This is a genomic window from Rhodococcus sp. 24CO (assembly GCF_050586165.1).
Taxonomy (GTDB): Bacteria; Actinomycetota; Actinomycetes; order Mycobacteriales; family Mycobacteriaceae; genus Rhodococcus_F.
Genome location: NZ_JAZFNF010000002.1, coordinates 170302 through 226549 on the forward strand (window position 1 = coordinate 170302; position 56248 = coordinate 226549).

Annotated in this window: 54 protein-coding genes and 1 pseudogene (1 of these 55 cut by a window edge); 25 read left to right on the top strand and 30 right to left on the bottom strand. The window is 61.3% G+C overall.

The features are described 5' to 3' along the window. Positions 1 to 144: 144 nt before the first annotated feature. Both V2B23_RS04970 and V2B23_RS04975 read right to left on the bottom strand, forming a co-directional pair. Complete coding sequence (locus V2B23_RS04970; protein ID WP_430949331.1) at positions 145 to 654, bottom strand: O-acetyl-ADP-ribose deacetylase; 510 nt, start codon at positions 652 to 654, stop codon at positions 145 to 147. An 8-nt stretch (positions 655 to 662) separates the two neighbouring features. Beyond that, positions 663 to 1589, bottom strand: coding sequence for an ADP-ribosylglycohydrolase family protein (locus V2B23_RS04975; RefSeq protein ID WP_430949332.1), 927 nt, complete (start codon positions 1587 to 1589; stop codon positions 663 to 665). 60 nt (positions 1590 to 1649) lie between these two features. Here V2B23_RS04975 and V2B23_RS04980 point away from each other — a divergent pair, with 60 nt between their 5' ends. From V2B23_RS04980 to V2B23_RS04990, 3 genes are read left to right on the top strand one after another with little or no spacing between them, the layout of a single operon-like run. Continuing rightward, positions 1650 to 2321, top strand: a complete 672-nt coding sequence (locus tag V2B23_RS04980) for an NUDIX hydrolase (protein WP_430949333.1) — start codon at positions 1650 to 1652, stop codon at positions 2319 to 2321. A gap of 51 nt (positions 2322 to 2372) precedes the next feature. Then, complete coding sequence (locus tag V2B23_RS04985; RefSeq protein ID WP_430949334.1) at positions 2373 to 3506, top strand: NAD(P)H-dependent amine dehydrogenase family protein; 1134 nt, start codon at positions 2373 to 2375, stop codon at positions 3504 to 3506. Next, positions 3487 to 3966 (top strand): carboxymuconolactone decarboxylase family protein, encoded by a 480-nt coding sequence (locus V2B23_RS04990; protein WP_430949335.1) that lies wholly within the window; start codon positions 3487 to 3489, stop codon positions 3964 to 3966. The genes V2B23_RS04985 and V2B23_RS04990 overlap by 20 nt, the downstream gene beginning before the upstream one ends. A 1-nt stretch (position 3967) precedes the next feature. On the opposite strand, the gene V2B23_RS04995 is transcribed toward V2B23_RS04990, so the two are convergent. The 6 genes from V2B23_RS04995 to V2B23_RS05020 form a co-directional block, all read right to left on the bottom strand. Continuing rightward, the gene (locus V2B23_RS04995; RefSeq protein ID WP_430949336.1) at positions 3968 to 4756 is read right to left on the bottom strand and encodes an SDR family NAD(P)-dependent oxidoreductase; all 789 of its coding nucleotides are present in this window, start codon (positions 4754 to 4756) and stop codon (positions 3968 to 3970) included. Further along, positions 4746 to 6491: an N-acyl-D-amino-acid deacylase family protein gene (locus V2B23_RS05000; protein ID WP_430949337.1), complete on the bottom strand. Its 1746-nt coding sequence runs from the start codon at positions 6489 to 6491 to the stop codon at positions 4746 to 4748. Before V2B23_RS05000 ends, V2B23_RS04995 begins: the two co-directional genes overlap by 11 nt. After that, positions 6488 to 8107 carry a class I adenylate-forming enzyme family protein gene (locus V2B23_RS05005; RefSeq protein ID WP_430949731.1) on the bottom strand — a complete coding sequence of 540 codons (1620 nt, stop codon included), beginning with the start codon at positions 8105 to 8107 and terminating at the stop codon, positions 6488 to 6490. Before V2B23_RS05005 ends, V2B23_RS05000 begins: the two co-directional genes overlap by 4 nt. Before the next feature lie 61 nt (positions 8108 to 8168). Then, complete coding sequence (locus V2B23_RS05010) at positions 8169 to 9209, bottom strand: NAD(P)-dependent alcohol dehydrogenase (RefSeq protein ID WP_430949338.1); 1041 nt, start codon at positions 9207 to 9209, stop codon at positions 8169 to 8171. Next, a complete protein-coding gene (locus V2B23_RS05015) occupies positions 9206 to 10360 on the bottom strand; it encodes a serine hydrolase domain-containing protein (RefSeq protein WP_430949339.1) in 1155 nt (384 codons plus the stop codon). The genes V2B23_RS05010 and V2B23_RS05015 overlap by 4 nt, the downstream gene beginning before the upstream one ends. Beyond that, positions 10357 to 11745: a flavin-containing monooxygenase gene (locus V2B23_RS05020; RefSeq protein ID WP_430949340.1), complete on the bottom strand. Its 1389-nt coding sequence runs from the start codon at positions 11743 to 11745 to the stop codon at positions 10357 to 10359. The genes V2B23_RS05015 and V2B23_RS05020 overlap by 4 nt, the downstream gene beginning before the upstream one ends. A gap of 176 nt (positions 11746 to 11921) precedes the next feature. On the opposite strand from V2B23_RS05020, the gene V2B23_RS05025 reads away from it, so the two are divergent. Further along, on the top strand, positions 11922 to 12551 hold the full coding sequence (locus V2B23_RS05025) for a TetR/AcrR family transcriptional regulator (protein WP_430949341.1): 630 nt from the start codon (positions 11922 to 11924) through the stop codon (positions 12549 to 12551). 37 nt (positions 12552 to 12588) lie between these two features. Here the strand turns inward: V2B23_RS05025 and V2B23_RS05030 are convergent, their stop codons facing one another. The 6 genes from V2B23_RS05030 to V2B23_RS05055 form a co-directional block, all read right to left on the bottom strand. Next, entirely contained in the window at positions 12589 to 13632 is a 1044-nt protein-coding gene (locus V2B23_RS05030; RefSeq protein ID WP_430949342.1) for a ParB/Srx family N-terminal domain-containing protein, read from the bottom strand. A 154-nt stretch (positions 13633 to 13786) separates the two neighbouring features. After that, positions 13787 to 14647: a 3-hydroxyacyl-CoA dehydrogenase gene (locus V2B23_RS05035; RefSeq protein WP_430949343.1), complete on the bottom strand. Its 861-nt coding sequence runs from the start codon at positions 14645 to 14647 to the stop codon at positions 13787 to 13789. Positions 14648 to 14662: 15 nt separating this feature from the next. Further along, complete coding sequence (locus V2B23_RS05040) at positions 14663 to 15277, bottom strand: TetR/AcrR family transcriptional regulator (RefSeq protein ID WP_430949344.1); 615 nt, start codon at positions 15275 to 15277, stop codon at positions 14663 to 14665. Positions 15278 to 15360: 83 nt separating this feature from the next. After that, a complete protein-coding gene (locus V2B23_RS05045) occupies positions 15361 to 15957 on the bottom strand; it encodes a hypothetical protein (RefSeq protein ID WP_430949345.1) in 597 nt (198 codons plus the stop codon). A 2-nt stretch (positions 15958 to 15959) separates the two neighbouring features. Then, positions 15960 to 16418, bottom strand: coding sequence for a hypothetical protein (locus tag V2B23_RS05050; RefSeq protein WP_430949346.1), 459 nt, complete (start codon positions 16416 to 16418; stop codon positions 15960 to 15962). Between the two features lie 74 nt (positions 16419 to 16492). After that, complete coding sequence (locus tag V2B23_RS05055) at positions 16493 to 16903, bottom strand: hypothetical protein (protein ID WP_430949347.1); 411 nt, start codon at positions 16901 to 16903, stop codon at positions 16493 to 16495. A 150-nt stretch (positions 16904 to 17053) separates the two neighbouring features. Between V2B23_RS05055 and pip the strand changes: the two genes are divergently transcribed. Together pip and V2B23_RS05065 are read left to right on the top strand one after the other, a co-directional pair. Continuing rightward, positions 17054 to 18022 (top strand): prolyl aminopeptidase, encoded by a 969-nt coding sequence (pip, locus tag V2B23_RS05060; protein ID WP_430949348.1) that lies wholly within the window; start codon positions 17054 to 17056, stop codon positions 18020 to 18022. A 54-nt stretch (positions 18023 to 18076) separates the two neighbouring features. Beyond that, positions 18077 to 19369, top strand: a complete 1293-nt coding sequence (locus tag V2B23_RS05065; protein ID WP_430949349.1) for an MFS transporter — start codon at positions 18077 to 18079, stop codon at positions 19367 to 19369. Here V2B23_RS05065 and V2B23_RS05070 read toward each other — a convergent pair. Further along, the gene (locus V2B23_RS05070) at positions 19344 to 20357 is read right to left on the bottom strand and encodes an ABC transporter substrate-binding protein (protein WP_430949732.1); all 1014 of its coding nucleotides are present in this window, start codon (positions 20355 to 20357) and stop codon (positions 19344 to 19346) included. The genes V2B23_RS05065 and V2B23_RS05070 overlap by 26 nt on opposite strands. Positions 20358 to 20459: 102 nt before the next feature. Between V2B23_RS05070 and V2B23_RS05075 the strand changes: the two genes are divergently transcribed. Next, positions 20460 to 21254 carry a 2-phosphosulfolactate phosphatase gene (locus tag V2B23_RS05075; protein WP_430949350.1) on the top strand — a complete coding sequence of 265 codons (795 nt, stop codon included), beginning with the start codon at positions 20460 to 20462 and terminating at the stop codon, positions 21252 to 21254. On the opposite strand, the gene V2B23_RS05080 is transcribed toward V2B23_RS05075, so the two are convergent. The 4 genes from V2B23_RS05080 to V2B23_RS05095 form a co-directional block, all read right to left on the bottom strand. Beyond that, positions 21209 to 22006 (bottom strand): ABC transporter permease, encoded by a 798-nt coding sequence (locus tag V2B23_RS05080; protein WP_045065608.1) that lies wholly within the window; start codon positions 22004 to 22006, stop codon positions 21209 to 21211. The two genes, V2B23_RS05075 and V2B23_RS05080, sit on opposite strands and share 46 nt — an antisense overlap. Further along, positions 22003 to 22944, bottom strand: a complete 942-nt coding sequence (locus V2B23_RS05085; RefSeq protein ID WP_430949351.1) for an ATP-binding cassette domain-containing protein — start codon at positions 22942 to 22944, stop codon at positions 22003 to 22005. The genes V2B23_RS05080 and V2B23_RS05085 overlap by 4 nt, the downstream gene beginning before the upstream one ends. 15 nt (positions 22945 to 22959) lie before the next feature. Beyond that, a complete protein-coding gene (locus tag V2B23_RS05090) occupies positions 22960 to 23820 on the bottom strand; it encodes a DUF4097 family beta strand repeat-containing protein (protein WP_430949352.1) in 861 nt (286 codons plus the stop codon). A gap of 65 nt (positions 23821 to 23885) precedes the next feature. Next, positions 23886 to 24401, bottom strand: coding sequence for a toxin-antitoxin system HicB family antitoxin (locus tag V2B23_RS05095; RefSeq protein ID WP_430949353.1), 516 nt, complete (start codon positions 24399 to 24401; stop codon positions 23886 to 23888). 150 nt (positions 24402 to 24551) lie between these two features. Between V2B23_RS05095 and V2B23_RS05100 the strand changes: the two genes are divergently transcribed. From V2B23_RS05100 to V2B23_RS05115, 4 genes are all read left to right on the top strand, one after another. Then, complete coding sequence (locus tag V2B23_RS05100; RefSeq protein ID WP_430949354.1) at positions 24552 to 26255, top strand: DUF222 domain-containing protein; 1704 nt, start codon at positions 24552 to 24554, stop codon at positions 26253 to 26255. Further along, positions 26162 to 26602: a VOC family protein gene (locus V2B23_RS05105; protein ID WP_430949355.1), complete on the top strand. Its 441-nt coding sequence runs from the start codon at positions 26162 to 26164 to the stop codon at positions 26600 to 26602. Before V2B23_RS05100 ends, V2B23_RS05105 begins: the two co-directional genes overlap by 94 nt. A 120-nt stretch (positions 26603 to 26722) precedes the next feature. Further along, positions 26723 to 27298 carry a CHAP domain-containing protein gene (locus tag V2B23_RS05110; RefSeq protein WP_430949733.1) on the top strand — a complete coding sequence of 192 codons (576 nt, stop codon included), beginning with the start codon at positions 26723 to 26725 and terminating at the stop codon, positions 27296 to 27298. Positions 27299 to 27428: 130 nt separating this feature from the next. After that, a complete protein-coding gene (locus V2B23_RS05115) occupies positions 27429 to 28406 on the top strand; it encodes an ABC transporter substrate-binding protein (protein WP_430949356.1) in 978 nt (325 codons plus the stop codon). A 3-nt stretch (positions 28407 to 28409) separates the two neighbouring features. Here V2B23_RS05115 and V2B23_RS05120 read toward each other — a convergent pair whose 3' ends face one another. Further along, positions 28410 to 29288 carry an alpha/beta fold hydrolase gene (locus tag V2B23_RS05120; RefSeq protein ID WP_430949357.1) on the bottom strand — a complete coding sequence of 293 codons (879 nt, stop codon included), beginning with the start codon at positions 29286 to 29288 and terminating at the stop codon, positions 28410 to 28412. An 82-nt stretch (positions 29289 to 29370) separates the two neighbouring features. Here V2B23_RS05120 and V2B23_RS05125 point away from each other — a divergent pair, with 82 nt between their 5' ends. Then, on the top strand, positions 29371 to 31332 hold the full coding sequence (locus V2B23_RS05125) for an AfsR/SARP family transcriptional regulator (RefSeq protein WP_430949358.1): 1962 nt from the start codon (positions 29371 to 29373) through the stop codon (positions 31330 to 31332). A gap of 113 nt (positions 31333 to 31445) precedes the next feature. Beyond that, positions 31446 to 31856, top strand: coding sequence for a DUF7144 family membrane protein (locus tag V2B23_RS05130; protein WP_033233710.1), 411 nt, complete (start codon positions 31446 to 31448; stop codon positions 31854 to 31856). Positions 31857 to 31924: 68 nt separating this feature from the next. Here V2B23_RS05130 and V2B23_RS05135 read toward each other — a convergent pair whose 3' ends face one another. Next, positions 31925 to 32137: a hypothetical protein gene (locus V2B23_RS05135; RefSeq protein WP_045065598.1), complete on the bottom strand. Its 213-nt coding sequence runs from the start codon at positions 32135 to 32137 to the stop codon at positions 31925 to 31927. Positions 32138 to 32367: 230 nt separating this feature from the next. Here V2B23_RS05135 and V2B23_RS05140 point away from each other — a divergent pair, with 230 nt between their 5' ends. Genes V2B23_RS05140 through V2B23_RS05150 form a run of 3 tightly spaced genes read left to right on the top strand, consistent with a single transcriptional unit; the run spans position 32368 to position 35454 of the window. After that, positions 32368 to 33024, top strand: coding sequence for a GAP family protein (locus tag V2B23_RS05140; protein WP_430949359.1), 657 nt, complete (start codon positions 32368 to 32370; stop codon positions 33022 to 33024). Between the two features lie 16 nt (positions 33025 to 33040). Then, the gene (locus tag V2B23_RS05145; protein ID WP_430949360.1) at positions 33041 to 33754 is read left to right on the top strand and encodes a GAP family protein; all 714 of its coding nucleotides are present in this window, start codon (positions 33041 to 33043) and stop codon (positions 33752 to 33754) included. Beyond that, entirely contained in the window at positions 33751 to 35454 is a 1704-nt protein-coding gene (locus V2B23_RS05150) for a SulP family inorganic anion transporter (protein WP_430949361.1), read from the top strand. The genes V2B23_RS05145 and V2B23_RS05150 overlap by 4 nt, the downstream gene beginning before the upstream one ends. Here the strand turns inward: V2B23_RS05150 and V2B23_RS05155 are convergent. Together V2B23_RS05155 and V2B23_RS05160 are read right to left on the bottom strand one after the other, a co-directional pair. Beyond that, positions 35449 to 36276 (bottom strand): hypothetical protein, encoded by an 828-nt coding sequence (locus V2B23_RS05155; RefSeq protein ID WP_430949362.1) that lies wholly within the window; start codon positions 36274 to 36276, stop codon positions 35449 to 35451. The genes V2B23_RS05150 and V2B23_RS05155 overlap by 6 nt on opposite strands. Positions 36277 to 36292: 16 nt before the next feature. Continuing rightward, the gene (locus V2B23_RS05160) at positions 36293 to 38920 is read right to left on the bottom strand and encodes a LuxR C-terminal-related transcriptional regulator (RefSeq protein ID WP_430949363.1); all 2628 of its coding nucleotides are present in this window, start codon (positions 38918 to 38920) and stop codon (positions 36293 to 36295) included. A 177-nt stretch (positions 38921 to 39097) separates the two neighbouring features. Here V2B23_RS05160 and V2B23_RS05165 point away from each other — a divergent pair, with 177 nt between their 5' ends. Both V2B23_RS05165 and V2B23_RS05170 read left to right on the top strand, forming a co-directional pair. After that, a complete protein-coding gene (locus V2B23_RS05165) occupies positions 39098 to 39748 on the top strand; it encodes an ankyrin repeat domain-containing protein (RefSeq protein WP_430949364.1) in 651 nt (216 codons plus the stop codon). 112 nt (positions 39749 to 39860) lie between these two features. Then, positions 39861 to 40667, top strand: a complete 807-nt coding sequence (locus V2B23_RS05170; RefSeq protein ID WP_430949365.1) for an alpha/beta fold hydrolase — start codon at positions 39861 to 39863, stop codon at positions 40665 to 40667. A gap of 28 nt (positions 40668 to 40695) precedes the next feature. On the opposite strand, the gene V2B23_RS05175 is transcribed toward V2B23_RS05170, so the two are convergent. From V2B23_RS05175 to V2B23_RS05190, 4 genes are all read right to left on the bottom strand, one after another. After that, positions 40696 to 41886, bottom strand: coding sequence for a lipid-transfer protein (locus V2B23_RS05175; protein ID WP_033233703.1), 1191 nt, complete (start codon positions 41884 to 41886; stop codon positions 40696 to 40698). After that, positions 41883 to 42359: a Zn-ribbon domain-containing OB-fold protein gene (locus tag V2B23_RS05180; protein ID WP_430949366.1), complete on the bottom strand. Its 477-nt coding sequence runs from the start codon at positions 42357 to 42359 to the stop codon at positions 41883 to 41885. The genes V2B23_RS05175 and V2B23_RS05180 overlap by 4 nt, the downstream gene beginning before the upstream one ends. A gap of 114 nt (positions 42360 to 42473) precedes the next feature. Then, positions 42474 to 44171: an FAD-dependent oxidoreductase gene (locus tag V2B23_RS05185; RefSeq protein WP_430949367.1), complete on the bottom strand. Its 1698-nt coding sequence runs from the start codon at positions 44169 to 44171 to the stop codon at positions 42474 to 42476. 22 nt (positions 44172 to 44193) lie between these two features. Further along, positions 44194 to 45201 (bottom strand): AurF N-oxygenase family protein, encoded by a 1008-nt coding sequence (locus V2B23_RS05190; RefSeq protein ID WP_430949368.1) that lies wholly within the window; start codon positions 45199 to 45201, stop codon positions 44194 to 44196. A gap of 294 nt (positions 45202 to 45495) precedes the next feature. Here V2B23_RS05190 and V2B23_RS05195 point away from each other — a divergent pair, with 294 nt between their 5' ends. From V2B23_RS05195 to V2B23_RS05215, 5 genes are all read left to right on the top strand, one after another. Next, the gene (locus V2B23_RS05195; RefSeq protein WP_430949369.1) at positions 45496 to 46344 is read left to right on the top strand and encodes an SDR family oxidoreductase; all 849 of its coding nucleotides are present in this window, start codon (positions 45496 to 45498) and stop codon (positions 46342 to 46344) included. Between the two features lie 227 nt (positions 46345 to 46571). Next, a complete protein-coding gene (locus V2B23_RS05200) occupies positions 46572 to 47738 on the top strand; it encodes a sensor histidine kinase (protein ID WP_430949370.1) in 1167 nt (388 codons plus the stop codon). Positions 47739 to 48184: 446 nt separating this feature from the next. Then, entirely contained in the window at positions 48185 to 49378 is a 1194-nt protein-coding gene (locus tag V2B23_RS05205; protein WP_430949371.1) for a thiolase family protein, read from the top strand. A gap of 29 nt (positions 49379 to 49407) precedes the next feature. Next, complete coding sequence (locus V2B23_RS05210; protein WP_045065589.1) at positions 49408 to 50169, top strand: 3-hydroxyacyl-CoA dehydrogenase; 762 nt, start codon at positions 49408 to 49410, stop codon at positions 50167 to 50169. A gap of 13 nt (positions 50170 to 50182) precedes the next feature. After that, entirely contained in the window at positions 50183 to 50809 is a 627-nt protein-coding gene (locus V2B23_RS05215; protein WP_430949372.1) for a TetR/AcrR family transcriptional regulator, read from the top strand. Between the two features lie 57 nt (positions 50810 to 50866). Here V2B23_RS05215 and V2B23_RS05220 read toward each other — a convergent pair whose 3' ends face one another. Continuing rightward, complete coding sequence (locus V2B23_RS05220) at positions 50867 to 52489, bottom strand: long-chain fatty acid--CoA ligase (RefSeq protein WP_430949373.1); 1623 nt, start codon at positions 52487 to 52489, stop codon at positions 50867 to 50869. A 96-nt stretch (positions 52490 to 52585) separates the two neighbouring features. Further along, positions 52586 to 54259 carry a dihydroxyacetone kinase family protein gene (locus V2B23_RS05225; RefSeq protein ID WP_430949374.1) on the bottom strand — a complete coding sequence of 558 codons (1674 nt, stop codon included), beginning with the start codon at positions 54257 to 54259 and terminating at the stop codon, positions 52586 to 52588. A 63-nt stretch (positions 54260 to 54322) separates the two neighbouring features. Here V2B23_RS05225 and V2B23_RS05230 point away from each other — a divergent pair. Both V2B23_RS05230 and V2B23_RS05235 read left to right on the top strand, forming a co-directional pair. Beyond that, positions 54323 to 55176: pseudogene (locus tag V2B23_RS05230) on the top strand (patatin-like phospholipase family protein). Further along, positions 55173 to 56027 (top strand): LLM class flavin-dependent oxidoreductase, encoded by an 855-nt coding sequence (locus V2B23_RS05235; protein ID WP_430949375.1) that lies wholly within the window; start codon positions 55173 to 55175, stop codon positions 56025 to 56027. The pseudogene V2B23_RS05230 and the gene V2B23_RS05235 overlap by 4 nt, the downstream one beginning before the upstream one ends. A gap of 1 nt (position 56028) precedes the next feature. Here the strand turns inward: V2B23_RS05235 and V2B23_RS05240 are convergent, their stop codons facing one another. Continuing rightward, positions 56029 to 56248 carry the final stretch of a threonine aldolase family protein gene (locus V2B23_RS05240; protein ID WP_430949376.1) on the bottom strand. It continues 791 nt past the right edge of the window, so 220 of the gene's 1011 nt are visible here — the last part of the coding sequence; its start codon lies off the right edge, out of view; it ends in the stop codon at positions 56029 to 56031.

Below are 56248 nucleotides of genomic sequence, written 5' to 3' on the forward strand. Positions count from 1 at the left end.
AGTCCGAACGAGGTGCGCATCATGGGTGTAGTAGTCATATCGCTGCTCGTCGCCGCCGTGCTGACGGCACTGGCCACCAGTGACGGTGCGGGTCTGGACTTCGAAAGTCGGCAGTTGAGCCGCCGGATGAGGGTCCGCTAGGCACTACTCGAGTGCTCGCCGCAGCACGTCCGCCGACGCCTTGTCGTAGGCAACCAGAATGACGTTGTCCACCGCGGTGTCTGCTGAGCGAATCGCCGTAACAGCTTGCCTCGCAGCGTCTTCCTTGGGCCAGCCGTAGACGCCCGACGAGATGAGTGGGAAGGCGACGGTGCGGGCACCCAGAGAGTCGGCCTCGGCCAGGCTTTGTGTGTACGCGGACCGAAGCTGCGCCGAGCGGTCCTGTGAACGCGAGTATCGCGGGCCGACTGTGTGGATCACGTTGCGCGCTTTCATCTTTCCTGCCGTGGTGGCTACGGCTGCGCCCACCGGCAAGCCGTCGGGCAGGCTGGAGGCGCGCAGAGCCTTGCATTCTTCGAGGATTTTCGGGCCACCGGCGCGGTGAATGGCGCCGTCGACGCCCCCGCCTCCGAGAAGGCCGGTGTTGGCGGCGTTGACAATTGCGTCGACGTCCAGCGTGGTGATGTCACCTTCGACGACGGAGATGGTGGGCATTGCCGCTCCTAGGGGTTGGTCGCGAGACGAATCAAGTCGGTGGAGGTGTACCCCGGCCACCCGTGCATGATGCGGCGCCACCGTTCCGGTACCGCCGACGCTCCCCAGCGGGCTCCGAGTAGGCCGCCGGCGATAGCTGCGGTCGTGTCGGTATCGCCGCCGGCCCGTACGGCGGCTTCGAGCGCACGCTGCAGATGTTCGGTGTTGCTGCTGTCGGTGGAAGTGATGGCCCACCATGCCGTCTGGAGCGCGTGAACGACCCAGCCGTTCTTGGAGAAGTCTTGCGGGCTGCCTCTTTCGGCCTGGTCGAGCAGCGGTCGCCAATAATCGACCACCTCCTGATCGGCGACGGTCAGGTAGTCGCGGACGCCGTCGAAGTCTCCGTGGATCACCGCGTGGCGGATGGCATAGGTCCACATCTGACAAGCCTGACCGGCCTGTGGATCGTCATGCGTGAGTGCGCCGATCTTCGCTGCGGCATCGACAGCACCTTTAGGGTCGTCAAGATAAGCGAGCGCAACGGGTGCAGTGCGCATGAGTGAACCGTTGCCGCCCTTGAGTCCACTGATTGCCCTCGCACGAGCCGTCATGGCCGCTGCGTCGGGAGAGCGGGCGGACAGCACGGCTCGGGTCTGATTGCCGATATCTTCGGGTTTGGAGTCGTACCACCGAATGAACTGCGCTGCAATGGCGTCCAGGCCCTCGGTGCTGGCAAGATCGATTCCGGTGGCGGCGACTTCGGCGATAGCCACGGCCATCGAGGTGTCGTCCGTCCACTCTCCCGGCGCCCACTTGAACGGACCGCCGCCGATCATGTCGATGACAACCTCGGCCTTCGGATAGGTGAATTCGTATCCGGCGCCCAGTGCGTCGCCGGCCGCCGTGCCGAGCAGTACCCCTGCCGCGCGATCGGACTGTAGTGCGTTCAGCTTCACGTCAACCCCTTTGCTCAACTCTGCGCTAAACATAGATCATGGCTGAGCTAATATGCAAGAGTGAATGAATGGACAGACTCGAGTGGCAAAGCGTTAACCGACTATCCGCGGCCGTCGGTCGCCGTCGACGTCGCCGTCCTGACCTATTCGGATGCTGCCCTCAAAATGCTTGTGGTCAAGCATCAGCTGGGCAAGTTCGCCCTGCCTGGAACCTTTCTCCATGAACGCGAATTGCTCACTGCCGCAGCAGATCGGGCCTTGCGGTCCAAAGCGGGCATGGTAAACGCGGAGTTCCATCAACTGGCAATTCTCGATAACCCGAATCGTGACGACAGGGGATGGGTCTTGTCGGTTGCGCACGCTGCCGCGCTGCCGGAAAGTGACGTGCCGGTTGACGCGACCCTCCTCGATGCCTACGGAGCCCTCGACCTGGCTTTCGACCACGCCGAGATAGTCGGATTGGCAGTTGCAGACCTCCGGAGCCGGTATGCCGAAGCCGTCGACCCGGCCGGTCTCCTCGGCGACACTTTCACCGTCCCCCAACTGCGGCAACTCTACGAGGTGGTGTTCGATCGTGAATTGCAGAAGGACAGCTTCCGGCGTCATGTTGTCGACGCGCTGATCAGTACCGGGGAATACGTGAGGGCTGCTACGGGCCGACCGGCCGAGATGTATCGGCGCAGCCCCGGTGCGACTCTTCCGCCGCAAGCCTTGGTTTTCCTCACCGGGTAGATTCGCGCATTCGACCGTGACAACCACCCCGGAATGGGTACTGTCCGAATTATGGATGACCGCAACATCGAGGCGAAGATCCGGACGGTTGTGTGGGGGACGGGAAACGTCGGCCGCGCCTCGATTCGGGCCGTCGCCGCCAATCCGGCGCTCGAACTCTGCGCAGTCGTAGTCGCAAATCCCGACAAGGTCGGCCGAGATGCGGGAGACCTAGCTCAACTCGGTTACCGGTTGGGTGTAGTTGCCACCGATGATGCCGACGCCGTTCTGGCCACTGTTCCCGATGCCGTTGTCTACGCAGCTTCGGGTGAGATCCGACCGGACGACGCAATTGCGGACATCAAGCGAGCCCTACAAGGTGGCGCTGTAGTGGTGACGCCCTCGGTCTACGCCCTGTACGACCAGCGTTCGGCCCCGCCAGAAGTGCGGGACCCTGTCCTGGCGGCAGCCAAAGCCGGTGGCGGCGCGCTGTTCGTCTCCGGCGTCGATCCTGGGTGGGGCAACGACATTCTGCCGGTGATGATCACAGGGCTGGCCGGAACCATCGACCAGATTCGGTGTCAGGAGATTTTCGACTACACGACGTACGACCAACCGGATTCGGTGCGCTACTTCGTCGGTATGGGTCAGCCGATGGAGTACGAACCGCCCATGGTCGCGCCGGGCGTCCCAACGATGGTGTGGGGAGGACAGATTCGGCTCATCGCGCGCGCGTTGGGGGTCGAACTCGACGGCATCAGCGAGACCTTGCTGCGCCGAGCTCTCGACGAGACGGTGACCACCGAGCACATGGGTGAATTTGCCGCAGGAACCCAGGGCGGTTTGCGATTCGAAGTTCAGGGGATCGTCGACGGCAAACCGTTGATCGTCATCGAACACGTCACCCGGATTCACCCGTCGTGCGCACCTGACTGGCCGTCTCCGCCCGGCGGTGGGGACGGGGTGCACAAGGTCGTCATCGAAGGCCGCCCGCGAATTGAGATCAACGTCGAGGCCACCGACGAGGGTGGAAACCGTGCAGCCGGTGGAAATGCCACTGCTGTAGGGCGTCTCGTCAATGCGATTCCGTGGTTGCGGGCCGCCGAACCTGGCTTGTACGACGCGCTCGACGTCCCACTCACCCCCGGCGTCGGCAAACTCGGCGCCGATACCTGGAGGACCGAATATGAACATCGACATCCCTGAGGGCAAGAATCCGATCGGCTACGTGTGGGGGGAGATGGTTCCGGGCATCGGCCCGGCCGCAGCCGCATTCTCCCAAAAGGTGTATTCCGACACCACTCTCGGCCTCCGAGAGTTCGAGGCCGCTCGGCTGCGTATCGCTCAGATCAACGGTTGCATCTTCTGCCAGGACTGGCGAACCGAACGTGACGGTGCAACTGTCGAATCCGATTTTGCGCAGGCCGTCACCGACTGGCGAACCACCGATGCTTTCGACGACAGGACACGGTTGGCCGCCGAGTACGCCGAGCGGTACGCACTCGATCATCACGGACTGGACGACGAGTTCTGGGAACGCATGACTGCCCACTACTCTCAGGCCGAAATCGTGGAATTGAGCATGTGCCTCGGATCGTGGTTGGCCTTCGGCCGACTCAACCACGTCCTCGGCCTCGACACGCAGTGCGTGCTGCCCGGCAACTGATTCAGCTACCGAGTTTTGTCAGATCCGGGTAGTTCGACACTTCCCAACCGCCGTCGACCACCAGTGATGTTCCGGTGATGTAGGTGGCGTCGTCGCTGGCGAGATACAGGCAGGGAGCGGCAATTTCTTCGGGAGTTGCCGCTCGGGCCATGGGGATTCGATCGAGGAACATGTCGCGGGCGGGTTCGTAACCCATCACCGGCGCGACCAGCGGGGTGTCGACCAGACCGGGGAGAACCGCGTTGACACGGATTCCCGACGCCGCGAGTTCGATCGCGGCATTCTTGCTGAACATCTCGACACCGGCTTTGCCGGTGGCGTATGCACTTCCGTACGGGCTCGGAATATGGGCGTTGAGCGAGGAGACATTGACGATCGCTCCACCCCTTCCATGCTCACGGATATGGCGCGCTTCATGTTTGGTGCAGAGGAACACACCCTTCTGCACCAAATCGATGGTGAAGTCCCAATCCGCCTCGTCGAGGTCGACGATCTGCCCCACCCTCGACGCCCCGGCAACGTTGAACGCGATGTCGATCCCACCGAATTCCGCTGCCGCAGCGGCAATGGCCTCGGCGACGTCGGACTCCTTGGTCACATCGGCGGGTGCGGCGAGGAAGGAACCGTCGTGTTGTGCTGCGATCTCCTTCAGCGCACTCTCGGAGATATCGAGTCCCGCGACTCGCGCGCCTTCGCTGATGAGCCTTAGTGCGATGGCCGCGCCGATACCCGAGGCTGCGCCGGTGACTACCGCGGCTTTACCGGCAAATCTGGACGTGTTAATGGGCACCTGCTTTCAAGAATTTTCCGGTCCGGCGGTTGCCGAGAACCGGTGCTGCTTCGCCGTCGCCGAACACGTACTCGCCGCCGACAAATACGGCGGTCACGGTCTCGTCGTTGCGATTGACCATGCGAGAGAGGTTGTCGTACTCCACAACCGGGCTCTCGGCGTAAGCTTCGAGTGAATCGTCGAGGTGGGCGGGATCGATCACGACAAGGTCGGCGCGGTCACCCAATCGAAGGTGGCCCGCATCGACGTCGTACCACTCGGCAAGTTCGCCGGTGAGACGATGCACCGCTGCCTCGACCGTCATGAAGGGCCGGCCGATCTTCTGGGCGTCGTACACTCGGCGCAGGAGTCGTAAGCCGAAGTTGTAGAACGCCATGTTGCGTAAATGCGCACCGGCGTCCGAGAATCCGAGTTGCACGCCGTTGTCCTGAGCGAACTTGTCCAGGATCTTGGGACGGTGGTTGGAAATGGTTGTGCGCCAACGGACCTTGGTTCCGTGCTCGAGCACCAGATCCAGGAACGCGTCGACCGGGTGGATGCTGCCACGCTCGACACCGACCTGACCGAAGGTCTTACCCACCAGAGAATCATCCGGGCAAGAGACGATTTCGGCATCGAAGAAGTCGCGGTGCCACACCTTGACGCCGAACTTCTGGTCGTAGTCCTTGCGGAATTGTCGACGGTACTCCTCGCTTTGCATGAGAACGTTGCGTTCCATCTCGTCGGTCAGATGTAGTGCCGCAGCGCCGGATCCGAACTCCTCGAAGACAACCAGATCGATTCCGTCGGCGTATACCTCGAAGGGAACTGGCAGGTGCTGCCAGCGCAGGTCGCCGCCGAGTCGATTGACCAGATGCGCCAGTGGGCCGAGGATCACCACGGCCAACTTGTTGGACTTGATGTCGGCCGCCGAAAGCATGCTCGTCTTGAGTCGCTTCCGCCAGAGACCCGCACTGGAGAACGCCATCGCTCCGGTGCTCACCGGATTGGAGAGGTCAGGGCCGGCCTGAAATACTCGTCCTCGGCGGCGCAGGATCGCATTGAGTCGGCGTCGTTCCTTCGCGGTTGCATACGTCGACGGCAGCGTGCGTGAGCGGCAGGTCTCGCCGTCGAGTTTGTCGAACAGCAGTTGCTGACTGGACATCCCGACGAAACCAGCGTCGAGTGCCTCGGTCAAATGTGCTTCCATCGACGCGAGTTCGGCATCACTGGGATGCACGTCTTTCCGCGTTGCACGGTCCAACCCCATTTCGGCGGCTCGCATGTCGGAGTGCCCGATGAAGGCTGCCACATTGGGACCCAACGGAAGTGACTCGAGCGCTGCGATGTACTCGCGCGCGGAGTTCCAGGTCTTGGTCCGCGTGAGTGATTCGACGACGTGCTTGCGTGGGATTGCTTCGACGCGGCCGAAGAGATCGCCTGCTTCGGACGGGCTGGCGTGAATGGTGGACAGGGAACACGATCCGACAAAGATCGACGTGACCCCGTGCCGCAGGGATTCGCTCAGCGCCGGCCCTTCGAGGATCTCGACGTCGTAGTGCGTGTGAATGTCCACGATTCCCGGAATCACCCACTTTCGCCGGGCGTCGATGACTCGGGGGCAATCGGTTTCGTCGAGGGGGTCGAGCGAGATTGCGGTGACTCGCCCGTCCCGGATCCCCAGGTTACGTACTGCCGGTTTGGCTCCGGTGCCGTCGAACCACAGTCCGTTGTTGATCACGGCGTCGTAGGTCATGCGATAACCACCTTTGTGCGTATGGTTTTTCCGGTTGCGTTGCGGGGCAGAGGAGTTGTACCGAGTTGCCACTTCACCGGCACCTTGAAGTAGGCGAGTCGTTCAGAGACATAGCTGCGCAGTTCCTCTTCCGTCGCGGCGCCCTCGCTGCGCAGAACGACGACGGCAGCAACTTCTTGGCCGAGGTCTGCCGAATCAAAGCCGATCACAGCGCATTCGAGCACAGCGGGATGCTCGTCGAGGAGTTGTTCGATCTCGAGGGGATAGATATTTTCGCCGCCGCGCAGGATCAGGTCGGATCTGCGCCCGGTGAGTCGAAGTCGACCGTCTTCCAGGATTCCGTAGTCGCCTGTCCGGAGCCATCGGTCGGGGCCGATTGCGGCTGCGGTGGCTGCTTCGTCGTTCCAATATCCCAACATCACATAGGGACTGCGCGCACAGATCTCGCCTTCCTCGCCGTCCGGAACCGCAACACCGAAGGGGTCGCGGACCTCCACGCTCACACCGATGATCGGCCGGCCGAGAGTTCCGGGAAATGCTGCAAGTTCCGGAGGCGTCGCAACCGAAATTCCGGTGGAGGATTCGGTGAGTCCGTAGCTGTCCACCAGAGCGTGCTGTGCAAAAGGTAGCTGCGCGCGTAGGCGTTCCTGCAAAGCCGGAGACGACGGCGCTGAAGCCAACGCAAACGCGCTCAGTGACGTCAGGTCGTACTTCTCGAGATTGCCGTGCTCGAGCAGACGGCTTGCCATGGTGGGGACGACAGCCCAGTTGGTGACCTTCTCGCGCTCGACGAGGGAGAGGACCTCGTCGACATCGAAGGCGCCCTGATGAATGACCACGGCGCCGCCCGTGGCCAGTCGGGGGACCGCCAGGTTGTGCAGGCTTGCGATGTGGAAGAGCGGCGCGGTCAGCAGATAACGCAAGTCGCTCGGTCGTCCATCGGTGGGTTGCCCGGTGAAGGCCGCAGCGAGGCGATCGCTGTAACGGTGGTAGTCGATGACTGCCAACACATTTCGGTGGGTGTGTACGGCTCCCTTGGGTCGTCCGCTGGTTCCGCTCGTGTACAGGATGACGGCCGGATCGTCCTCGTCGACCGTGGTACGGGGAAGCGGTGATCCGGAGAACTTCTCGATGAGGGCCGGCAGATCCTCTTCCATGGTGAGCACCGGAATGTCGGTGTCCAACCCGGAAAGAATGTGTGCGCGCTTGGCATCGGCGATCACCACGGTAGGTGTGGTGTGTGTGATGCCGTACTCCACCTCACGTGCCACCCACCAGGAGTTGAAACCGACGGCGATGGCTCCGAGCGCCTGGGCTGCCCAGAATGTGATCACCCATTCCGGTGTGTTGGCGGCAAGAATGCCCACACGATCGCCCTTGCCGACGCCGTACTGTTCGCGCAGCGCAGTGGCGAGCGCGGCAACGGCCGCACCATGTTCGAGGTAGCTGAAGCGTCGATCCTTGGTCACCAGGTAGTCCCGGGAACCGTAGTCGACAGACGCTGCGAGTACGTCTCCCAGCGACTTGTCGCGGTTCTTCATGACGGGCATCGAACTACCGAGAACGTCTTCGACACCCATTTCGAACGGCCCACCGGGGCCGGTCAGGCCGGCCATGACGGACGCGATGTATGCCTGTGTATCAGCGGGAGTGGTCACGTGAAGCACCTTTCGAGAATTAGGGTACGAGCACTGCGCGTCCGGTGACCTTGCCGTGCTCGAGACGGTCGAGTGCGTCGCGGGCATCAGCGAGGTCGAAGCGGGCCACTTCTACCGTTACCAGACCGGCCTGCGCCAGGGCGATGGAATCGACGAGGTCGTTTCTGGTGCCGCCATACGATTTCCGGACCGATGCACCCCAGGGCCAGCCAGGTCCGCCGGCAGCTTCGGCGGTGATGCCGGGCGTTCCACCACCGAGACCGACCATGCGATAGGCGCCGTTGGGGGCAACGGATTCGACAGACATCTGTGCCGTGGCATCAACACCGACGAAGTCGAAGACAACTTCTGCTCCGCGGGCCGACGTGAGGTCCAGGATCTGGCGTGCGGTGTCCGGCCCTGATTCGAGAGTGATGTCGGCGCCGCACCGTTTGGCGAGATCAAGTTGATCCTGGCCGACATCGACGGCGATGACGCGCACGGCACTGATTGCCCGAAGTATCTGTACTGCAACGTGTCCGAGTCCACCAACTCCGATCACCACGGCGGTGGCGCCGGGCTGAAGATGCTCGCGTGCACCGCGAATGGCGTGGTAGCTCGTCAGTGCCGCATCGGCGAGTGGTGCGGCCTGCAGGAAGTCGAGATCTCCGATGGGGACAAAGGAGCGAGCCGGGATCTTGACGTACTCGGCCATGCCGCCTTCGGGGCCGAGCCCGGGACAGGGAGGCATTGCGGTTCGTCCGGCGGCGAGGCACATGTTTTCGTTGCCGCTCATACATTCTCGACACTGTCCGCACGACCAGCAGAGATAGACGACACCGCGTTCCCCGACGGAGCGACCGTCTACGGCAGCCCCGACGGCTTCGATGGTGCCGGCAATTTCGTGGCCGATGGTCAGTGGTTCTTCGCGCATCTTGTACGGAAAGTGCAGGAGGTGCAGGTCGGAGTGGCAGATTCCCGCTGCGCCAACGCGGATGAGCAGTTCCGACGGACCGATCTCGGGGATCGGTACGTCGTTGATCTCGAGGAGACCAGGCCCCATGAGCTGAGCTGCCTTCATGAGCTGACCTCGCTGGTTTCGGAGTTGTATGCGGCGCTCAGGTAGGCGTTGCTGCGGTCGGACCCGATCAGGCCCGGCGCCATCTTGTTCATGACGTAGGCGAACGTCATCCGCCGGTCCAGATCGTTGACCAGCATCGACCCGCCGATGCCCGCCCACCAGCACGCGCGTCCACCTGGAACGAGTGGCACGGTATCCGGGTGTGGCAGTCCGTAGCCGATACCGAACTTGAGGGGAGTCATGATCCCGAGGTCGATACCGTCGGCTTGGACTTCGAAAATCAGGTCGATAGTGCTCTGCGAGAGCAACTTCTGGCCGTCGAGCTCGCCGCCACACGAGATCAATGATTGGATCCGGGCGACCGAACGAGCGTTTCCGTGGCCGTTCGCTGCGCCGATCTCAGCTTCCCGCCAGAGCGCGGTGTTGACCTCGGGGTAGTCGAGCAGAGGGCAGGTCAGGGTCTTGATGAAAATGCTGTCCTGGTCGAGCGTGGACAGGTCGAATTCCAGCGCGGGCGGCGGAACAAGTGTGGCGATTCGGCCGAAATGCTCTGCGGACGTGCCGATGTGGAAGTCGGCGCCCAGCGGGCCGGCTAGCTCCTCGGCAAAGAACCTGCCGAGGGTCCGCCCGTCGATGCGTCGGATCACCTCGCTGATCAGGTGACCGTAGTTGATCGCGTGATAGCCCGACGCCGTACCCGGCGTCCACCACGGCGACTGGGTGGCGAGGCGGGCGGTGGACGTCTCGAGGTCGTAGATGTCCTTCAGGTCGATCGGACGCTCCCAACCCGAGACCCCCGACGTGTGTGACAGCAGGTGACGAACTTCGATGTCTTCCTTGCCGTTTGCCGCAAACTCGGGCCAGTAGTGGGCGACCTTCTGGTAGACGTCGAGCTGTCCACGTTCGACGAGAAGCAAAGCGGACAGTGCTGCCATGGTCTTGGTGATGGAGAAGGTGTTCACGATGGTGTCGGAACCCCAAGGAGTGGTGCGGGATTCGTCGGCGTATCCGCCCCAGATGTCTACTACGGATTCCCCGTCGACGGTGATGGCGATGGCGCCGCCCAGTTCCTCGCCGGATGCCAGTTGCGCGTCGAAGGCGTTGTAGACGGCCTCGAACTCGCTGTTGCAGTGACCTTTTACGAGGCTCATGCGCGGTCCGCCTTCTCGGGTTCGTGTGCTGCGGCACGCGGAGCGACGGGTAACTTGTTCCCTGAAGCCTCGGCGCGCTTGGTGCCCTTGGCGATTTCCTTGTTCATGTTGCGGACGTAGGGATCGAACTCGAGTTGAATGGTATGGCGCGGAGACTTGTAATAGGGGGCGAGGAAGTACGCCTCGTCGGCCTTGGTGATCTCCTGCATTTCGCTGGCGGACGGCAGTTGGTATCGACCGGTCAGGTAGGCCGCGACGAGTTTGCTCTGCTGCTCGGCGAAGTTGACGAGCGTCGGCATGGGCTGAGCCAGCCCCATGAAGAAGAGGTTGTCGATTCCGGGCTTCATCATTCGCTTGAAGAGCGGGAATCGGTTGTCTTTGTCCGGCAGTAGATTCGGATCGCTGAAGAAGGGGAAGCTGATGTTGTAGCCGGTTGCGCAGATGACTACGTCGATGTCTTCGGCAGTGCCGTCCGCGAAATGAACCTGCTTTCCGTCGAGTTTGGTGATCGCCGGCTTGAAGGTAATGTCGCCGGACCCGGCGCGTCCCAGGAACTCGCCACTGGCCGACGGATGAGCCTCGAAGGGGCGGTGGTCTGGCTTGGGTAGTCCGTAGCCCTCCATGGTTCCCAGGTTCTTACCGAGGAATCGACGACTCAGGAACAGACGCAGACCTCGAGGCATCCAGGGCGGGGTGATCAGTTTGTCGCCGGGCACTCCACCCAGGTATTTCGGCAACACCCACACGCCGCGGCGTGCCGAGACGATGAGCTTGTCGGCGAGGTACCGCTGCCCCAGTTCGGACGCAATGTCCAAGCCGGAGTTGCCCATTCCGACCACGACAACCTTCTTGCCGCGCATGTCGACGGGATCGAACGGGTCGTTGTAGCTGTGGCTGTGCATCAGCACGCCGTCGAACTCACCCGGGTAGTCCGGAATGTTGGGGTCCCAGTGGTGGCCGTTGCAGACCATCAGTACGTCATAGGTGCGAACTTCACCGTCTGAGCGCGTTATGGTCCAGAGTCCATCTGCATCACGTTCTGCTGCAACAACACTGGTATTGAAGATGATGGACTCGCGCAAGCCGAAATGCTCGACGTAATCCTTGAAGTACTGGAAAAGTTCGGAGTGGTGCGGGAAATCGGGTAGATCTGCGGAGACGGGAAAGTCCTCGAAGGCCAATCGCCACTTGGACGTGTCGATGTGCAGGCTCTGGTAGCAGGCCGACATCCCGTTGGGGTTCTTGTAGTACCAGTTTCCGCCGACCTCATCGGATGCTTCGTAGCAGTCGAAGGGTATTCCGAATTCCTTCATTCGCTTGGCCGTCGTGATTCCGGTCGGCCCGGCGCCGATGATGCAGACGCTCGGCAAGGGGGAGGGGCTCATTCGCCATCGCTTTCTGTTCTGTCTCGGGCGTACGAGAAGAAGAATCGAAGCCCGAAAAGTGACTTGAGTCATAGTGCATCATTGACTGACGTAGTGTCAATGAATGACGCCATGTTGCTCGATGACAGTTAGTCGGCGATTTGCCAGGGCGAGCAAAGTGAACGAAAGTAGTCGATGTGAGCACGGCAACGGATGGTCGGAAAGGCAAGCGGGGCACCCTGCGGGACGAGCAGAAGCGCGCAACGCGGGCCAAACTCGTGGACGCGGCACGCACCTTGTTCGAGGAACGCGGGTACGCGGCAGTCACGGTTGACGACATAGCTTCTGCCGTCGGATGCAGCAGAGCCACGTTTTACGTGCATTTCCCCAGCAAAGTGGCGATGCTGAAAACCATTGGCGAAGCCGGTATGGCCGCCAGTGCGTTCACTTTCTACATCGATCTCGACCGTGTGCTCGACACACACTCACGAGCGGAATTCACTGCGTGGCTCGAGCGTGCGTTCGACTGGTTCGACGAGAACAAGCGGCTGCTGCCGGCGTGGGACGAGGCCGTAGCACTGGAGCCGGAATTCCGGATCACTGCGCGTGACGGGATGACACAGCTGCCGAATGCGATGCCGAAGTATCTCGAGAGGTGGCCGATCGATCAGCGCGACGAGGCTCGGCTGCGCGTCGAACTGCTGGTCAGCCAACTCGAGCGTTTCTTCACCCGCTGGGCAGTGCAGGGAACCATCGACGTGACCAGGGTTCAGGCGGCGGAGGTCCTGACCGACATCTGGTTCCCGGCGATGTCACCTGTTTTGTAATACACCCAAGGGCACGTGCCGCCGGCTTGTTTGCAGATCAGAGAGTTGCTTTGTAAGCCAGTGAGTAGGCGATCTTGCCCGGCTTGTCATCTGTGTACGGCTTCGACAGCTTCGCAAACTCGCCCTTCGACTCCGCCTTACCGTCGTTCCAGGCGGTCAGTACGCCAAGATCGGTGGCAGTGAAACCGCTGTCGACGACGGCATTACCGGGCAATGCGGTCTGAGCCTGTGACACGGACTTGACGGTGCTGAGGTAGCTGGTGAGATCGTTGTTGTTCCAGCCGCTCAGATCGACGGGCGAGGCGTCGCGGACCCAGGCACCCCAGTAGAACTCCTGGAACGGGATCGAGCCGGGTGTGAAGCCGATATCGCGGGCGAAGTACAGGAGGCTGCGGTACTTGTCATCGGCGAAGTTGGCAAGGCCGACGCCCTTGGGTAAGGACTGGACCGAAACGTGGTTGCCGTCGACGTCGCGCGTCCACACCCACTTGTTCTTCTCCATTTCGGCCCAGAATGCGGACTCGCTCAGATTGCTGAGGTTGCCGAGCACCCGCAGCCGAACGTGCATGTCAGCGCCGCCGTCGGGCGTCTCGTAGAACGACGTGAGGGTGTGGTGTCCGTCGGTGAGGTAGAGCTCGCCGCGTGGCCCGACTACAACTGTCTTCATCGGCGCGATACTTTCGGCGGTTTCCGAGCCGACCGGAAGAGCGCAAGTGAAGGATGCCGGATCTTTCAGTGACGATGTCTCCGAGGCTGTTTCGGCCTCGACCTGACCGTTGGCTTCGCACCAGTCGTCGAACTTCTTGTTGATCTCGTCTTTTCCGAGTGTGTATCGACCGAGCTTGTAGTACACCTCGTCGTAGCCGAGGGAAGGCTGCGTCGCATGAACGTCGCCGATACGCACGTCCAGGAGGTCACCTTCTTTGGCGCACAGGTACTCCGAACCGCCGGCGGAGCCGGAGAACGAACCGGTCGAGATGCCGCCACACGCGAGTGGAGCGGCGACAGCGGGTGTGCTGACCAGTGTTCCGGCGCCGAGAAGCGCCAGCGTAGTGAGAGCCGAGATAGCGGAACGACGCATGTGGGGAGGTCTCCTGGGAATGTGGGCGCGCGTGAAGAAGCTTGCGTCACAATCGCTCAGGGGTGTTTCAGGCATACTGCCAACAGACGACCGTGCGGTGGCTACCACGTGAATATTCACATCGCAGCCACCGCGCGGTGAGCCGGTAAGTTGATCAGCCCTTGTAGTTGTAGAAGCCTTCGCCGACAGCGACGCCGAGCTTGCCTTCGTCGATGTAGTTCTTCTTGATGTAGTCGGCGAATTCGCGCTGCTTCTCGCCGCCCTGGGAGGAGATGTTGTAGACGGTGGTCAACCCGACGACGTCCATGATCTGGAAAGGACCGAACGGTGCTCCGGTGCCGATACGCCACGTCTTGTCGACCATGTCGGGATCGGCGATGCCGTCGATCAGCAGGTCGGAGGCCGCGTTGAGGAGCGGGACCAGGAGCGAGTTGAGTACGTAGCCCGCCTTTTCCTTCTTGAGTTCGATCGGCACCATGCCGATGTTCTTCGCGAACTCGACAACCTCGCGGTACACGGCGGGATCGGTGGACTCGGTACCCATGACCTCGGCAGTGTTGTTGACCCACACGTGATTTGCGAAGTGCAGTGCCAGGAACTTCTCGGGGCGACCGGTGAACTCCTTCAGATCGCTCGGCAGGAGCGTCGAGGAGTTGGTTGCAAACACGGTGTGCTCAGGAGCTACTGCGGCAAGCTTCTCGTAGGTGTCGCGCTTGATGGCGATGTCCTCGGGGATTGCCTCGATGACAAGATCGGCCTTGGCGACGGCTTCGGCGAGATCGTGCGAGTACGTAATACGTTGCAGCGCTTCGTCGGCCTTGCCTTCCTTGGCGCCCGCGACGTTCTCGGCCTTGTAGGCTGCTACCAACGAGTCGAACCGGGTCTTGGCCTTCTCGATGACCTCCGCGTTGATGTCGTACGCGACGACGTCGAATCCGTGATAGGCGGTCTGATAGGCGATCTGCGAGCCGAGAACTCCGGTACCCAGAACGGTGATCTGCTTCAGTTCAGTCATTTTCGATCCTCAATCCTATTCGGTGGGTAGTCCGGCAAGCGTCAATCGAACCTGTGCGGCAACGATGTTCGTGAGTTCGTCAGCCGTGATCCGGTCCAATGCCGCGCGGGCTATTTCAAAGTGCAGCACGTTCGAAATCGTTCGGGCTGCGGTGGTGGTTTGGGTGGTGTGACGGGGATGGGCCTCGGCCAAGATCTCTGCAATTCGCGCTTGTAGGCGCTGCGACAGTTCCAGGCCCTCAGCCCGGAAACATTCGGTGGGCTCGCCGAACAACACTTCTCGTTGGTAGACGCCGGTGTTCTCGTCGTTTTGGCGGCTTGCGATCAACAGCGGTGAAACCAGCTCGAGTACACGGGTTTCCGTGTCTGTCGACGTGGCCTCACGTTCTTCTCCCAATTCGATCTGCTTGCGGTACTCCGCGTTGTACACCATGAGCAGTAGCTCGGCTTTGCTTGCGGCGTAACGAAAGAGAGTGCCACCGGCTACATCAGCGCGGTCGGCAATTTCTTGAGTTGTGACTGCGCTGTAGCCCTTTTCCGCGAACAGTTCGGCCGCGGCGTCGAAGATGCGTGTCTGCTTCTCGAGTTTGTTGCGTTCACGACGACCCAGCTCTTGGTCCGACTTCGTCATCCCGCTCACCTCGTCTCATTTCGGATCACGCTCATAAATGAGTGTACTCCGAAATATTGCGAGTGGCTGTCTTGCTCGTCACATCACTGCAGGCCGGCTACCCAGCGGGCAAATATGTCGCTGAAAACATCGTCCTCACACGCGTGCGCCGTGTCCGGGAAGGCGCAGTCCGGGAATCCCGAGACAATGTCGGTCAAGTCCACCCGGCAACATTGCGCCAGGAGTCCACGCAGAAGATCGGCCACCGACCAGTTCTCGACCGAGGAGGCAGCGACACCTTCGTCTTCGTAGATGTTCACGAGATCTCCGTGATGCCAGGACATCTCCTCTGCGACTAGAGCATCGGGGTTGAATTCCATCGCGCGATCGATTGCTTCGCGAAGCATCCAATGCGGATCTTCCTGTCCACGAAGGAGAATCGCAATGTCGGCCGGTGCTTTTTGCATGATGAACATCCAGGGTTTGCCGTCGGGAAAGACTCCGCCGAATCCGGCGACGTGAAACGGCAGATGGCTACTCAGGAAGTCGGTTTCGACGTTGACGTGTTGATCGTCGCCCAGGTGGATGAAGTGGCCAGATGCGATCTCTTCACCTTTGGCTTCGTCGGCCCACGTGTTGTTCCACAGATCCGTCATGCGGCTGCCGTCGGGGAAATCGAGAACCTCGAACAGGAATCCCATGGCTACGCCTGCCCGTCGAAATGCGAGCTTGTCAGACCGCTGAGTCGGCCCACCGATTGAGCTGAGGTCGCGAGGACGACTCTGCTTGTCTCGAAGCCCATTTCATCGCGTTCGGAGTCCGATCCGGTCGCGTCTCCGGCAAGCGAGAGTTCGAGTTCGACGCACTGATCGGTGCTGGAGCGGACGGAGATCGTCAATCCGAGGGTCTCGTCACTGAACGTGGGCAGCGATAGTTCCGGGTGGAAGTCGGCCGCGGCGTGGAAGAAGAATGTCGACAGTCGTTCCACGAATCCGTCGTCGGCGTGCCGGCTGAGGTACTGGTTGTATTCGTCGGGGCTCAGTAATCCCACGTCGAACACGAGGGTCGGGGCCTTGGTGTCGAACACCCGCGTCGGAACAGCGTGGCTGCGTAGGAAAACAGCGGCACCGCCGTAGCCGGGTAAGCGAAAACCTTCACGCATGTGGTGTGCTCCCGTCGCCGCGATGTCCTACACACGGTAGGCCACCGGGCCGACAAGCGCCTGGGCCTGGCGCGTCATGGGCAGGTTGGTACCACCAATTTATAGATCTGCTCGGCTTGAGTCTGCGTCGCTTCCGTGCCGTTGTTCGCGGCGAGATCCCGGATCTCTTTGGTGACCTCTTGCTCGGTGGCACCGTCTGCGATGGCGTTGCACGAGCTGAACACAATTTCCTGGATGCTTTCGTCGTCGCGATCTTGCGAGAGATCCCCGTAGGCGGTGCGGAAAGCCGCAACAAATGCAGCCAGTTTTGCCTGGTCGACCATTCCCAGATCGGCGGTGGAGGTGACGGAGCTGATTTGAACGGTCGTAGATTCGGCAATACTGCTGGTCCTGGTTTCCGTATCTGTATTCGTGTCGTCATTGCCACAGGCAGGCAGGGACACAAGGGCGCCTGCGACGATGAGTGTTGCGATCATTCGTTTCATGAGTTCTCCACCTGTCGGCCTTTCTCGCTGCATATCCCGCACATTGGAGGGCGAAACATTTTACCTGGACGGTCGTCGAATTATTCTGGTGGACAGTCTTTTTGGAAAGTCGATGTTCGTCGACGGGTTTTGGGATGGCAGAATCGGTCCATGAGTGCTCGCTTGTACCCTCCGGTGGATCCGTACGAATCGGGGATGCTCGACACCTCGGACGGGCAAACCTTGTACTGGGAGAGCGTCGGCGTACCCGCGGGTGTTCCGGTTCTGTATCTCCACGGTGGGCCGGGTTCGGGGTGCACGCTCGGCGCCAGGCGATTCTTCGATCCCGATGCTTTCCGCGCAGTCCTGTTCGATCAACGTGGTTGTGGGCGTAGCCGCCCGCTCGCGGACGGGCCCGACGTCGATCTCACGGTGAACACCACGGCCCGCATCGTCGACGATATCGAGCGCGTTCGCGAGCATCTTGGTATCGAACGATGGATCGTCACCGGTGTTTCCTGGGGCGTCAGCTTGGGACTGGTGTACGCGCAGGCGTTTCCCAACCGTGTGATCGCGATGGTATTGGGTGCGATCACCGGTGGCACCAAGACCGAAATCGAGTGGATCACCCGCGCCATGGGTAGAGTCTTCCCTCGCGAGTGGGAAGAGTTCATCGAGCCGGTACCGATGGATGAACGAGACGGAAACATCCCGGCGGCGTACGCGCGTTTGCTTGCGGATCCGAATCCTGTTGTGCGGGAGAATGCTGCGCTGCAATGGTGTCGGTGGGAAGACGTACATGTATCGCTGATGCCGGGGTGGACTCCGAGTAAACGATACGAAGATCCGGCCTTTCGCCGGGTGTTCACCCGATTGGTGACGCACTTCTGGAGCCACGACTGCTTCCTGGTGCCCAATCAGATCATGGACGGAATGCATCGTCTTTCAGAGATACCGGCGATTCTCGTACACGGGCGCTACGACGTCTCCGGTCCGCTCGATACTGCCTGGGCGATTCACCAAAGTTGGCCGGGTAGTGAATTGGTAGTCCAGGGCGACGCGGGTCACGGTGGCGGTGGATTCAACGAGGCAATGGTGGAGGCGCTGAATAAACTTGGCAGCTCCGCGAATGGTGCGTAATTTCCGTACACGTGATTTCCACTGAAGCCCGCTCGGGCAATAGTGTTCTCGGTTGTGGTGCTCAGTACGCGTTTCCCCGGTAGTAAGACCTTCGCGAAGGTTCGCGTTCTACCACCCGTTGTGAAGTTGCTACTTCTGTCGATGGTGTTGTTCAACATCGGTTTCTATCTCGTTGTACCCTTTCTCGCGGTACATCTCTCGGAAGATCTCGGCTTTGCGGCATGGATTGTCGGCCTGGTGCTCGGGCTACGCATGTTCAGTCAGCAGGGCATGTTCTTCATCGGCGGAAGCCTTGCCGACCGATTCGGTAAGCGTCCGATCATTCTGTTGGGCATCGCCGTTCGAGTAGTCGGTTTCTTGATGCTCGGATTGGCCGAGAGTATGGCCGCCGTGATTGTCGGAGTGCTCCTGGTGGGTTTTGCCGCTGCGCTCTTTGCTCCCGCGGTGGAGTCGGCCAATGCCGAATACGGCCGCGAACTCGAGACCTCGGGAGTTATGCGTCGTACCGATTTGTTTGCAGTGGAACAGATGTGCAGTCGACTGGGAACCGTGATCGGTCCGGCGCTGGGTGCTGCTCTGCTGGTGTTTCCGTTCTCGTGGACGGCGTCGGCGGCAGCCCTGTTGTTCGCGATTATGTGGGTGGGGTTCTTCGTCTGGTTTCCCCGTCCGGGCGACGCGCATGACGGTCCGGTTTCGACTTATACGCTGCGCGACGTGTGGCGAAGTGTGTTGACCAACAAAAGCTTCCTGATCTTCGCCACCCTGTGCAGCTTCCAGTTGGTTGCCTACAGCCAGCTGTACCTGATGCTTCCCGAACAACTCGAGCGCGGAATCGGTTCCCAGTCTGCGCTCGGTTGGTTCTATGTGGGCGCGGCGGTACTGGTGATAGTGGGGCAGGGGCCGACGGTTGCGGTGGCGCACCGCATTGGTCATCGCCGAGCGATCGCCTTCGGACTGGTGCTGATTTCCGGCTCGTTCCTGGTGCCGCTGGCTACCGGTGTGAGTTCTGCGGCCACGGCGTCGACGCAGATAGTCGGGCTGGCGCTCTGGATCGGACTACTCCACTTGGGTCAGATGCTGATGGTGCCACCGATGCGCGACACTATCGCGATCCTCGGCCGTGAAAGCAACCTCGGGGCGCATTTCGGCATGCTCAACACGATTGGCGGGCTGCTTGCGCTGCTGGGAACGGTGGGAGTCGGTTTTGTGTACGACCTCGTCGACAACGGCCACGCAGCGCCGGCGTCACCGTGGGTGATCGTTTCGGTCTGCGTGGCCGTGTCGGCTGTTGCGTTGTGGGTGTGGTCAGGTCGAACGAAGGCTATCGAGCCGCGATCGTCTGATTGATCTTCGCGACGAAGTCTTCCAGGACAAACGGAATGGTGAGTGGATTCGGCATGGACACCGCATCACTGACGATGGGGTCCAAGCTGATCAGGCCTCCGGACTTCACGACGTTCAAATTGGTGAACGCAGCCTGCGACTCCATCTCGGGGCGAGCCTTCTCGTAGTTGTCGAAAAGTAGGTAATCGCATTCGAGAAGGTCGTAGTTCTCGGCGGAGATCTCGTAATTCAGCTTGCCCGCAAAACGCTCCTTCAGCGCGGCGGGCGCAGTAAACCCCAACTGAGTGAGCAGCTGAGCCCTCGCGGCCTCGGGGCTGAATGCGCGCAGATTGCCGTCGCTCCACCGAATGACGAGTGCTGCAGTCTTGCCTTCGAACTGAGGGTTCTCGGCGCGAGTGCGCACGATCAGATCCTGGACGTCCTGCACCTCTTGCTTTGCCTGTTCCGGAACGCCCACTGCAGTGCCGATACGGGTTGTCACTTCCGGCCAGGGCAGAACCCAATCGGTCTGATCGGCAGCGTGGAGCACCGTCGGTGCGATTGCACTGAGCTGCTTGTACAGGTCTTCGTCGATCGCGTTGTTGACTGCGATGATCAAGTCCGGAGCCGAAGCGATAATCGTCTCGATATCGAACTCGGTGGTGGCGTTGGCCAATGGTGTCGGCTCAGCGCCCTGAACGGCCGAGTCAGCCCAGACACCGATTCCGTCGTCGGTCGAGCCCTTCCACACCGGGACCAGGACGGGCGTCAGCCCGAGGGAAAGCAGGACATCGGCGTCACCGATACCGACAGCTGCGATACGACTGGGGGCCTGCTCGATGGTGGTGGACCCGAATTTGTGATCGATCGTGACAGGGAAGGCGCCCGGTTCGGCGTGGCCGCCCTCGGCACTTGTAGCGGACTCGTCATTCGCACTGTCACCGCAGGCAGCAAGGACAAAACCTGCTGCCGTGGCGAAGGTGACCGACAACATGGCACGGCGGCTCAACATGGGGTTCACAGCTACCTCGTCCTTCAATTATTGGGGTACCCTAACCATAGTCGAGAAACTCCAGATAAAACGTCGGTACCTCCCGTCTGGGATGCTTGCGCCATGAATTCGGAACATCGCCAACTCGAGTACGGACTTCGATTCGACTGGGGCCGACCAGGAGCCGAAGCGATCGCTACTGGTGTCGACCTGGCCATTGTGGTTGATGTTCTCTCGTTCACGACGACTCTGAGCGTCGCTGCTGATGCGGGAATCGACGTCTATCCCTATTCCTGGTACGACGAGAGTGCTGCTGACTACGCCCGCGACGTCGACGCGGTTCTGGCTGTGCGACGCAGTGTGGCTTCTGAAGGCCAGATCAGTTTGTCTCCCAAGTCGATTCGCGATTCGGAACGTCCGGCACGGTTGGTATTGCCGTCCCCCAACGGGTCGACGATCGCGTTTGCGCTGGCGGCCCTTGTTCCGGTTTGTGTGGGCGCTTCGTTGAGGAATGCATCCGCCGTCGCAGATTGGGTTGTGCACGAACATGGTTCGCGATCTCGGGTGGCGATCGTTGCGTCCGGGGAGAAATGGCCCGGTGGAGAATTGCGCCCGGCGGTGGAGGATCTGTGGGGAGCGGGTGCTGTTGTCGCTGCGCTGATTGCGGCTGGCTGGAACGGGTCCGTATCGCCGGAGTCTCGGATGGCAGCGGATGCCTGGGCGGCGGTGTCGGATTCGATCGAGGACCGCCTACGAGACTGCGCCTCCGGGCGCGAGTTGATCGTTCTCGGGTTTCCACACGACGTCGCCATCGCCTCCGAACTCGACGACAGCGACACCGTACCTGTTCTCGAAGATCGTGTGTTTCGAGCTCAGCGCACCGGGCGTCGGTTGAACAGACTCCGCGCCCAGAGGTAGGAGAGGAAGGTGATCGCCACGCACCACGCGACTGCGAGAATTGCGTTGTTCCCGATCGCTTCGCCGAGAAGTAGTCCCCGGAGCGTTTCGATGATCGGAGTGAACGGCTGATACTCGGCGAACCATCTCAACACGGTCGGCATCGACTCGGTAGGTACGAATCCGCTTCCCAGGAAAGGTAAGAGGATCAACACCATTGGAAGGTTGCTTGCCGTCTCGACGCTCTTGCTGACAAGCCCGAAGGCAACGGACAACCAGATCATGGCAATCGACACCAAGATGAGTAGCGCAAACGTGGCGACCCATTCGACAACGCCGGCGCTCGGTCGGAAGCCGACGGCGACTGCCACCGCGATGACAACAACGAGGCTTACTATCGTCTGAAGGAGGCTGCCGAGAACGTGGCCCGTGAGGACAGAAGTGCGTGTGATTGCCATCGTACGGAATCGTGCGATGATCCCCGCAGTCATGTCGGTGGCAACGGAGATGGCAGTGCCCTGCGCAGCCGCTGCAACCGTCATCAGAATGATCGCCGGGGCAACATAATTGACGTATTCCGCCCGGCCGCCACCACCGCCGCCCGGGGTGAGGCCGTTCCCGAGTGTCCCGCCGAGAACGTAGACGAACAGCAACAGGAAGACGACGGGCATCCCGACCAGCATCACCGTCATCGACGGATATCGCACAATATGGCGAATACTGCGGCGCAGCATGGTTTTCGAGTCCTGATAGGCAAGAGTTGCAGTAGTCATCGCACGTCGGTCCTTTCGGTGGCGGTCAGCGTCAGGAACACGTCGTCCAGGTCCGGTGTGTGGACGGAGAGTTCCTTGACATCGATCGAGTGAGCGTCGAGTTGGTCGAGAAGAGAACGAAGTGAGCTGACGCCGCCGTCGCTGGGAACTTGCAGAACATAGGCGGCATCGTCGCGCAAGGAATGGTCGAGAATGTCTGCAGCGGAGTCGAGTTGGTCTCGGCCTGCGAAATGCAGGCGAATATGTCCGCCTGGGATGTGTCGTTTGAGTTCTGCCGCTGTTCCTTCGGCCACGATCCGGCCGTGGTCGAGTACGGCAATGTGGTCGGCCAACTGGTCGGCTTCCTCGAGGTACTGCGTTGTGAGGAAGATGGTGACACCGCCGCTCACCAACTCGCGGATGATCTGCCACATCGAGCGTCGGCTTCGAGGATCGAGGCCGGTGGTGGGCTCGTCCAGGAAGATGATTTCCGGCCGGCCGATCAATGTCATTGCAAGATCGAGCTTTCGGCGCATTCCACCCGAGTAGGTGGATGCGAGCTTTCCGGCGGAGTCGACGAGATCGAACTTCTTCAGGAGATCGTCAGTGCGAGTGCGGCGTTCGTCTGGGCTCAGGTGATGGAGGTCGGCCATGAGGAGAAGGTTCTCCTCGCCGCTGAGATAGTCGTCCACCGCCGAGAATTGTCCGGTGACACCGATGCGTGCACGCACCGCGTCGGGATCGTCGGAAGGGTTGTACCCCGCGATGCGGATGTTGCCGCTGTCTGCGGGAACAAGGGTCGAAAGGATTTCCACGATGGTGGTCTTGCCGGCGCCGTTGGGGCCGAGAAGTGCAAAGACGGTGCCACTGTCGACGGAAATGTCGATTCCGTCCAGTACCGTTTTGTCGGAGTATGACTTTGTCAGGCCCGTTGCGGTGATAGCTGGTTTGCGGGTCATCAGCGTTCCCTTTCGCTAGATTTTTGGAGGCTCCGAACGTCGAATGACGATGTCGCCGTAACTGGTATGTGCGCGGACATCCACCCTGCGCTCGGTAGATGCAGGTCCGTGGGTGGTGTTCATCTGGTTGTCGACGCGGCCGAACGAGGTATGGGCGTCGAATCGAGCGGCGGTTCCGGACCGAACTCCGATATGAATCTTCCCGGCAGCGGTTTTCGCGGAGACAACCCCACTCTCGATGCTGTCGAAGCGAATATCGCCGTTGGCTGTTGCCGCCGTGGCATCAGATTCGGCCTGCTCCACGATGACGTCACCGTTTGCCGTTTTCGCCTTGAGCGTGCCGGTGATCGCGCCGATGTTGTTGTCGCCGTTGGAGTTCTTGATGACCGCGTTGCCGTCGATGCGGCGTATGCGGATGGTTCCTGAACCGGTGCTGGCATCGACGTCACCCACGACGTGCTCGACGGTGATTGTGCCTGCCCCGGTGCTGATGTCGAGCGGTCCGGTGGTGCCGAGCGTGCATTCCCCACTCGAGAGTTTCACGCGAGATCTTCCCAGAGTGCCGGTGGCGTGGAGGCTTGCGACTGCTGCGGTGCTCTCGAGTCCCGAACCGGAGGGAAGCTGAACGGAGACGTCGACAGATCCAGTTTTGCCGAAGATACCGAGTCCACGCTGTTTCGGCGTCTTGATCTGTAGCCGTCCACCAGCGAATTCGACGCGAGTCTGTTCGGCGACGCGGATGTCGGCATCGTGAGATGAGTTGCTGGGCAGTACTTCCACGATGGTGTCGTCACGGTCGCTTGCGCTGATCCGGATATGTCCGACAGCCACGTCGATGCTCGCGATGATGGGGTCCGGTGTGCTGAATACAGGCATGGTGATACTCCCGATGATGTTGTCTTCGGTTGATGAAAGGGGTTGGTACGTAAGTGAGTCTGCTGTCAGTGCACCCAGCCGGTGAAGCTCTCGGAACCTCGGGATGGTCGTTGCCTCGGTATGTTCCGGCTCGAACTGCCTTCCAGGGCGGCCGCTGCCGAGCGGACCAGCCACGCATTGACCGATATTCCCGCCTCTCGAGCGGCTGCCTCCACCCGGTCCTTGAGTTCTTGACCCAGTCGCAGGTTAATTCGAGTCATCGCCGCGTCGTCGGACTCAGTGATGGCGCGTGGAACTGGCGTCGGTTGCTCTTCGACGTCTGCCGGAGTCGGTTCGCTGACAGCGGGTGTCACTACAAATTCGGGTTCGCGTCCCCGGAGGCGAAGATCTACCGAGCCTGGTGCGAGGTCGCGGGTGATTTCTGCGGCCGCCGCGGACAACGCGTCGAGGAGCGTGAGCCGCACTGCTGATTCCAGCGGTGCGGTCAATCGTTCGGCGAGTGCCTTTGCGTCTTCTCCGCCGGCTTCGGCGGCCACCGCGAGTTCGTGGCGAAGGTTGTCGACGTACGGTGTCAAGTCCATGGCATCACTATGGCACCACTTTGATGCCATTGCAATAGGCATGTGGCACACATTGTGATGCGTGAGGACGCCGCGGACACTTTTTCGGACTTTTCCGACTGATTTCGAATTGCTGTTTTATTCGAACAGGGTTTCGATTACGGTGGGGGAATGTTCGATCCAGGGTTGGGGAATTTCGGTATTTCAGCGCAGCTGAGTGGTGCCGAAACCGATTGTGCCCTCATCGATTTGATGGCCGAGTTGCATTCGTGTGAAGCGATGCTGGTGGAGCGGAAACTGGCGGTGGTGGCGGAGTTCTTCACTCGCCGGAGTGCCGAGCAGGTCGAGGGCGGTACGTGGACGTCGTCGGCGCACGAGTTGGCCGAATCGGAGGTCGGCGCGGTCCTGACGATGGGGCGCGCTGCGGCGGGGAAGCTCATCGGGTTGGGTTTTGCTTTGAAGACGCGGTTGCATCGCACGCGGGCGGCGATGGCCCGCGGTGAACTCGATTTCTATCGTGTCGGTTTGATCGAGTCCGCGACTGCGAATGTCAGTGACGAGTTGATCGACGAAGTCGAGCGTTTGCTCCTCGAGCAGGTTCTCGCCCCAGCAGTGGACGGTGGTATCGGGTTGACGGGCCGCCGATTGACGGCGGCGATCGACCGGATCGTGGCCCGGGTTGATCCGGAAGGACTGCGGGAGCGCCGACGCCGGGCCTTGGCGGATCGGTTTGTCGGGGTCAGTGCCGCCGAAGACGGTATGGCCCGCATCCTCGGCAGCATTCCGGCCGAACAAGCCCGTGCGTTCGACGGCAGGTTGCGGGAGTTGGCGATGTCGGTGTGCCGTCATGATTCGCGTACGTATGAGCAGCGCCGCGCGGATGCGTTGGGCGCTTTGGTGAGTGGTTCGACGGTGTTGGTGTGCGACTGCGACCGGGATGATTGCCCGCAGGACCGTAGTGGCATGGTGATCATTCGCCGGCCACTCGTGCATGTGGTGATGCACGAATCCACCTTCGCCGGCAGCGATACTCCCGGCAGCGACGAGCCCGCTCATCTCGACGGGTACGGCGTGATCAGCGCCGAGCATGCCCGCGATATCGCGAAAGACGCAGACGTTCGGGAAGCGCGGGTGCCAGAAACACCTGTGCCCGCCTCTGAGCCCACCTCGGCTTTGGTCTACCGCCCCGGCGCGGCGCTCGATACGTGGCTGCGGGTCATTGCGGGAAGTTGCCAGTGGCCGCACTGCGATGTCCCCGCCTGGAATTGCGATCTCGACCACGCAGTTCCGTTCAACCACACCGACCCCACGCAGGGCGGGAAGACGGTCGCGTCGAATCTGAGCGCGTTCTGCCGCAACCATCACCGCCTCAAGCACTCCGGCACGTGGCGGCTCGATCCGAATCCGGATCACAGCATGACGCTGACCTCGCAGACGGGGCATTGCTACCGCACGAGAGATGCCGGACCACTCACCGGCCAACAGGACCACTGCCACCGGAAGGCGGCAAACCGCGACGAACACGTTTGGAAAACAAGGCCGCCCGCATCCGAAGTGAACGCAAACACCGGCGCGTCAAGATTCAGTACCGGGCGGCAAAACATGCGGAACGAAAACGCCGGCAAGCGTTTCCGATCTCCACACCGCGAAAGCGTTTGCCTCACAAAGCCGTCGACTACGGCAACGACCCGCCGCCATTCTGAATCAAGCCATGGGAATTCTCAGCCGCTGACTCCGTCCCGGCAAGACAACAACAAGAGAACAATTGGAAGATGGATCCCATGGCACACGTACAACGATTCGACCACATCGGCATCACCGTCGCGGATCTCGACTCCGCAACGGCGTTCTTCGTCGGGCTCGGTCTCGAGCTAGAGGGCACCGGATCCGTGGAGGGTGAGTTCGTGGAGACTGTCTGCGGCATTCTGGGTGCGCACTGTCAGATCGCCATGCTGCGGCCGCCCGGCGGAGGGTCCCGGCTGGAGCTCTCGTCCTTCGTCACGCCCGACCATGTGCCCGGATCGCCCACGGCGATGGCCAACGAGCTTGGGCTGCGCAACGTGTCCTTCGAGGTCGGTGACCTTCAGGCGGCCGTCGACGCGGTGGCGGCGGACGGGTACGGGCTCATCGGCGGCATCGGCGAGTATGAGAACAGCGTGCGGATGGCCTACGTGCGTGGACCCGAAGGGATCATTGTGTCCCTGTTCGAGCAGATCGGCTGACAAGCGTGTGCCCTTCCCGCTAAGTCCGGTCGTAACCTCTCGCTCAGCAATTGGATTCCGAGCAGCTGGCACACTTGTCAGGGTGAGTCCTGCCGAACCGAACCGAACCGTCGACGTCGAATCCTGCTCTGGATTGCCGGGGTCCTTGGCATCGTTGTTGTAATCGGCGGCGTCGTTGTGGCATTCGCACCTTCGCGTTACTTGCCGTGGGATACTGCCGATTTCCCGGAAGTCGATGCGAGCAGACTCTCCTCGGATCAAGTGGGTGTGCTCGAATTACTGCGGTCCGAGCATGAGCAGGACCGTCCAGGCACCTTCTACTCCGAGGGAATTGACGAGGAATGGTGCGCTGATTTTGTCAGCTGGATCATGCGAGAAGTCGGACGCCCGCTCTCCAACCCGAACTCCGGAAGTTGGCGTATTCCAGGTGTTTACACCCTCCAGGAGTATTACCAGGGAATTGACGCCTACGCCGAGAACGACGGCAGCTACACACCTGAAATCGGCGACGTCGTGATCTACGACAGTTCCCGATGGTCCGGTCAGCACACCAACATTGTTGTATCTGTCGACGGAGACAAGGCGATTACCGTAGGCGGCAACGAGTTCGGCAAGGTTCGGGTTCACGATTTGGATTGGGCATCCGATTCTGCGGTTGTGGGTTTTGGTCTCTTTACCCCTGATTCAAGCTCGTAGTCCCGCTTGCCATAGGGATAGCCGATGGGATACCTCTACCGCCGTGCTGGCGTATTCGCCGTAATTGTTGGCGCTGGTGGGAGCTGTTTTCCCATTCCTGACGTAAGCTCCTAAGGCTAACCTAATTAACATGACTCGACTTCTTTCTCCGACCACCACCGATCGTGACTACTGGGCGATCGTGAACAACCTGACCCGACGCGGATTCTTCGGCGTCGGAGCGGGCGTTGCTGCCGCTGCATTTCTCGCCGCGTGCAGCAGTTCGGAGGGTGCGACAACCGAAAACGCGGAGACCTTCGAGTTCGCGCGCGGCGATGAGAAGCTGATCATTCCGACGGACCCGAAGACCGTGGTGGCCCTCGATCCCCGCGACGGCCTCGAGCTGTCGATCCTCGCCGGATACCCGGTGACCGCTTACCCCGCCGGCGCTGCTGAACATCTCCGTCGTGAAGTTCCCAGTGCCACAGGCGTCGAGATCTTCGCCGAAGGTGCTTCGGATCCCAACTTCGAATACATCTCGACCCTGGGGGCAGACCTGCTTGTCCTCAGCGCTGGGTGGTGGGACACCGGTTCGTACGGCAACGAGCGGATGCAGCAGATCGCGCCGGTCCTGCCGGTCGGCAAGGACTTCACTCCGGAGTGGCGGAAAGTCATGGTGGATTTCCTCATCGGTATCGGACGCAGCGATCGCGCTGAAGAAGCGCTTGCCGAGTACGACGCTCATGTTGCGCAGGTCCGCCCGACCGTTGAACCATTGATGGCCGGCAAGAAGGTCGCCTTCGTCGCCGCCGCGGAGGATCAGATCGCGTGGTTCCAGAATGATTTCCGCACGGCCGTCGCCGAGGATCTGGGGTTCGAGGTGTTGCGTGAAGGCGCCGATCTTCGCGTGATGCTCGGACCGGAACAGTTCAACCGTCTGGAAGACGCCGACGTGATCTTTGCGCTGGATCGCAGCGCCACCGGCAGCGTGTACACCTCGCCCACATGGCTGCGGCTGCCGGCGGCGCAGGCCGGTCGAGTGGTTCCGTTCGACTACTACAAGGCCGCGGGATATGCCCTGACCGCCAAGGTTCTGGTCGACGACTTGGCGGCCGGGGTCAAGCGGTAGAAACTACCGCTTCAGCAGGGCTCGGATCGCGTCGACCACGTCGGTGGGCGCCTCCTCTGCCATGAAGTGACCTGCGGACAGCGTGCGGTGCTCGAGATCGGGCGCCCACGCTTTCCACAGGGCCTCGGCGTCGTAGCCGAGCATCGAACCCCAGTCCTGCTGGATGGCAGTGACCGGCATACGTAGCTGGTTGCCCGAATCGCGATCAGCCTGATCGTGTTCGACGTCGATGCCTGCCGACGCGCGATAATCGGCAACGATCGACGGCACTGCCTCCCGTGAGGCCCGCAGGTATTCCGCCCGCACGTCAGCCGGAATCGCTTCGCGATCAGTCGTCCAGACGTCGAGAAAGTATCCGAAGAACGCGTCGGCGCTGGCGCTGATCATCTGCTCGGGGAGACCCGGTGGCTGAGCCATCAGATAGAGATGGAAGGCCACTGCGGCATTCGATCCGTGCAGGATGTCCCACATATCCAGGGTGGGCAGCACGTCCAGCGAACCGAGTTGGGTGATCACGTCCGGATGATCCAGGCCGGCTCTGATGGCAACCAATGCACCTCGATCGTGGCCGACGAGAGCGAATCTCTCGTGTCCCAGTCTCTTCGCAACCTCGACGACGTCGGCAGCCATTGTTCTTTTGGAATAGGTGTCGGGGTTTTTCTCTGCCGGCTTGTCGCTGGCTCCGTATCCGCGGAGATCCGGGCAGATGACGGTGTGATCCGACGCCAATTCGGTGGCCACGTGACGCCACATGAGGTGAGTCTGAGGGAAGCCGTGAAGAAGGACGAGCGGTGCGCCGCTTCCCCCGACCGCGACGTTGAGGCGCACGCCGTCACTGGTGGAAATCTGCTGGTAGTCGAATCCCGGAATGGTGATTGTCATCGATCGCTCTCGTTTGTCGGGGTGATGGCAATCAGCTTCGGCGCACTCGATGAGCATTCGATGAGCGCGATAGCGTGGTGACATGCGAGACCACACAGTTGGAAGCCCGGTTTTCGGAGTGCTGGGACCGGTGGTCGCATGGAATAACTCGGGAGACCTGATCGATCTGAAGGGCCCACGACACCGCGCTGTCCTCGCTCGGCTGATCGTCGCCCGCGGCCGTGTTGTTCCGGTGGACGTCATTGTCGACGACCTCTGGGTCGATCCCCCGGCCGGGGCGACCAACGCACTACGCACGTTCATTTCCGCACTGAGGCGCGCGCTCGAACCCGGGCGTCCGCCGCGAACCAAGCCGAAAGTCATTGTGACGGAAGGGCGCGGCTACGCCATTCATGGCGCACCCGACGGGGTTGATGCCGGGAAATTCGAGAGTCTGGTGCGGGAAGCCGCAGATTCATCGCCAGCGCAAACACTCGAACTGCTCCGAACCGCCCTCGAGTTGTGGCGAGGGCCAGCGTATGCGGATTTCGCCGAAGAGTCCTGGGCTCGATCGGAGCGATCACGCTTGGAGGAACTGCGTCTGACAGCCGTCGAACGTTTGGCCTCTGCCCAACTGGATCTCGGGCAGGCAACGGAAGTCATTCCCGATCTGGATGCCCATGTGACGGAACACCCTTGGCGAGAAGATGGTTGGCGACTGCTCGCTCTTGCACTCTACCGCTCCGACCGTCAGGGCAACGCCCTGGCAGTCCTGCGTCGCGCACGAAAGTTACTCGCCGAGGAACTCGGCATCGACCCTGGTCCGCGACTGACCAACCTCGAGTCCGACATCCTTCGACGCGAGGGGCATCTGGATCCTGGAGCGGCAGAACGGATCTTCACTCAGGTGTCGGCGGCGTACGACCGAACCGTAGCGGCGGGATCGAAGTCGAGATTGGAGTCCACCGTTGGCCTGCTCCGAAGTTTGGCAGTTGCCGGCGGAAGCGGACTGGAGACTGCTCGAAACCAGCGGCCGGCAATCATCAGTGCCGCTGAACAATTGGACGACGTCGAACTCACCGCACGGATTATCGGTAACTACGACGTGCCTGCCATCTGGACGCGATCCGACGATCCCGAGCAGGCTGCTCAGATCGTCGAGGCCGCTCAGCGCACCATCGATCGACTTCCTGACGGGAACGACCTCGCTCGGGCCAGACTCTTGGCGACAATCGCACTCGAATCACGCGGACTTGCCGGCGATCCCGGGCTCGAACATGCCCGCACTGCCGTTCAGATCGCCCGCTCCCTCGACGACCCCGGACTTCTTGCCTTCACTCTCAACGGGTTGTTCATACAGAGTTTCTGGCGAACTGGTCTGGCGCCAGAGCGCGACGCAATCGGGAGTGAACTGATAGCGCTCTCTGCTCGGCACGATCTGGCCACCTTCGAAATTCTCGGACATCTGGTGCGTATGCAAGCTCTCGGCGCACTCGGGCAATTTGATGCCGCCGAACAACATGCCGACGCAGTGGATCGATTGGCCGGACGGCATGAGCGTCCGTTGGCAGCGGTATTCACCACCTGGTTCCGCGCCATGCGAATTGCCGCCACAGGCGCGGACATCTCGCACTGCGAGATGCTGTACGAATCTGCGGCGATCAGTCTTTCCGGTTCCGGCATGCCCGGCCTCGAGGACGGAATTCTCCCTCTCGCAATTCTCACGCTCCGAGTCTGGCGCGGCGTGTCGGCGACCTTCGACGCCGATACGAACTGGGGCCCGTACGAACGCTGGGCTCGGCCACATCTGCTTCTCGCACAGGGGAAAGTGAACGAGGCCGCAGAAGCGGTGCGCGAGTTGCCCGACCCGCCGAAGGACCTGGTTTCCGAAGCGCTGTGGTGCCTCGTCGCAGCAGTTTCCGTCGCAGTCGGTGACCGTCAGGTTATGGAACGAGCGCGCGCTGCGCTTTTGCCTGCTGAAGGCGAAATTGCCGGCGCAGGCAGCGGAATGCTTACGGCCGGTCCCGTCTCGGACTACCTCGCGAGACTGAACAAACGCACCTGAGTTCCCTGTCCGTGGTGCCCGCGGACGGGATTCATCCGAGATGGGTGATGTCTTCCCTAAATGGGTACTCGAGACTTAGAGAGGGAAGTGCTTTCTCGTCGAAAGGAACGCTGATGACTGCTCCACCACGAGAACCCGCCGAACACCCTGTCAAGCAGGGGTTCGCGGTCGGTACGACGTTCGCGGCGGCGATTCTGCTGCTGACAGCCGGCATCGTTGCCCTGCTGCAGGGGATCGCTGCTGTCGCCGACAACAATCTGTTTGTCGTCGGAATCAACTACACCTACAAGTTCGATATCTCGACGTGGGGTTGGATCCACATCGTTCTGGGCATCATCGGAATTGTGGTGTCCCTTGGACTCTTCACGGGTGCGGTGTGGGCAAGAGCGTCGGCAATCGTGATTGCGTCACTCTCCATCATCGCGAATTTCTTGTGGCTGCCGTACTACCCGATGTGGTCGATCCTGGTGATTGCGCTTGACATCGTGGTCATTTGGGCTGTCGCAACATGGGATACCGCGTAGATCATCGCGTCAGAAACTGTGGCCCCGGCTGATTCCCCCAGTCGGGGCCACAGTCATGTCAGTGTCGATCAGTCTGGGAGTCTGCGTAATTCGGCGACGGTCAGTCCTAGCGAATCGAGCCGTGCCATGATGCTCCGCATGGCGCTGTGATCGGCAACGGGACCGTACAGGCTGGTGTAGCCACCGGCGGTTGGTGCCACACTCAATTCGGGGAACGCAGCCTTCACGCGATCCGATACTTCGCCGTCGATGAGAAATTGGTAGCGAGTGGGAGCAGTCATCGTTTCTCTCTCCCATCACACGTTGCGCATCGATTTAGTCTGTACCCATTTATTTTTGCGTTGCCGCGTGGTGAATACGTCATCCCCTACGGGTGAATGCCTGACATACGGCCACGAGGTCTCGTCGAAACAGTGTCTTCTTCAAGGTTCTCGCTTGTGTTCATCCTTTTTGTGTGAGGTCGAATCCGACTGTTTTCCCTAGTCTCTAGCGGGAGAGAGAAGAGGCCGAAATGGGTTCTGTCATCGGAGATCTGTTGCCCCTTGCATTGGGAGTGGCGATCTCGCCGATTCCGATCATCGCGGCCATCCTGATGCTCCTGTCCAAGCGGGCAGGAAGTACCAGCATCGGGTTCGCCTTGGGTTGGTTACTCGGAATCGTCATTGCAACAGTAATATTCGTTCTCCTGTCGAATCAATTGGAGAAATCCACCGATTCTTCGGCCGGTGTTTCGTGGATCAAGATCGCCCTGGGTGTTCTCCTGCTTGCGTTCGGCGTCAAGCAGTGGCGCGGACGCGGCGGTGAACATGAGAGTCCCAAATGGATGCAGGCCATTGACGATATGACTGCAGCCAAGGGATTCGGACTCGGCTTCGCGCTGGCCGCCGTCAACCCGAAAAATCTGATGATGTGTATCGCCGCAGGTATCTCGATTGGCGCTGCATCGCTACCGACCGGGCAGATAGTCATTGCTGTCGCGGTTTTCACCGTCATCGCGGCATCGACCGTCTGCCTACCCGTGATCGGGTATCTGATCGCGGCGGATCGTTTGCGCGAACCGCTGGCCGAGCTGAAGGTCTGGCTGCAGGCGAACAACGCGACAGTGATGAGCGTACTGATCCTGGTCATCGGAGTTGTGCTGATCGGCAAGGGAATCGGCGGATTCTGACCGAGCGGAGGTAGTCATGGGGTCGTTGTTGCTACAGCAGATTCCGCTGGCGCTCGGTATCATCATGAGCCCACTGGCGATAGTGGCTGTAGTCGCAGTGTTGTTCTCCGAGCGAGCACGGATCAACAGCATCGCGTATCTCGTCGGATGGTTCCTCGGAATCATTGTGTCGCTGGCCGTCTCGTTTGCAATTTTGACAGCGCTGGAAGTTCATCAGCGGACACACCCGCCGCTATGGGTACCTATCCTGCACTTGATTCTCGGAACGGTGCTTCTGGGCGGTGCCTGGTTCGTGTACACCCGGAGTCATCGGCGGATGCAGGCGATGGCGGCGGCAACCGGACCCGGTGATATTGCCGCTGCGGCCCCTCAATTGCCGAAGATGCTGCAGTCGGTCGAGAACTTCTCACCGGTGCGCTCCGGTGTTCTCGGCTTTGCACTCTTCGTCCTCAATCCCATCGACATGTCCTGTGCCATAGCGGCGGCCATGAATTTTCGATTGAGCAGCGCAGCACCGTCCGCGGAGTGGGCTTCCGCCGTTGTGTTCGCGCTGGTATCGGCGAGTTCGGTCGCAGTTCCGGTCGCGCTGCTCCTGATCAAGAAGGAGAAGGCAACAGAGCCGTTGCAGCGAATTCGGACGTGGATCGCCACCAATACCCATCTGCTGAACGTCGGCCTCCTGATCTTGATCTCGGCAATGCAGATAAGCAAAGGGATCCAAGGACTATGAGCACTCGACACACTCACACCCCGCTTCTCTTCGGTTCGTTGGCCGGCTATCAACGTGCGTGGCTTCGGCCCGACATCATCGCCGGGCTCACGGTCTGGGCAGTGCTGGTGCCGGAAGCCCTGGCATACGCCACCATTGCCGGCGTCCCACCCGTTGTCGGACTTTACGCAGCAGTGCCCGCGCTGGTTCTCTATGCGGCTGCTGGTAGTTCACGTCACCTTGTCGTCGGTCCGATGTCGGCAACTGCGGCACTGTCCGCGGCATTGATCGCTCCATTTGCCGGTGGCGACGACTCACGTTTTGTCGCCCTGTCGGTTGGACTTGCCGTCGTCACCGGTCTGGTCGGGTTGCTCGCCGGATTTGTGCGGCTGGGATTCATCGCCTCGTTCATCTCCGAACCGGTGCTCAAGGGGTTCATCGTCGGATTGGCGCTGACCATCATCATCGGGCAGGTTCCGAAGCTGCTTGGCGTCGAGAAGGGCGAAGGTAATTTCTTCGTCCAAGCCGCGGCCGTGGTGCGGGAGTTGGGGAGCGCCGACGGACTCACGGTCTTCGTCGGATTACTCAGCCTGGCTTTGGTGTTGGCGGTCAAGAGGTGGTTACCGCTGGTTCCAGGGTCACTCCTGGTCGTTCTGCTGGGCATCACGGCGGTTGCACTGTTCGGCCTCGACGATCGCGGCATCGACATCGTCGGCCACATCGACGCGGGGCTGCCGAGCGTTGGGTTGCCGGAGGGAATGCGAGCCGAGGATTACCTGGACTTGATCGGGCCCGCCATCGGAGTACTGCTCATCGGTTTCGCCGAAGGTCTTGGCGCGGCCAAGACTTACGCGGCGAAGGCCGGTTACACCGTGAACGCGAACCGGGAACTGACTGGACTCGGTGCCGCGAACTTGGGATCCGGCCTGTGCTCGGGGATGGTGGTCAACGGCAGTCTTTCCAAGACCGCAGTCAATGGTGGGGCCGGAGCCAAGACACAGGTCAGTGGGCTCACGGTTGCAGTGCTGACGGTGCTGACGCTTCTCTTTCTCACCGGGTTGTTCGAGAAACTGCCCGAAGCGACACTCGCTGCCGTGGTGATCGCCGCGGTGGTCGAGCTGGTCGACTTCGCCTCTCTCGCAGCGCTGTACCGGGTGTGGACCAAACGACTGGGCAGCATCTACGGCGTAGCGGCACGCGCCGATTTCGCGGCAGCCATAGCGGCTATGTTCGGTGTGCTGCTCTTCGACACGTTGCCGGGTTTGATCATCGGAATCGCCGTGTCGATGTTGCTGCTTCTGTACCGCGTCTCCAAACCGCATGTGGCGGAACTGGCCAAGAGCGGCTCGCGATGGGTGGATATCGCGTCTCATCCGGAATTGCACCCGTCCGACGGGGTGATCGTCGTGCGGGTGGAAGCCGGCCTGTTCTTTGCCAACGCCGATCATGTTCGAGATCGGATCGACGATCTTGTCACCGACAGTACGTCCATGATCATCCTCGACGCCGAGACGTCACCGTTCATCGATGTGAGCGGTGCGCAAATGCTCGAGCAGTTGCGGGATTCGCTGGCACGAAAGAACATCGTGTTCCGGGTCGCGCGCGACGTGGGGCAGTTCGGGGACGTTCTTGCCGGTACGCCTGGTGGTGGTGTGAAACTCGATGTCTACCAGAGCGTTGCGGAAGCCATGGCTGATCGCAATGATCGCCGGAGTTCATGATCCTCGAAGCCAACGCCCCAATGGTCCGTCGTCTTTGGCAATTGATCCCACGATCGTTCCGGCGATGACAACAATCGCGGAGAAGACGAACAGCCAACTGATGAGCGTGAACATCACTCCGAGAAGACCGAATTGGTCTTGCGATGTGCGTGTGATCCGCGGAAGAAAGAGGGTGCTGGCAACGTGAAGGGCACTCAGACCGGTGGCCGTCAACAGTCCTGAGCCGATGCACATACGGGTGGTCATCCGGTTGGCTGTCAGCAGCATCGGAACCAATGTCCAGACCAGTGCCCATACGCCGTAGACGGCCACGAATCCGAGCAATTGACCTACTGCGGGAATCGAATCCAACTTGTGGCACACCGCGGCGATGACCACGGAACCTGCGATGACAAAAACGACGGCGAGCCACCGCCAGGCTTGTCGGAGCGTCGCAATCGGCACGCGCCAGATCCGCCCGTACATCCGACCCAGTGCTCGGGCGTACGACGTCGAACTGATCAACAGCATCAGCAGACCCACGATGCCGAAAGCTGTCGCGGATCCGGTGGTGACATCGCTCGGTGGAAATTCGGCGCCGAGATTGTCGCGCGCAGCGTCCGAGAGTGGTTTCAGTTGTTGAAGGGTTGATGCGGCGATCATCACCGGCAGTAGGGATGTGAATGCCTGTGCCGCAAGGGTCATCGCGCTGTCCACCAACCCGACTTCGACGATGTCGAACGTAACACGCGATGCGAGCCGACGACGTGGTGTGACGGTTACCCACACCTTCATGCGGTCGCGGGTGGTGTTGTAGATCTGTGGGGGCAACTGTATGCGCATCGAGCGGCGCGTCTGCTCAGATGAGTCCGCCACGCCGCGCGGCTTTCAGAGCGTCGCGACGATTACTGACGTCGAGTTTGCGGTAGATCCCGCGCAGGTGGGTTTTGATGGTGTTGACCGAGAGGAACAGGGTTTCCGCGATCGATTCCGTGGTGTCGCCCGAAGCGAGTTCGCGCAGCACTGTGTACTCGCCCGGGGTCAGAATCGGAGCGATGGCCAGTTCATGTGGTTGCAGGTGTGACCGTACGTGTTCGGCAAAGAGTTCTTGGTCTCCGAAATGGCCGGTGAAATCATCAAGGATTTCGCGCAGAGCATGACCGTAGTCGAGGAAAGGGCGCAGAATGTTTCCGTGCTGGGCGGATCGTAATGCGTCGTGCAGTGATCGAAATGCCTTGCGTGGTTGGTGATTGGCGGAATGAATGACGGATTGCAACACCGACGTGTAGACGCCATGAGCGAGTAATGGGCGTTCGGGTGATTCCACAGCGGCGGTCAACTCGGCCTGCGCTTCGGTGAGCCTGCCGCCGGCCAGCCGCAGCGACGACAACGCCAAGTGTGCCTCGGTGGTAGCTCCGAATTGCTGAGATGCGTCGTGTATCAGCCGGCTTGCCCAGTCCAATTCGCCCACCGAGAGGCAGACGCTGACCACTGTGGGTAGTAGTGCGGATGTCGCGATCGGGAAGGTCCCCAGTTCGATGGCTTTGATCATGGCATCACGGATGTCCGCCGCAGTCGAGCGTCGATCGTCTGAGGTGTCGAGTCGACGCAACCCGAAAGTGATGACACTGTGCCAACCGAAGGCGGGCATGCTGACGCCGAGAACATCTGCCTGGCGGCAGTTTTCGATGGTGGGGATCCGATACGGGTGATCCGGTGAATTGCAGAGATATGCGCCAAGTGCTGCTACCGATGTTGCCAACTCGTATTCTGCGGTGCCCATGAGATTGTGCTCGGCAGCGTAGGCGAGGGCGTGTGTGATGTGGGCGATCATCGCTTCGATGTCGCCGTTCATGGCGGCAGAGAACCCGATACCGGTGAGGGCCCTCAGCACTAAACTGCTTCGACCACGAAGCATTCCGAGTGCGGCGGCCTCGGTGTATTCGGTGCTTGCGCGCTCGAAGTCACGGTCGAGGAAGTATCCGGTCGCAGTTTGCAGGTGTGCAAACGCTTCGATATCGGAGTGAGTGCTGCGTTGGCGTTCGGCGTGCCGGGCGAATGCGGTGTCGAAACCCGCCCCGGCGTACAGAGCCTGCAGCTTCAACGCGTAGAACAGCGGATCGCGATCCAGCCCGGGTGACGCAGTTTCGAGGAAATTCAGGTAGGTCCTGGCGGTAGTCACGTCACCGCTGTGGAGGGCTGAGACGGCGAGGAGCATTCGAGTGCGTGGTGACTCGGATACGAGAGTAGGTACCGACTCGAGTATTCGGGTCAGATCGCTGCTGTATCCGTCAAGAACGAGCCCGAGTCCGCAGCGATCGAGGAAGGCGATAATACGTTCCGGATCACCGATGGAGGCTTCGAGTTCGAGTGCTTCGAGTTCGTGTTGATGTGCCTCGAACCACGTTGCGGCCTCATGATGCGCTCGGAGGCGTTCGTTCTGGTCGACCCGGCGAAACTCTGCGCGAAGGTGTTCGCGCAGCAGTGGATGGTAGCTGAACCATGTTGTGTGATCGGTTGAATCGGTGCGAGTGAGTGGCAAATTGAACTGAATCAGTGTGTCGATTTCCGTCACGGCGTCTTCGTCGGTGAGCGCCTCTGCCAAGTCGACGGAAAATGCTTCGGCCACAGAGGTCTTGAGCATGAAGCTCGTGAGATGTGTGGGGAGTGCGGCCAAGACCTCGTCTACCAGGAAATCGGCGACCGGCCTGGGGGTGTGTGTGAACTCGTCGACGGCGACCGCGGTGTCACCTCGTCCGGCGAGATAGGTGGCAGCCAACCGAACCACGGCGCCCCATCCTTTGGTGAACGATTCGATGAGCGCAAGTTGTCGTTGGTCCAGTTCGATGTCGTATTCGCCTAACAGCACGCTGATTTCGTCGCTGTCGAAAGCGAGATCATGTGCTTCGAATCGAGTCAGACGACCGTCGAGGGCTAGTCGATGCCAGGTCAACGGAGGTTCGTACCTAGCCGCGAGAACGATCGTGAGGTTTGGTGGTGCATCCGCAAGAACCTGGTCGAGGGTGCTGATCGACATCGGATCGTGAAGGGCATGAACGTCGTCGAGAATCAGCGTGATCGATTGTCCGCTGGCCTCGATCGCTTTCATGAAGCGGGAGTGCCAGAACTGCGTCGGTGCACCGCATGCGACGGGTTCGACATGCGCGGCCAGTGCTTCGGCGAGGGAGGTGCACAACACTTGCGCGTTGTTCTCACGCTCCGCCAATGTCAGCCAGGAAACTGCTGCAGGGGACTGTTTACGAGCCCAGTCGGCCAGCAGCAGTGTCTTGCCTGCCCCAGCAGGGGCGCACAGTAGGTTCACCGCGCGAGCGTGATGTGCCGCAGAGAGCTTTCGATGCAGGCGCGGCCGCGAGATGACGTTGGAGATCGCCGAAGGGGGACGGAAGCGGTTCTCGTTTTCGCGCGCGGCTATACCTGGGCTCGACAATCTGGCCGTCGAAACGGATGCACGAACCGAGCTGCTCATCAAACTCCTGAGTTGGTGAGTGCGACGCGGTGTAGTCCCATTACGGCAATTACCCAAACCGGACGTTTGCTAATCAGCGGGAGTGAAGATGGTGACCAAGGTCCCGGCGGGAGGTGTATCGGCCGTTTCCGGTTGTGGAACCCGGTTGTGGAACCCGGTTGTGGAACACTGTGAACGGTGAATCGGCTGTCGGGAATCGTTCTTGCTGCAGGCGTTGTTCTTGCCGTGGCTGGTTGTGGTTCGACGGTGTCACCTGCAACTTCGCCTTCGGCGTCCGTCGATACTGCCGCAGCGTCCACGTCATCAGAGCCATCGGTTGCCCCGGCTCGCTCGACTCCTGAATCCGAGCGGGCGCTGATCGCGGCCACCAAAGCCAACGACGTGGAGACGGCAACCGCCCTGATCCTTGCCGGTGCCGACGTGAACGCCAAGGATTCCATTCAGGATTCGGCCTACCTGTACGCCGGAGCGGAAGGTTTGAACGAGATTCTCGCGTTGACGCTCAGTCACGGAGCGGATGTCCACAGTGTCAACCGATTCGGTGGCACCGCATTGATTCCCGCCAGCGAGCACGCGCACGTCGACACGGTTCGGATGCTGATTGCGGCGGGAGTACCTGTCAATCACATCAACGACCCGGGGTGGACGGCCCTGCTCGAGGCTGTTGTCTACGGAGACGGTTCGCCGCGCTACCTCGATGTGATCACGCAACTGCTCGACGCCGGGGCGGATCAGGAGATCAGGGACGCACGCGGACGGACAGCGTTGGAGAACGCGCAGAATCTGGGGCAGGCCGATGTTGTTGCGCTGCTGACTTCTCGGCGCTGACGCAACCCCAGGGAGTTCGGACTCGTCGGTTTTCATCGGCGGAATAGGGGTATTCCCGCTGGGCAAAGATGTCCCGCCCGATGTGATCGCCCATCCGACTCGAAGGAAACACATGAAGATTTCTCGTGTATTCACCGCAGTTCTGTCGGTAGTGGTGGTGTCGAGTGCCGGAGTGATTCTCGGTTCCGGTGGCGCGAGTGCCGCGCCCCAGCCAACTGTGGTCCTGGTCCACGGGGCTTTTGCCGACGCTACAAGCTGGGACGGTGTGGCCGCCGATTTACGTTCGCGAGGCTATGAGGTTGTGACTCCGGATAATCCGCTCCGGGGGCCGTCGTACGACTCGGCAGTGATCGAGAAGACCGTCGCGGATATCGACGGTCCCGTAGTTTTGGTCGGGCATTCATACGGCGGCGCCGTGATCACCAATGTGCACGATCCCAAGGTGCAGTCGATGGTGTACATCGCGGCTTTTGCTCCGGTGGAGGGTGAGCCGGTTCAGATCACGATCGACCCCATTCGGTTCCCGGGTAGCCAACTGCTACCTCCCGCACTGGGGTTGAAGATCGTCGACGACGCTCACGCGATTGGTGGTAAGAACGTCGACGGATATGTGACCGACGAGTATTTCCATTCGGTTTTCGCGCAAGATGTTTCGGACGAGACGGCGGCAACGATGTTGGCGCATCAAAAGTCTGCGGCGCTGTGGGCAAACCTTGAACTCGGCGGTCCGCCGTCCTGGGTGAACACACCGACGTGGTACCTCGTGGCTGGTAACGATCGGGTGATTCCGGCTACCGCACAACGGTTCATGGCGAACCGGATGGGCGCGACCACCAGCGAACTCCCGACCTCTCACGCTTCGCTGGTCTCGCAGCCGGGTGCGGTCGCAGACGTGATCGTGGCGGCCGCTCACAGTTAGTGTGCGACCGCCACGAGGGTAAGACAGGTTAAGCGGAAACGATCACCGAGGAGCCATGGCCGAAGAGGCCCTGGTTTGCGGTGATGCCGATGCGGGCGCCTTCGACCTGACGGCCTTCGGCTTGTCCGCGCAGCTGCCAGGTGAGCTCGCACACCTGCGCAAGTGCCTGGGCGGGAACAGCTTCACCGAAGCAGGCGAGGCCACCGGACGGATTGACCGGGATCCGGCCACCGATGGTGGTGTCGCCTGCGCGCAGGAGGTGTTCGGCCTCGCCGCGCTTGCAGAGTGCGAGGTCTTCGATCCAGTCGAGTTCGACGGACGTGGCGAGGTCGTAGACCTCGGCGACGTCGACGTCCTCCGGCGAGATGCCGGCTTCTTCGTACGCCGCGTAGCCGATGGATTCCTTGAACGTGCGCTCCGGAGCCGACACAGCAGAGCTGGAGTCGGTCGAGAAGTTCGGCATGTCCATGATCGTCTGCGGGAATGTCGGAGTGACCGTCGAAATCGCCTTGATGCGAACAGGTTCCGCGATGCCCATCTTGCGGGCGTATTCCATGGACGTCAGCAGGATGGCTGCGCCGCCGTCCGAGGTGGCGCAGATGTCGAGGAGGTGCAGCGGGTTGGATACCACGGGGGATGCCAGCACGTTCTCGACGGTGACTTCCTTGCGGTAACGCGCATTGGGGTTGCTCAGACCGTGCTTCGCGTTCTTCACCTTCACGTTGGCGAAGTCCTCGGCGGTGGCGCCGTACAGATCGATGCGTCGACGCGCATTGAGCGCGAAGTACGCCGGGTTGGTCATACCCATGAGGCGGAAGCGCAGCCAGTCCGGGTCGTCCCACCGCTCACCGGCGACGGGAGCGAGGAAGCCCTTCGGCGTGGTGTCTGCGCCGACGACCAAGGCAACCTCGCTGAGGCCGGCCAGGATTCGGGCGCGAGCGGTGTCGAGTGCCTGTGCGCCCGTCGCGCACGCTGCGTACGACGTGGCGACGCGGGCGCCGTTCCAGCCGAGGGCCTGAGCGAAGGTGGCTCCGGCGACGTATCCGCCGTATCCGTTGCGGACGGTTTCGCCGCCGACGATGAAGTCGACATCCTTCCAGTCCACACCGGAATCAGCGAGGGCGGCGCGAGCGGCGGCAACGCCGTACTTCACGAACGACTGGCCCCACTTGCCCCAGGGGTGCATACCTACACCGAGTACTGCGACGTCCTTGCTCATGACTGCGACTCCTGATCAGCTGCGGCGACAGGCTTCCAGCGCCACGTCGTACGAACTCCGGTTTCGTCGGTGTACAGCGGCTCGACAACCAATTCGACGGTACTGCCCACCTTGAGATCGTCGACGCCGAATCCGTCGGCTACCTGGCCGAGGATGACGATGCCCTCAGGCAGTTCGACGGCGGCCAGTGCAAACGGTACGTACGGGTCGGAGCTGGGGATGTACGGCGGCGGCGGCTGGTACTGCGCGTCGGTGTACGACCAGACCGTGCCCCGGCGGGAAAGTTCGACGTCACCGAACTCTTCACCCGAGCAGCTCGGGTTCTTGCAGAACGTGGTCTCGCGCGGGAAGGAAATGGTGCCGCAGGATTGGCACTTCGTGCCGATCAGAGCCGGGTCGGGGCCGGTGGTGAACCAACCCTCCACCGCAGGTGTCACGCTGCCGCTCGGTGCCGACGTTGCAGTCTCGCTCATGCAAACCTCATCTGGTGGGCGTGCCGGATCCGAGGATCGTGGCCCGCTGTGCCGCTTACTGGAACAGGTTGCAGTATTACACGATAAGCAGCGCAGATGGGGCGAAATTTTCGGTCAGTGGGACGCTTTCCAGAGCTTTCGACGTGGTGGTTTCACCTGGCGTGCAGCTCCGACGATGGACGACACTTCACTCTGGTCGAGGATCTTCTCCCGAACGCGTCCGTGCGCGACGCCGCGATCAACTTCGGCTTTGTCGATGGCATGCCAACCGGCTCGATCGACGACGGCATTCTGTCGCGCCCGGACAAGCCGATCGAGGGCAGCCGTGTCGGGAGCCGGGGTCCGCAGACGTCCATGGTTGAAGTCGTCGACGAGCATCCGGACGGTTTCCTGGGCGCAGGATTTGTTGGTGCCGATGAAGCCGCTTGGTCCGCGCTTGATCCAGCCCGTCACGTACACGCCTGGTGCGTCGCCGACGCGGCCTCCCTCGTTCGGGATAACCGAGGCGCGCTCGTCGAATGGAACACCCGCGATGGGTACACCGCGGTATCCGATGGACGTGAGTACCAGGCCGGCATCGATGGTTTCTGTGTCTCCGGTGGGTTCGATGCGGACAGTCCCGTCGGCGTCGACCAGCGTGTTGCGCTCGAATTCGACCCCGGTCACGTGGTCCTCACCGGAAATCTCGGTTGGCGTCAGAAGGTAGCGCAAGGTGATGCGTTTGCCACCCACTTCGACGTGATCGCGATTCTTCAGCGCTTCGAGGAGCCGGAGTTTCTGCTCGACGGCGTGCGGCAGTGAGTCGGCTTTCTCGGTGATCGGGTCGAGAACCATGTCGTCTGGGCCGACGGACAGTTCGATATCCGGTAGCGCCATCAGGCCGGTGAACTCGGGAACGGTGAAGGCAGACTGCGCAATTCCGCGTCGGCCGACAATCACTACTTCTTCGACCCGACTCTTCCGTAACGCTGCAAGCGCGTGAGCAGAGATGTCGGTGCCGGCCAGCTTTTCGGGATCTGCCGTCAGAATGCGGGCAACATCAAGTGCGACGTTCCCGTTTCCGATGATGACGGCCCGCCGATGTGAGAGGTCGAAGACATCGTCGACATGATCGGGATGACCGTTGTACCAGGCCACGAAATCAGTGGCCGACGCAGTTCCGGGGAGGTCTGCGCCCGGGATGCCGAGGCCGCGGTCGGATGAAGCGCCGACGGCGTAGAGAACGGCATGGTGGTTCTCGAGAAGTTCGTCGTGAGTGAGGTGTTTACCGATCTCGACGTTGAGGTAGAACTCGAAACCCCGCTGCGCGGCGATCTTGTCGAACAGTCGAGTGACCTGCTTGGTCTTCTGATGATCAGGTGCCACGCCGGCGCGAACCAAGCCGTAGGGAACCGGCAGCCGATCGAAGACGTTGACCTGCACACCGGGTTGCGTGAGCAACTCGTCTGCCGCGTACATCGCGGATGGACCGGAGCCGACGATCGCCACTCGCAGCGGTGGACGCCCCTGGTCGATAGTCGCGGCCGGTATCACCTTGGCAAGTAGCGGGCGGGGCCGCTGCTCTTTGTAGAAATCCGCGTTGATCGAGAGGAAAACCCGCTGCGGTTCAGTCAGTTTCGACTCGGGAACAATCGCGTCGACCGGACAGGCGGAGACGCATGCACCGCAGTCGACGCAGGCCTGTGGATCGATGTGCAACATCTCGGCGGTGAGGAAATCCGGTTCGTCCGGCGTCGGATGAATGCAGTTGACCGGGCAGGCGTAGACGCACGAGGCGTCGCTGCAGCAGGACTGCGTGACTACGTGTGGCATGGCGGTTGGGTCCGATCTCGGATTATGCGGCAGCGTTGTGTGCGCTGCGGTGGGGTTCGCTGCGGAAACGTGATGCGCGGCCGTCCATCTTGCAGGCCTTCCACACCAGTCGCGACGCGCGGTTCATCAAACCCGTCTCTGTTGCGAGCATGCGGACGTCGCCGAAGTAGTTGCGCAGCGTCTGACGCGATTCCGGTAGCTCCCAGAACAGGTCCTTCTTGACGGACTTCGGGATGTCGAACTGCTTCCAGAATGTGTTGGGCGGAATCACGATGGCATCACACAGGATTCGCATGGTGATCGGGAAGAGAAGCGACAGGACAAAGCGGCTCGGGCGTGACATCAGCGGGATGCGTCGGCTCAGAAGCTTGTGTGCAAACGAGATATGGCGCGCTTCTTCGGCAACGTGAATTGCCATGACGGATGCCATGATCGGGTGGATATCGCCCCCGGAGCGCAGGATGCTCTTCTGGATGTGGTCGATAGGTTCTTCGCCGGCGAGAACACCCACGAAGAAGAGTTCCGGGAAGGGGCCGGCAGCAAGCGGGATGAACGGCGCCAGCATGCGCATCACGCGATTCATACCCGGAGCGTCGGCGCCGATGCGGTTCACCATTTCCTGGAACATCATGGTGTGGTTGCACTCTTCGACGGACTCGTGAGTGCAGTAGCGAGCCTCGGCCGACTGGTTGGGGAGTGCAAAGACGTACTGCATCATGCCGCGGATCAGGATGTTCTCGAACTGCAGGCCGACCTTCGCGACGTTGGCCTGACGCCACATCCCGATTTCGATCTGCTTGTCGATCGGCTGAGCCTGGTACCACGGGTGGGCGCCAAGCGGATCCGTCTCAGCCGGGAGTATCCAGCGCGTATCGCCGGGCGTGACCGCAAATTCGGGGGCATCCCAGTCGATGTCGAGATACGGATCGAAGTGCTTGTTCACGGATCCTTCGGACAGGAGGCGAAGTGTCTCGTTGTACGAGTGGTCCGATGCTTCCGCGTTCTTGTCGAACGGCGTTGTCAGCGTCATGTGCGTCTCCCTCTTTGTCGCGGTCACCGCTGTTCTTACGTGCGGTTTCGGTGGTATCGAGGGCCGGTTCGTGTGATGGCAGGCACTCGGTCTGGCTTTAATGTAACCACAGGTATCAGGAAAAGCTAGTCCCAGACAGTTCTCGATCGACAAGCGGCTTGAGCTACTGGTGAGTAGCTTTGTGGGCCGACGCTTTGCGTACTCCATCGTGGGCGTTTCCGCGATCTTCGAGCGTATGGACGCGCAATAACTTACTGCTCGGTAATCTCGTCAACCTATAGAAAAGGACAGGCGATGACGATGATCAGCAGGCTGGTGGGCAATTTCGTGTTGAATCCGCCTACGAGGCTTCGTTCGCTGCTTTCGCGCCCCCGCGTCGACCTTTCGGACAAAACCATCGTGCTGACCGGGGCGTCGTCCGGCATCGGGGAGGCAACCGCGCACACGTTGGCCGCGCGCGGCGCCGAGATGATCCTGGTCGCCAGAGGCAGTGACGAACTCGAGCGCGTGCGTGACGACATCCACCGAGAGGGAGGATGGGCCCACGTTCTACCCGCGGATCTCTCGAACGGTGAAAGCGTCGACGAACTTGCCGACGCGATAGCCGACCAGTTCGGGACCGTCGATGTTCTGATCAACAACGCGGGCCGCTCCATCCGCCGCAGTGCCGCCGATTCCGTAGAACGATTCCACGATTACGAGCGCACGATGGCGCTCAACTACTTCGGTCCGGCGCGGCTGACGCTTCGACTCTTGCCGTCAATGCTCGAGGCCGATTCCGGACACATCGTCAATGTCGGGACGTGGGGTGTGAGCGCCGGAGTGATGCCAAGGTTCAGTGCCTATCACGCGTCGAAGTCTGCGCTCAGTGCCTTCGGTCGTAGTCTCGGCGCCGAGTGTCACGGCACGGGGGTCGACGTCAGTACCGTGCAATTTCCACTGATTCGGACGCCGATGATTGCGCCCACCGCCGATTACGTCAACCAACCGGCATTGACCGCGGAGCAGGCAGCGTCGTGGATCCTGCGGGCGATCGAAACGCGTCCGATCGAGTTGTATCCACGCTACGCCGGCCTGCTCAGGGCCATTGGTGCTATATCACCTTCTGCGACAGATGCTTTCGTTCGACGTTCGGGAATCTGAAAGTACTGGCTGTCAAAGTATCGCGAAAATAAATGAGGGCATGGCGTACTTTGAAGACGGCGAATGCGCGCAAACCTTGATCGAGAAATGAAGTAGGGGAACAACCAGTGGCAGACATTCGCCGAAAACCGGCGCGGGTCAGGAAGATTCCGCTGCGTGCTCGCGAAATTCTATCGCGGAACCCAGCCGTCCTGGCGGTCACTGCCGGAATTCTCAGCCTCGTGTGGATGTTCGTTGCAACCTGGTCGGTGGCGCGAGGTAGTGACTATTCGGGAGAGCCGGCCGCGGGCGACCCGGTTGTTCTCATCACGACAGTGCTCATTCTGACTGCCTTGACAGTGGTCGCTTGTTTCCGTCGGAGCCATCCGGTGTGGATGTATCTTCTGACTCTCGTCGGCACCGTCGCTTTGGCCCTGCTGTTCGAGGATCGAGTTGCAGCGACCACTCCGCTGTATTGGTTTGCGATCATTGTCATGGCTGGGAGAACTACCGGAAGTCGCTTGGTGCTACTGACGATTACCGGAATGCTCGCTGATCTGTGGATGACGACCAGATTTCGACCGGGTGACGCTGGTGAAAGCGTGACGCTTGCTCAGGTTCCGGCTGGGGATTTGCCAGAGTTCTTGTTCGCACCCGCTGTGAATATCATGACCAGCTACGCGATCATGATCGTTGTCGGGAAAGTTGTGCAGAGATATCGGGCTCAATCATCCGCCAGTGCCGCAGCCATCGAGCAAATGCAGTTGAACAGCGACGCACGAATTAGTGACGCGATTACAGAGGAACGGCAGAATATGGCGCGCGAACTGCACGACGTCGCCGCTCATCACCTCACTGGTCTGCTCATCCAAGCGAGGTCGGCGGACAAATTGTTTTCATCCAACCCGGTTCAGGCGAAGGCCCTGCTCGGCGGGGTGATCGACCATGGTGATCGCGCACTGAACAGTTTGCGTCAAACTGTGGGGATTCTGCGGTTGGGCGAGGCCGATCCCAAGTACCCCCAACCGATGATCGCCGATATCCCGGAACTTGTGGAGGGATGTCGAGCGTCCATTCCGTCCTTGCAACTCGATCTGGAGGATAGTTTCACCGAACTCGACAGCGCTGTGCAACTGTCGTCCTACCGTGTTGTGCAAGAAGCATTGTCGAATATTCTTCGCCACGCGCCGGAAAGTTCCGCAACAGTGACTGTGCGACGTGAGCGCGATTCGATCAGCGTGGACGTCACCAACATTGCCGACAGAGGAACACCCGCGACAGACGGTCAGAGTCTGGGAATTTCGGGGATGCGTGAACGCGTCACCCTTCTGGGCGGAACCCTTCTTGCCGGACCCAATGACAACGGTTGGACTGTAAAGGCGGTCATTCCCACTGCCGGCCAGATCATCGGATAGTTACCTCCCAATGTGCTCGCGTGTCCGGCCGTAGTCTCGGTGGATCCGCCGGAGATGTACGACAGGCGAGATGTCGTGCTCGAGTGCATCTTCGGCGTGTGCGAGATCGTCTGGGTGCCCGAGCACTTCATATGCGCGAATCCAGAACAGTGCTTGCCCGCTTGCGCCGTGCACGAGGCCACCTTTCCCGGATGGAATCGTCGGTGAGATTCCTGATGGTCGAACGTAGTGTCCTGATTCCGTCGCAGGGCGGCTCTCTGTCCCATGCCCACCCGGTATCGATCCCAGTGGTCACCATTGACGCTGGCACGTCCGACATGGTAGCTATTTAACGAGCGCTAAGTCAGTGGTTGGCTTTGTGCAACACGATCTCGGTCCGGTGCCTGATGCATGTGTCTTGGGTGCCGGACCGTCTCAAATGCACGTCCTCGAAGGGAACGAAGAAGATGACCAAGGCAGTGATTGTCGATGTAGTCCGGATCGCATCCGGCAAGGGCAAGCCGGGCGGGGCACTGTCCGGGACACATCCCGTCGAACTGTTGGCCCACGTGCTTCGGTCGATCGTCGAGCGCAATGGCATCGATCCGGCGCTGGTGGACGACGTCATCGGTGGTTGTGTCGGCCAGGCCGGCGAGCAGGCATTGAACATCACCCGCACCGCCGTGCTCTCGGCCGGTTTCCCCGAATCCGTGCCGGCCACCACGATCGACCGCCAGTGTGGATCGAGCCAGCAGGCAGCACACTTTGCCGCTCAGGGCGTTATCGCCGGGGCGTACGACATCGTGATCGCTGCCGGTGTCGAATCCATGAGCCGCGTACCCATGGGGTTCACCACGATGGGCAAGGACGCATCCGGTCCCGGTATCGCCGCTCGCTACCCCGAAGGCCTGGTCAACCAAGGCATTTCGGCTGAACTGATTGCGGCCAAGTGGAAGTTCGACCGCGACACGCTCGACGCGTTCTCCGCACAGTCCCATCAGCGCGCTGCGGCTGCTGCGGCGCAGGGACTGTTCGACAAGGAGATCGTGCCGATCTCGGTGACCAATGCCGCCGGAGAAACTGTTACGCACACCGTCGACGAGACCGTGCGCGCCACGACCACAGCCGAAGGCCTGGCTGGTCTGAAGCCGTCGTTCTACTCCGAGAAGTACGCAGCTCGTTTCCCGGAAGCACAGTGGTCGATCACTCCCGGCAACTCCTCACCGCTCACCGACGGCGCTTCGGCTGCTCTGATCATGAGCGAAGAGATGGCCTCCAAGCTGGGTCTGACGCCTCGCGCCCGTTTCCACTCGTTCTCCGTGATGGGCGACGACCCGGTCTTCATGCTCACCGCACCGATCCCGGCCACCCACAAGGTCCTTGCTCGCGCAGGACTGAGCATCGACGACATCGACACCTACGAGGTCAACGAAGCATTCGCGCCGGTGCCGCTCGCGTGGGCACACGAATTCGGTGCCGACCCGGCCAAGCTCAACCCGTGGGGCGGAGCCATCTCGCTCGGCCACGCACTCGGATCCTCGGGCACGCGTTTGCTGACGACGATGGTCAACCACCTCGAGGCCACCGGCGGACGCTACGGCCTGCAGACCATGTGCGAAGGTGCTGGTATGGCAAACGCCACCATCATCGAACGCATCTGACACACAACATCTTTCGAAAGGAATTTCACATGATCGTCAACGACAGTGTAGCCGTCGTCACCGGTGGAGCCTCCGGACTCGGCCTGGCCACCGCCAAAGCTCTACTCGCCGACGGCGCCAGCGTCGTCATCATCGACCTACCGTCCTCCAACGGTGAGGCCATCGCCAAGGAACTCGGCGACCGCGTTCGCTTTGCTGCCGCCGACGTCACGGACGAGGCAGCTGTGTCGGCCGCTCTCGATCTCGCGGAGACCCTCGGACCGATCCGCGTCACGGTCAACTGCGCCGGAATCGGCAACGCCATCAAGACAGTCAGCAAGAAGGGCGCATTCCCCCTCGACGCGTTCAAGAAGGTCGTCGATGTCAACCTGATCGGCACATTCAACGTGCTTCGCCTTGCTGCAGAGCGCATTTCGAAGACCGAACCCATCGACGGCGAGCGGGGTGTCATCATCAACACCGCCTCGGTCGCAGCATACGACGGACAGATCGGCCAGGCTGCCTACTCCGCATCCAAGGGCGGCGTTGTCGGTATGACGCTCCCCATCGCCCGCGACCTCGCGTCGCTGCTCATTCGCGTCAACACCATCGCTCCGGGCCTGTTCAAGACACCGCTCCTCGCCAGCCTGCCGGAAGAGGCTCAGGCGTCGCTCGGCACTCAGGTGCCGCACCCCTCCCGCCTGGGTGACCCCAGCGAGTACGGCGCACTCGCAGCGCACATCGTCTCCAACCCCATGCTCAACGGTGAGACGATCCGCCTCGACGGCGCAATCCGTATGGCACCGCGGTAATTTCGGGCGTTACATGACTGGCGAAGCGATGAACGTGGATTCGGTGGCAGCGGACTGGAGGTCCTTCCCGCCGCTGATGATGAGTGAGATCCTGACGGCTTCGCTGGAACTGTTCGACGAGAACGGTTACCACGGCACAACAGTGCGGCAGATTGCCAACCGTGTCGGGGTAACCGTTCCCGCGCTCTACTATCACCACGCGAACAAAGAAGCCGTTCTGGTTGCACTGTTCGACGTATCGATGAGCGAACTGAATACCAGAACCGAAGCGGCAGAGGCAGAAGCCGGCGAAAACCCGGTGGAGCGTTTTGCGTTGGTGGTCGAGGCGATCGTGCTGTACATGACCCACCGGGCGCATCACGCCGCGCTGGATACCGAGATCCGGCATGTCTCCCCGGAAAGCCGAAGCCGATATGCGGCCAGTCGAAAACGGCTCGAGTTGCTGATGCGCAGGATTGTCGGCGACGGTGTGGCGTCAGGAGATTTCTCGGTCACCGATACCGAGGAGACGGTCCGGGCCATACTCGGAATGGCTCAGTCTTTACCACGTTGGTTCCAGACGGGTGGTCCGATGTCACCGTCCCAATTGGCAGAGAAGTACGTCGACATCGCGTTCCATACAGTCGGGTATCGACCGTAAACGAAGGCGGGCAACAGGTTTAAGACCTGTTGCCCGCCTTTCGGTATTTACCCTGAATCAGAGACGCGTGACGTTGAGGCCGCCGTCATGGTAGTCGGCCCGCAGACGCTTCTTGTCGAACTTGCCGACACTCGTCTTCGGAACTTCCTGCACCACAGCCCAGTTCTCGGGAAGCTGCCACTTTGCGATCTTGTCCGAGAGGAACTCTTGCAGTTCGGCCATCGTTGTTGCCGAATCCGCACGCAGGACTACCGCCACCAGCGGTCGCTCATCCCACTTCTCGTCGGGAATACCGATCACAGCTGCTTCGGTGACATCGGGATGACCCATTACTGCGTTCTCGAGGTCGACCGACGAAATCCACTCACCGCCCGACTTGATGATGTCCTTGGAACGGTCCGAGAGGCTGAGGAAACCGTCTGCCGTGATGGATCCGACGTCCCCGGTCTTGAGCCAGCCGTCGTTGAACTTGTCTGCTGCGTCGACGCCGTAATACGACGCCGCGATCCACGGGCCGCGCACTTCGAGCTCGCCAACTGAAACGCCGTCGTGGGCAACAGTTTTGCCGTCATCATCGATGAGGCGTGCTTCGACGGATGCGGGGAAGCGGCCCTGCGAGTAACGGTACTTCCACATCTCGTCGCCGGCGACACCGAGCGGTGGGCGAGCTACGGAGCCGAGCGGCGACGTTTCCGTCATCCCCCACGCGTGCAGGACGCTCACGTTGTGGTCGTTTTCGAAGGCGTGCATCAGTGCCGGCGGAACTGCAGAGCCGCCGATCAGAACCTCTCGCATAGACGAGATGTCCTGGGGATTCTGTTCGAGGTAGAGGTGCAGGCCCTGCCAGATCGTGGGGACCGCGGCGGCGAAGGTCGGCTTCTCGCTGGCGATGATCGCAGCCAACGGTGCCGGCTGCAGGAAGCGATCGGGCATGATCAGCGAAGCGCCGATCATGAACGCGGCGTAGGGAAGTCCCCACGACATCGCATGGAACTGTGGAACGACGGCAAGTGCGCGGTCACCCTGCTTGAGGTTGGGTCCGTCGCTCATGCAGACCTGCATCGAGTGCAGGTAGATCGAACGATGGGAATACACAACACCTTTGGGGTCTCCTGTGGTGCCGGAGGTGTAACACATCGCGGCGGCGCTGCGCTCGTCCAGTTCGGGCCAGTCGAACTCTGTCGGCTGCTCCGCGATCAGACCTTCGTACGTGTGTACCTCAACGCCCGCGGGCGCTTCGAGGCCGGCGGCGGAAGAGCCCGTCACGATGATGTGCTTGACCGTCGTGAGCGAAGGCAATTGGGGTGCGAGCAACGGGATCAGTGACGGATCCACGATGATCACGTGATCCTCGGCATGATTGGCAACGTGGATCAGCTGCTCGGGGAACAACCGGATGTTGAGGGTGTGCAGGACAGCGCCCATTGCGGGGATGCCGAGGTATGCCTCGAGGTGCTCCGAGTTGTTCCACATGAACGTGGCCACTCGCTGATCCCCGTCGACGCCCAGTCCGCGCAGTGCGTGAGCCAGCTGAGCGCAGCGACGTCCCACCTCGGCATACGACGTACGACGCGGACCACTTTCGGTCCAGGTAACAACTTCGGCGTCACCGTGTACGGAGGCTCCGTGCCGCAGGATTTGAGCAATGGAGAGTGGGGCGTCTTGCATCGTGCTCAGCATGGGCTACTCCTGGTTGTCATGCGATCCTGTGCTTTCCAGACCGGTCGCAGTCGAGGGTGTGTGATGCCAGGCTAGTCATATCGCCGGGGCACCGTGTTAGTGACCCACTGCACACTCGAAGAACCATGCGATAACGAGTGCGCCCGGGTCGACGACACCGCGGGCAGCCTCGCCGACATAGCTCGCGCGGCCCCGGCTGGCCACCATGACTTCCGTCGACTCGGCTCCAGTGCGGGCGGCGTCGGAGGTTCGTCGCAACACGTCCGCGCGGGTGGCCTCGAGCCGAACCCCTTCCTCGAGTGCTTCCACGGCGGGGGTTATCGCATCCACCATCGTCTTGTCTCCGGGGCGTGCTCCCCCGAGAGCAGTGATGTTGTCCAGACCTGCGCGTGCCGCTGCGGCAATGGTCGCGAGATCCAGTTCGCCCTCTCGGGCTACTCGGAAGAAATGCCGGAACCAGATGCCGAACAGCGCTCCGGACGTTCCACCCGCATGGCCGAGATAGGCTTGCGAGATGGCATCGAATGTTGTTGGTGCGGAATAGGTATTCCGCATCTCGGTCAAATCCAACTGTTCCAGTGCGGCCACCATGTTGGTACCGAAATCGCCGTCACCCGCCCGACGATCGAGATCGGTGAGGGCAGGTTCCTCGTCGAGGACCTTCTGCGCCCAATCGGCTACCCAGGCTCCGATGTTTCCGTCGGAAGTTGGTGTCGGCGGCGCCGTGTACGAAGGGCCGAAGGATTCCCGCGGACCCACCGCCGAGGAACTTCGTGCCGGCGAATTCGGCCAGGCCGGCGCGGCGCTCGGGGCGTCCCACAGTTCGAGGATCTGATCGTCGACGCGTACCAAGGTGATGGATGCTCCTGCCATGTTCATCGCCGTCACAAATGTTCCGACGAGGGGGCGTTCGATCTGAATTCCCTTCTCGCCTAGATATTCTCCGAGTTCGGCGAACAGCAACTGCAGTTCCAGGGGATGCGTTGCACCCAATCCGTTGACCAGCGCGATGACACGATCTCCATCGGCCAGGTCGAGTGAGTCGATGATCGGATCGGTCAGGCGACGCACCAGTTCGGGAGCAGGCAACGCGTCGATACGCTCGCGTCCTCGCTCGCCGTGGATGCCGATGCCCAGTTCCATCTGGCCAGCGGGTAGATCGAATGAAGGTTCCGTTGAGCCAGGGAGCGTGCACGGCGCCAGCGCGACGGCCATGCTGCGTGCCGATTGGGAGACAAGGCGACCGATCCGGACAACCTCTGCCAAAGACTCGCCGCGCTCGGCCGCGGCACCGCATACTTTCTCCACGACGACGGTGGCTGCCGTACCGCGGCGCCCGGGTCCGTCGCCGTCAGCTCGTTCGGTTGCCACGTCGTCCTCGACGAGGACGACATCGGCATCGATGTTGTCTTCCCGCAGTAATTCTCGTGCGATACCGAAGTTCAGGACGTCGCCGGTGTAGTTCTTCACGATGTGGAGGACACCGCCGCCGGCGTCGACGGCTTTGGAGGCCTCGTGAATTTGCAGTGCGTTGGGTGAGGTGAAAACCAAGCCGGGGCAGACCGCGGTGAGCATGCCTGCGCCGATGAATCCAGCGTGCATGGGTTCGTGACCGGAACCGCCGCCGGAGACGAGCGCTACCTGTCCGTGGGGAAGTGGCACCGCGCGAGTGAGATATCCGGGGTCGGGATTCCACGCGATGTCGTCAGTGGATGCAATCAACCCGCGGAGTGCGTCGGGAACAAATGTCTTTGCGCTGCGCATGAACATCACTTCAGAGTAGGTCTAACGTCGAGTTCGGGCACGGATCGTGATCGACGAGAGGTGGACGGCATGAAATTGGGGTTGGTACTTGCCGGTGGCGGCGTTGCGGGAATCGCCTGGGAAACCGGTTTTCTGCTGGGCGTTCAGGACAAGTCGGCGGACGCTGCCGCAGCGCTGCTGGCGGCGGACGTGTTGATCGGCACTTCTGCAGGTTCCACCGTGACTGCTCAGATTGCGGGCGGCGCGACACTGCAGGAGCTTTTCGACGCACAAACAGCGGATGCGACCGCTGAGATCGATCCGAAGGTCGATGTCGAGGTCCTCGGACAGATGTTCGTCGATGCGATCGCAGGTTCCGAGGATCGGTCCGAACAACTACGTCTACTCGGAGAGGCCGCGATGAGTGCGGACACCGTCGAACCGGGCGTGCGTCGTGCGGTCATCGAGGCAAGGCTGCCCAATCGGTTGTGGCCCGACCGGGAGTTGCGCATCCCGGTGATCGACGCGGAGACCGGTGAATCGAGGGTCTTCGGCAGTTCGGCCGGCGTAGACCTGATCGACGCAGTCGGAGCGAGTTGCGCCGTCCCCGGTGTGTGGCCGACGGTCATGATCGACGGGCACCGGTACATGGACGGCGGAATGGCGAGCGGATCGAATGTTCATTTGGCCGCGGACTGCGATGTGGTCGTGGTTCTTTCACCCGCCGCTGATCCCGCCCCGAATCTGCTGGGCGGCAGCCTACGAGAGAAATCGACGCGATGACGCAGTCGCGGGTACTGCCGATCTTCGCCGACGATGCCGTCGTGGAAGCGATCGGAACCAACTCCCTCTCGCCGACAACCAGGCGCCCGGCAGCTGAACTCGGCCGAGAACAGGGCCGTCGAACAGCCGACGAGATCGCCGCGTTTCTGGTGACGGCATGAGTGGGGCTCGGATTGCCGTGGTTCTGCGTCCGGAGCTGCCCCCGGAGGATCTGATCCAGCTTGCCAGGTGTGCCGACGAAGTCGGTATCTACGAGGTCTGGCTGTGGGAGGACTGCTTCTTCGGTGGAGGAATAGCCACTGCTGCAACTGTATTGGCCGCAACTTCGCGGCTGGGAGTGGCGATCGGTGTGCTGCCGACGCCGATGCGCAACACCGCGATCACGGCGATGGAGATTTCGGCGCTGGCCAGAATTCATCCGGGTCGACTACGGGTGGGCTTCGGCCACGGTGTTCAGAGCTGGATGCGGCAGATCGGCGCCAAGGTCGAATCGCCGTTGACACTCCTGCGTGAGCAGTTCGGTGCAGTCGAGCGGCTACTGCGTGGTGAGTCGGTGACGGTGTCCGGTAGGTACGTGAATCTCGACGACGTGACGCTGGCGTGGCCGCCGGAGAAGATGCCGGAGCTACTCGTCGGAGCCACGGGGCCAAAGACTTTGGCGCTCAGTGGCGAGTTGGCGCAGGGCACGGTGTTGTCGGGAGGGACGACGCCGGACGGCGTGCGCCGGGCGATCGATCACATCGGAGCGCAGGATCACGATGTGGTCGTCTACGTCCTCTGTGCCTTCGGTTCGGGCGGTCGTGAGCGCGCGTTGGCCGAGGCCGCAGCGTCCGGTAGCGAGTCGCCGGAGGATGCGATTGCCGTGGGTACAGCCGCCGACGTCGCGGCAGCTGCACGGCGGTGGGCGGACGCGGGCGCAACCACCGTCGTACTTCAACCCACTGTTGACGAGCCAGATGTTCGGGAGTTCATTCGTCTTGTCGCGCAGGAGGTTCAACCGCTGTTGGTATAGGTCAGAAGGTCACTCTGGCCAGGACCGTGTCGATGTCGGCAGTGCTCACGTCTCGGTGCGTCACGAACCGAACCTTCCCGGCGACGGTGACGGCACCGACGTCGGCAGCGGCCAGCTGAGCAACGGTGGCCGACGGATCGGCTGTGGCGGCGAGAACGATGTTGGTGGCGGGTTCGTCGACAGCCCAACCGCGCTCACGAAGCCCCGACGCTAGGCGCTGC

What these genes read in the sequence shown, in the direction of transcription:
- V2B23_RS05200 (WP_430949370.1), top strand. Translation starts at nt 46,572, where the DNA reads ATGTTCGTTGCAACCTGGTCGGTGGCGCGAGGTAGTGACTATTCGGGA.
- V2B23_RS05115 (WP_430949356.1), top strand. Translation starts at nt 27,429, where the DNA reads ATGACTCGACTTCTTTCTCCGACCACCACCGATCGTGACTACTGGGCG.
- V2B23_RS05220 (WP_430949373.1), bottom strand. Translation starts at nt 52,489, where the DNA reads ATGCTGAGCACGATGCAAGACGCCCCACTCTCCATTGCTCAAATCCTG.
- pip (WP_430949348.1), top strand. Translation starts at nt 17,054, where the DNA reads ATGAGTGCTCGCTTGTACCCTCCGGTGGATCCGTACGAATCGGGGATG.
- V2B23_RS05030 (WP_430949342.1), bottom strand. Translation starts at nt 13,632, where the DNA reads ATGCGTCGTTCCGCTATCTCGGCTCTCACTACGCTGGCGCTTCTCGGC.
- V2B23_RS05090 (WP_430949352.1), bottom strand. Translation starts at nt 23,820, where the DNA reads ATGCCTGTATTCAGCACACCGGACCCCATCATCGCGAGCATCGACGTG.
- V2B23_RS05135 (WP_045065598.1), bottom strand. Translation starts at nt 32,137, where the DNA reads ATGACTGCTCCCACTCGCTACCAATTTCTCATCGACGGCGAAGTATCG.
- V2B23_RS05125 (WP_430949358.1), top strand. Translation starts at nt 29,371, where the DNA reads ATGCGAGACCACACAGTTGGAAGCCCGGTTTTCGGAGTGCTGGGACCG.
- V2B23_RS05040 (WP_430949344.1), bottom strand. Translation starts at nt 15,277, where the DNA reads ATGACGAAGTCGGACCAAGAGCTGGGTCGTCGTGAACGCAACAAACTC.
- V2B23_RS05175 (WP_033233703.1), bottom strand. Translation starts at nt 41,886, where the DNA reads ATGAGCAAGGACGTCGCAGTACTCGGTGTAGGTATGCACCCCTGGGGC.
- V2B23_RS05080 (WP_045065608.1), bottom strand. Translation starts at nt 22,006, where the DNA reads ATGACTACTGCAACTCTTGCCTATCAGGACTCGAAAACCATGCTGCGC.
- V2B23_RS05145 (WP_430949360.1), top strand. Translation starts at nt 33,041, where the DNA reads ATGGGGTCGTTGTTGCTACAGCAGATTCCGCTGGCGCTCGGTATCATC.
- V2B23_RS05195 (WP_430949369.1), top strand. Translation starts at nt 45,496, where the DNA reads ATGACGATGATCAGCAGGCTGGTGGGCAATTTCGTGTTGAATCCGCCT.
- V2B23_RS05170 (WP_430949365.1), top strand. Translation starts at nt 39,861, where the DNA reads ATGAAGATTTCTCGTGTATTCACCGCAGTTCTGTCGGTAGTGGTGGTG.
- V2B23_RS05160 (WP_430949363.1), bottom strand. Translation starts at nt 38,920, where the DNA reads ATGAGCAGCTCGGTTCGTGCATCCGTTTCGACGGCCAGATTGTCGAGC.
- V2B23_RS05190 (WP_430949368.1), bottom strand. Translation starts at nt 45,201, where the DNA reads ATGACGCTGACAACGCCGTTCGACAAGAACGCGGAAGCATCGGACCAC.
- V2B23_RS05020 (WP_430949340.1), bottom strand. Translation starts at nt 11,745, where the DNA reads ATGAGCCCCTCCCCCTTGCCGAGCGTCTGCATCATCGGCGCCGGGCCG.
- V2B23_RS05205 (WP_430949371.1), top strand. Translation starts at nt 48,185, where the DNA reads ATGACCAAGGCAGTGATTGTCGATGTAGTCCGGATCGCATCCGGCAAG.
- V2B23_RS05105 (WP_430949355.1), top strand. Translation starts at nt 26,162, where the DNA reads ATGGCACACGTACAACGATTCGACCACATCGGCATCACCGTCGCGGAT.
- V2B23_RS05050 (WP_430949346.1), bottom strand. Translation starts at nt 16,418, where the DNA reads ATGCGTGAAGGTTTTCGCTTACCCGGCTACGGCGGTGCCGCTGTTTTC.
- V2B23_RS05005 (WP_430949731.1), bottom strand. Translation starts at nt 8,107, where the DNA reads ATGGCCGGCCTGACCGGCCCCGGTGGGCCGTTCGAAATGGGTGTCGAA.
- V2B23_RS05000 (WP_430949337.1), bottom strand. Translation starts at nt 6,491, where the DNA reads ATGACCTACGACGCCGTGATCAACAACGGACTGTGGTTCGACGGCACC.
- V2B23_RS05095 (WP_430949353.1), bottom strand. Translation starts at nt 24,401, where the DNA reads ATGGACTTGACACCGTACGTCGACAACCTTCGCCACGAACTCGCGGTG.
- V2B23_RS05210 (WP_045065589.1), top strand. Translation starts at nt 49,408, where the DNA reads ATGATCGTCAACGACAGTGTAGCCGTCGTCACCGGTGGAGCCTCCGGA.
- V2B23_RS05150 (WP_430949361.1), top strand. Translation starts at nt 33,751, where the DNA reads ATGAGCACTCGACACACTCACACCCCGCTTCTCTTCGGTTCGTTGGCC.
- V2B23_RS05075 (WP_430949350.1), top strand. Translation starts at nt 20,460, where the DNA reads ATGAATTCGGAACATCGCCAACTCGAGTACGGACTTCGATTCGACTGG.
- V2B23_RS05155 (WP_430949362.1), bottom strand. Translation starts at nt 36,276, where the DNA reads ATGCGCATACAGTTGCCCCCACAGATCTACAACACCACCCGCGACCGC.
- V2B23_RS05185 (WP_430949367.1), bottom strand. Translation starts at nt 44,171, where the DNA reads ATGCCACACGTAGTCACGCAGTCCTGCTGCAGCGACGCCTCGTGCGTC.
- V2B23_RS05035 (WP_430949343.1), bottom strand. Translation starts at nt 14,647, where the DNA reads ATGACTGAACTGAAGCAGATCACCGTTCTGGGTACCGGAGTTCTCGGC.
- V2B23_RS05055 (WP_430949347.1), bottom strand. Translation starts at nt 16,903, where the DNA reads ATGAAACGAATGATCGCAACACTCATCGTCGCAGGCGCCCTTGTGTCC.
- V2B23_RS05120 (WP_430949357.1), bottom strand. Translation starts at nt 29,288, where the DNA reads ATGACAATCACCATTCCGGGATTCGACTACCAGCAGATTTCCACCAGT.
- V2B23_RS05235 (WP_430949375.1), top strand. Translation starts at nt 55,173, where the DNA reads ATGAGTGGGGCTCGGATTGCCGTGGTTCTGCGTCCGGAGCTGCCCCCG.
- V2B23_RS05100 (WP_430949354.1), top strand. Translation starts at nt 24,552, where the DNA reads ATGTTCGATCCAGGGTTGGGGAATTTCGGTATTTCAGCGCAGCTGAGT.
- V2B23_RS05215 (WP_430949372.1), top strand. Translation starts at nt 50,183, where the DNA reads ATGACTGGCGAAGCGATGAACGTGGATTCGGTGGCAGCGGACTGGAGG.
- V2B23_RS04970 (WP_430949331.1), bottom strand. Translation starts at nt 654, where the DNA reads ATGCCCACCATCTCCGTCGTCGAAGGTGACATCACCACGCTGGACGTC.
- V2B23_RS05010 (WP_430949338.1), bottom strand. Translation starts at nt 9,209, where the DNA reads ATGAAGGCAGCTCAGCTCATGGGGCCTGGTCTCCTCGAGATCAACGAC.
- V2B23_RS05130 (WP_033233710.1), top strand. Translation starts at nt 31,446, where the DNA reads ATGACTGCTCCACCACGAGAACCCGCCGAACACCCTGTCAAGCAGGGG.
- V2B23_RS04990 (WP_430949335.1), top strand. Translation starts at nt 3,487, where the DNA reads ATGAACATCGACATCCCTGAGGGCAAGAATCCGATCGGCTACGTGTGG.
- V2B23_RS05015 (WP_430949339.1), bottom strand. Translation starts at nt 10,360, where the DNA reads ATGAGCCTCGTAAAAGGTCACTGCAACAGCGAGTTCGAGGCCGTCTAC.
- V2B23_RS05180 (WP_430949366.1), bottom strand. Translation starts at nt 42,359, where the DNA reads ATGAGCGAGACTGCAACGTCGGCACCGAGCGGCAGCGTGACACCTGCG.
- V2B23_RS04985 (WP_430949334.1), top strand. Translation starts at nt 2,373, where the DNA reads ATGGATGACCGCAACATCGAGGCGAAGATCCGGACGGTTGTGTGGGGG.
- V2B23_RS05070 (WP_430949732.1), bottom strand. Translation starts at nt 20,357, where the DNA reads ATGTTGAGCCGCCGTGCCATGTTGTCGGTCACCTTCGCCACGGCAGCA.
- V2B23_RS05085 (WP_430949351.1), bottom strand. Translation starts at nt 22,944, where the DNA reads ATGACCCGCAAACCAGCTATCACCGCAACGGGCCTGACAAAGTCATAC.
- V2B23_RS05225 (WP_430949374.1), bottom strand. Translation starts at nt 54,259, where the DNA reads ATGTTCATGCGCAGCGCAAAGACATTTGTTCCCGACGCACTCCGCGGG.
- V2B23_RS05045 (WP_430949345.1), bottom strand. Translation starts at nt 15,957, where the DNA reads ATGGGATTCCTGTTCGAGGTTCTCGATTTCCCCGACGGCAGCCGCATG.
- V2B23_RS05140 (WP_430949359.1), top strand. Translation starts at nt 32,368, where the DNA reads ATGGGTTCTGTCATCGGAGATCTGTTGCCCCTTGCATTGGGAGTGGCG.